Source organism: Micromonospora sp. DT46, assembly GCF_049841735.1.
GTDB classification, from domain to species: Bacteria; Actinomycetota; Actinomycetes; order Mycobacteriales; family Micromonosporaceae; genus Micromonospora; species Micromonospora reichwaldensis.
The window spans coordinates 341,098-381,574 of the sequence record NZ_JBNCKW010000003.1 but is presented as its reverse complement, the minus strand read 5'-3'; the positions used below and the strand labels follow the sequence as shown (position 1 = coordinate 381,574).

The 40,477-nt window shown below is 72.3% G+C and carries 38 protein-coding genes and 1 pseudogene (1 of these 39 cut by a window edge); 19 read left to right on the top strand and 20 right to left on the bottom strand.

The features are described 5' to 3' along the window. On the top strand, positions 1 to 722 hold a 722-nt coding region (locus tag ACLQ20_RS09645; protein ID WP_425855067.1), incomplete at its 5' end, for an FG-GAP-like repeat-containing protein. Between the two features lie 859 nt (positions 723 to 1,581). On the opposite strand, the gene ACLQ20_RS09640 is transcribed toward ACLQ20_RS09645, so the two are convergent. Continuing rightward, positions 1,582 to 5,886 (bottom strand): LamG domain-containing protein, encoded by a 4,305-nt coding sequence (locus tag ACLQ20_RS09640; RefSeq protein ID WP_425855065.1) that lies wholly within the window; start codon positions 5,884 to 5,886, stop codon positions 1,582 to 1,584. Positions 5,887 to 7,015: 1,129 nt separating this feature from the next. On the opposite strand from ACLQ20_RS09640, the gene ACLQ20_RS09635 reads away from it, so the two are divergent. Then, complete coding sequence (locus ACLQ20_RS09635; RefSeq protein ID WP_425855064.1) at positions 7,016 to 7,360, top strand: hypothetical protein; 345 nt, start codon at positions 7,016 to 7,018, stop codon at positions 7,358 to 7,360. A gap of 78 nt (positions 7,361 to 7,438) precedes the next feature. Here the strand turns inward: ACLQ20_RS09635 and ACLQ20_RS09630 are convergent, their stop codons facing one another. After that, positions 7,439 to 8,494, bottom strand: coding sequence for an IS110 family transposase (locus ACLQ20_RS09630; RefSeq protein WP_425855062.1), 1,056 nt, complete (start codon positions 8,492 to 8,494; stop codon positions 7,439 to 7,441). 865 nt (positions 8,495 to 9,359) lie between these two features. Here ACLQ20_RS09630 and ACLQ20_RS09625 point away from each other — a divergent pair. From ACLQ20_RS09625 to ACLQ20_RS09610, 4 genes and pseudogenes are all read left to right on the top strand, one after another. Continuing rightward, positions 9,360 to 9,953: a hypothetical protein gene (locus ACLQ20_RS09625; RefSeq protein WP_425855061.1), complete on the top strand. Its 594-nt coding sequence runs from the start codon at positions 9,360 to 9,362 to the stop codon at positions 9,951 to 9,953. 84 nt (positions 9,954 to 10,037) lie between these two features. Further along, on the top strand, positions 10,038 to 10,400 hold the full coding sequence (locus tag ACLQ20_RS09620) for a transposase (RefSeq protein WP_425855059.1): 363 nt from the start codon (positions 10,038 to 10,040) through the stop codon (positions 10,398 to 10,400). Continuing rightward, positions 10,387 to 10,995 (top strand): annotated as a pseudogene (locus ACLQ20_RS09615) (IS3 family transposase); the annotation flags it as partial. The gene ACLQ20_RS09620 and the pseudogene ACLQ20_RS09615, both read left to right, overlap by 14 nt. Continuing rightward, positions 10,979 to 11,764 (top strand): IS3 family transposase, encoded by a 786-nt coding sequence (locus tag ACLQ20_RS09610; RefSeq protein WP_425855362.1) that lies wholly within the window; start codon positions 10,979 to 10,981, stop codon positions 11,762 to 11,764. The pseudogene ACLQ20_RS09615 and the gene ACLQ20_RS09610, both read left to right, overlap by 17 nt. Before the next feature lie 54 nt (positions 11,765 to 11,818). Here the strand turns inward: ACLQ20_RS09610 and metH are convergent, their stop codons facing one another. After that, positions 11,819 to 15,334 (bottom strand): methionine synthase, encoded by a 3,516-nt coding sequence (metH, locus tag ACLQ20_RS09605; protein WP_425855057.1) that lies wholly within the window; start codon positions 15,332 to 15,334, stop codon positions 11,819 to 11,821. Between the two features lie 261 nt (positions 15,335 to 15,595). Between metH and ACLQ20_RS09600 the strand changes: the two genes are divergently transcribed. Then, complete coding sequence (locus ACLQ20_RS09600) at positions 15,596 to 16,465, top strand: PAC2 family protein (protein ID WP_101409578.1); 870 nt, start codon at positions 15,596 to 15,598, stop codon at positions 16,463 to 16,465. A 127-nt stretch (positions 16,466 to 16,592) separates the two neighbouring features. Further along, positions 16,593 to 17,384, top strand: a complete 792-nt coding sequence (locus ACLQ20_RS09595) for a GntR family transcriptional regulator (RefSeq protein ID WP_425855056.1) — start codon at positions 16,593 to 16,595, stop codon at positions 17,382 to 17,384. A 172-nt stretch (positions 17,385 to 17,556) separates the two neighbouring features. Here ACLQ20_RS09595 and mshC read toward each other — a convergent pair whose 3' ends face one another. The 4 genes from mshC to ACLQ20_RS09575 all read right to left on the bottom strand — a co-directional run bounded on the left by mshC (position 17,557) and on the right by ACLQ20_RS09575 (position 21,276). After that, entirely contained in the window at positions 17,557 to 18,795 is a 1,239-nt protein-coding gene (mshC, locus tag ACLQ20_RS09590; protein WP_327028151.1) for a cysteine--1-D-myo-inosityl 2-amino-2-deoxy-alpha-D-glucopyranoside ligase, read from the bottom strand. Between the two features lie 87 nt (positions 18,796 to 18,882). Beyond that, entirely contained in the window at positions 18,883 to 19,701 is an 819-nt protein-coding gene (locus tag ACLQ20_RS09585; RefSeq protein WP_425855054.1) for an SCO1664 family protein, read from the bottom strand. After that, a complete protein-coding gene (locus ACLQ20_RS09580) occupies positions 19,698 to 20,285 on the bottom strand; it encodes a DUF3090 domain-containing protein (protein ID WP_151457714.1) in 588 nt (195 codons plus the stop codon). Before ACLQ20_RS09580 ends, ACLQ20_RS09585 begins: the two co-directional genes overlap by 4 nt. Positions 20,286 to 20,562: 277 nt before the next feature. Then, positions 20,563 to 21,276, bottom strand: a complete 714-nt coding sequence (locus ACLQ20_RS09575; protein WP_425855053.1) for a histidine phosphatase family protein — start codon at positions 21,274 to 21,276, stop codon at positions 20,563 to 20,565. Between the two features lie 882 nt (positions 21,277 to 22,158). On the opposite strand from ACLQ20_RS09575, the gene ACLQ20_RS09570 reads away from it, so the two are divergent. Further along, positions 22,159 to 22,755 carry a hypothetical protein gene (locus ACLQ20_RS09570; protein ID WP_425855052.1) on the top strand — a complete coding sequence of 199 codons (597 nt, stop codon included), beginning with the start codon at positions 22,159 to 22,161 and terminating at the stop codon, positions 22,753 to 22,755. 386 nt (positions 22,756 to 23,141) lie between these two features. Here ACLQ20_RS09570 and ACLQ20_RS09565 read toward each other — a convergent pair whose 3' ends face one another. Together ACLQ20_RS09565 and ACLQ20_RS09560 are read right to left on the bottom strand one after the other, a co-directional pair. Further along, positions 23,142 to 23,978: an undecaprenyl-diphosphate phosphatase gene (locus ACLQ20_RS09565; RefSeq protein WP_151454296.1), complete on the bottom strand. Its 837-nt coding sequence runs from the start codon at positions 23,976 to 23,978 to the stop codon at positions 23,142 to 23,144. Further along, positions 23,975 to 25,027, bottom strand: coding sequence for an LLM class F420-dependent oxidoreductase (locus ACLQ20_RS09560; protein WP_151454297.1), 1,053 nt, complete (start codon positions 25,025 to 25,027; stop codon positions 23,975 to 23,977). Before ACLQ20_RS09560 ends, ACLQ20_RS09565 begins: the two co-directional genes overlap by 4 nt. Positions 25,028 to 25,204: 177 nt before the next feature. Between ACLQ20_RS09560 and ACLQ20_RS09555 the strand changes: the two genes are divergently transcribed. Then, positions 25,205 to 26,176, top strand: a complete 972-nt coding sequence (locus ACLQ20_RS09555; protein WP_132237889.1) for an aldo/keto reductase — start codon at positions 25,205 to 25,207, stop codon at positions 26,174 to 26,176. Positions 26,177 to 26,201: 25 nt separating this feature from the next. Here the strand turns inward: ACLQ20_RS09555 and ACLQ20_RS09550 are convergent, their stop codons facing one another. Genes ACLQ20_RS09550 through ACLQ20_RS09540 form a run of 3 tightly spaced genes read right to left on the bottom strand, consistent with a single transcriptional unit; the run spans position 26,202 to position 28,508 of the window. After that, positions 26,202 to 27,098 (bottom strand): hypothetical protein, encoded by an 897-nt coding sequence (locus ACLQ20_RS09550; protein ID WP_151454299.1) that lies wholly within the window; start codon positions 27,096 to 27,098, stop codon positions 26,202 to 26,204. A 22-nt stretch (positions 27,099 to 27,120) separates the two neighbouring features. Continuing rightward, complete coding sequence (locus ACLQ20_RS09545; RefSeq protein WP_327028147.1) at positions 27,121 to 28,182, bottom strand: WXG100 family type VII secretion target; 1,062 nt, start codon at positions 28,180 to 28,182, stop codon at positions 27,121 to 27,123. Continuing rightward, positions 28,179 to 28,508 (bottom strand): hypothetical protein, encoded by a 330-nt coding sequence (locus ACLQ20_RS09540; protein ID WP_121397959.1) that lies wholly within the window; start codon positions 28,506 to 28,508, stop codon positions 28,179 to 28,181. Before ACLQ20_RS09540 ends, ACLQ20_RS09545 begins: the two co-directional genes overlap by 4 nt. A 92-nt stretch (positions 28,509 to 28,600) precedes the next feature. Here ACLQ20_RS09540 and ACLQ20_RS09535 point away from each other — a divergent pair, with 92 nt between their 5' ends. After that, on the top strand, positions 28,601 to 29,020 hold the full coding sequence (locus ACLQ20_RS09535; RefSeq protein ID WP_151454301.1) for a YbaB/EbfC family nucleoid-associated protein: 420 nt from the start codon (positions 28,601 to 28,603) through the stop codon (positions 29,018 to 29,020). Beyond that, entirely contained in the window at positions 29,017 to 30,033 is a 1,017-nt protein-coding gene (locus ACLQ20_RS09530; protein WP_425855049.1) for an SseB family protein, read from the top strand. The genes ACLQ20_RS09535 and ACLQ20_RS09530 overlap by 4 nt, the downstream gene beginning before the upstream one ends. A 22-nt stretch (positions 30,034 to 30,055) precedes the next feature. Here the strand turns inward: ACLQ20_RS09530 and ACLQ20_RS09525 are convergent, their stop codons facing one another. The 3 genes from ACLQ20_RS09525 to ACLQ20_RS09515 all read right to left on the bottom strand — a co-directional run bounded on the left by ACLQ20_RS09525 (position 30,056) and on the right by ACLQ20_RS09515 (position 30,982). Further along, positions 30,056 to 30,211 (bottom strand): hypothetical protein, encoded by a 156-nt coding sequence (locus ACLQ20_RS09525; RefSeq protein WP_192581375.1) that lies wholly within the window; start codon positions 30,209 to 30,211, stop codon positions 30,056 to 30,058. Positions 30,212 to 30,296: 85 nt separating this feature from the next. Then, entirely contained in the window at positions 30,297 to 30,503 is a 207-nt protein-coding gene (locus ACLQ20_RS09520; protein WP_026874506.1) for a helix-turn-helix domain-containing protein, read from the bottom strand. Beyond that, a complete protein-coding gene (locus ACLQ20_RS09515) occupies positions 30,503 to 30,982 on the bottom strand; it encodes a DUF2975 domain-containing protein (RefSeq protein WP_425855047.1) in 480 nt (159 codons plus the stop codon). Before ACLQ20_RS09515 ends, ACLQ20_RS09520 begins: the two co-directional genes overlap by 1 nt. 139 nt (positions 30,983 to 31,121) lie before the next feature. On the opposite strand from ACLQ20_RS09515, the gene ACLQ20_RS09510 reads away from it, so the two are divergent. Then, positions 31,122 to 31,313 carry a DUF5703 family protein gene (locus ACLQ20_RS09510; RefSeq protein ID WP_121399254.1) on the top strand — a complete coding sequence of 64 codons (192 nt, stop codon included), beginning with the start codon at positions 31,122 to 31,124 and terminating at the stop codon, positions 31,311 to 31,313. A 77-nt stretch (positions 31,314 to 31,390) separates the two neighbouring features. Here the strand turns inward: ACLQ20_RS09510 and ACLQ20_RS09505 are convergent, their stop codons facing one another. Next, positions 31,391 to 32,044 carry a hypothetical protein gene (locus tag ACLQ20_RS09505; RefSeq protein ID WP_151454304.1) on the bottom strand — a complete coding sequence of 218 codons (654 nt, stop codon included), beginning with the start codon at positions 32,042 to 32,044 and terminating at the stop codon, positions 31,391 to 31,393. A 60-nt stretch (positions 32,045 to 32,104) separates the two neighbouring features. Continuing rightward, positions 32,105 to 33,433 carry a M20/M25/M40 family metallo-hydrolase gene (locus ACLQ20_RS09500; protein ID WP_425855046.1) on the bottom strand — a complete coding sequence of 443 codons (1,329 nt, stop codon included), beginning with the start codon at positions 33,431 to 33,433 and terminating at the stop codon, positions 32,105 to 32,107. 172 nt (positions 33,434 to 33,605) lie between these two features. On the opposite strand from ACLQ20_RS09500, the gene ACLQ20_RS09495 reads away from it, so the two are divergent. From ACLQ20_RS09495 to ACLQ20_RS09485, 3 genes are all read left to right on the top strand, one after another. Then, the gene (locus ACLQ20_RS09495) at positions 33,606 to 34,214 is read left to right on the top strand and encodes a hemerythrin domain-containing protein (protein ID WP_327028145.1); all 609 of its coding nucleotides are present in this window, start codon (positions 33,606 to 33,608) and stop codon (positions 34,212 to 34,214) included. Between the two features lie 110 nt (positions 34,215 to 34,324). Then, positions 34,325 to 35,320, top strand: a complete 996-nt coding sequence (locus tag ACLQ20_RS09490; protein ID WP_425855045.1) for a LysR family transcriptional regulator — start codon at positions 34,325 to 34,327, stop codon at positions 35,318 to 35,320. A 19-nt stretch (positions 35,321 to 35,339) separates the two neighbouring features. Then, complete coding sequence (locus ACLQ20_RS09485) at positions 35,340 to 35,582, top strand: hypothetical protein (RefSeq protein WP_132237913.1); 243 nt, start codon at positions 35,340 to 35,342, stop codon at positions 35,580 to 35,582. A gap of 49 nt (positions 35,583 to 35,631) precedes the next feature. On the opposite strand, the gene ACLQ20_RS09480 is transcribed toward ACLQ20_RS09485, so the two are convergent. The 3 genes from ACLQ20_RS09480 to ACLQ20_RS09470 are packed head-to-tail and all read right to left on the bottom strand — an operon-like array spanning position 35,632 to position 38,718. Further along, entirely contained in the window at positions 35,632 to 35,982 is a 351-nt protein-coding gene (locus tag ACLQ20_RS09480; RefSeq protein WP_425855044.1) for a DUF3140 domain-containing protein, read from the bottom strand. Beyond that, positions 35,982 to 36,149 carry a hypothetical protein gene (locus ACLQ20_RS09475; protein ID WP_165947855.1) on the bottom strand — a complete coding sequence of 56 codons (168 nt, stop codon included), beginning with the start codon at positions 36,147 to 36,149 and terminating at the stop codon, positions 35,982 to 35,984. Before ACLQ20_RS09475 ends, ACLQ20_RS09480 begins: the two co-directional genes overlap by 1 nt. 13 nt (positions 36,150 to 36,162) lie before the next feature. Further along, on the bottom strand, positions 36,163 to 38,718 hold the full coding sequence (locus ACLQ20_RS09470; protein ID WP_151454308.1) for an ATP-dependent Clp protease ATP-binding subunit: 2,556 nt from the start codon (positions 38,716 to 38,718) through the stop codon (positions 36,163 to 36,165). Between the two features lie 192 nt (positions 38,719 to 38,910). On the opposite strand from ACLQ20_RS09470, the gene ACLQ20_RS09465 reads away from it, so the two are divergent. From ACLQ20_RS09465 to ACLQ20_RS09455, 3 genes are all read left to right on the top strand, one after another. Beyond that, entirely contained in the window at positions 38,911 to 39,309 is a 399-nt protein-coding gene (locus tag ACLQ20_RS09465; protein WP_425855042.1) for a hypothetical protein, read from the top strand. A 133-nt stretch (positions 39,310 to 39,442) separates the two neighbouring features. Then, positions 39,443 to 39,703: a hypothetical protein gene (locus ACLQ20_RS09460; protein WP_089000636.1), complete on the top strand. Its 261-nt coding sequence runs from the start codon at positions 39,443 to 39,445 to the stop codon at positions 39,701 to 39,703. A 9-nt stretch (positions 39,704 to 39,712) separates the two neighbouring features. After that, positions 39,713 to 40,477, top strand: the 5' portion of a protein-coding gene (locus ACLQ20_RS09455) for a hypothetical protein (protein WP_425855041.1). It continues 657 nt past the right edge of the window; 765 of the gene's 1,422 nt are visible here — the first part of the coding sequence; the start codon lies at positions 39,713 to 39,715; its stop codon lies off the right edge, out of view.

The window sequence follows — 40,477 nt, the reverse complement described above, 5'->3', positions numbered from 1 at the left end:
CCTGGCACAACGACCTCGGCTTCGCCGCCTCGCCGTACGGGAACTCCGTCGTCATCGCGACCGGATTCACCGACCCGACCCGGGTACGCTTCGCCGACCTGGACAACGACGGGAGGTCCGAGCTGATCCAGATCCAGGCCGACGGCCAGATCAGGGCCTGGCACAACGACCTCGGCTTCGCCGCCTCGCCGTACGGGAACTCCGTCGTCATCGCGACCGGATTCACCGACCCGGCCCGGACCGTGTTCACCGACCTGGACGATGACGGCCGGTCCGAGATCGCCCTGATCCAGACCGACGGCCAGATCAAGGCCTGGCACAACGACCTCGGCTTCGCCGCCTCGCCGTACGGCTACACCGTCGTCATCGCGACCGGATTCACCGACCCGGCCCGGACCGTGTTCACCGACCTGGACGATGACGGCCGGTCCGAGATCGCCCTGATCCAGACCGACGGCCAGATCAAGGCCTGGCACAACGACCTCGGCTTCGCCGCCTCGCCGTACGGCTACACCGTCGTCATCGCGGCCGGGTTCACCGACCCCGCGAGGGTGCGGTTCATGGATCTCAACGAGGACGGCCGCTCCGAGATCGCGCTGATACAGACCGACGGGCAGATCAAGGCCTGGCACAACTACAGGGGCTTCGACACCATGCCGTACGGCGCCGCCCAGGTCATCGCGACCGACTTCCTCGACCCGGCCCGCACGATCTTCATCTGATCCGGGCTCGGACACCAGCACCACGAGCAGGGCGCTGCTCGGCGCGGCTACGTCGGTCCGGTGAGCTCGGGGCCGGTCCTTTCGCGCCGCCGGGTCCGCAGCCGCGCGGCCACCCTCAGCGGTGAGCCGGCGTGGTCGTCGACTCGCACGGAGGCCGCCGCCGCCCAGTCGATCTTCGTACGGCGCGGTGCGGCCGGCGTCGACGGTACGACGCCGGCCGCAGCCGACCGCACGGAGCCGACCCGGGCCGCGACGTTCCTGCTCGGCCCGGAGCCCAGCCCCGGCGCCGTGGACGTCGTCGCCGGTCATCCCCTGTGCGGCGACACCGCAGGCCAGCGCCGCAGTGATATCGCCAGGCCGGTTCCCTGGCCGCGGTCGCCCCGTCGTGGACGCCGGCCGCTCCGCGGCTCGGGGCCGGCCGGGCGCACCAGGTCGTCTCGGCTGGGTGGAGCCGGCGGTCGGCCGTCCGCGGTCCAGGGGCCCAGGAACGGCCTGGCCTGGGCGTTCTCGATGCGCCCGACAGTGCCGGTGTGCTGCCGCCGCATCGCCTGCGGATCGCGGTGCCTCCGCGACGCGTGCGCCCGCCGGGGTCGCCGGGCCCGCGGTCGTCCAGGGACCAACACGTCGTGCGTTCCACCCGTCGACAGCAGCCTCCGCACGGACGCCGTCGCGGTGCGGCCCGGCTCCACGCGCACGCACGAGACGGCCGGTGACACGCCACCTTGTTGCGCATGACGTGCCACCGGCCAGGGTCTACGCCGCGGCCACCGCACGATCTCCGGTGGTCCTCACGGACTGTCGACGATCGTGCGGTGGCCGCCCTCATGCCCTCGCCACGCCTCACACGTGGCGTCCGGGGTCAGCCCGTCGTGCCGGCCGAGTGGTGTCGCGCGACCTCGTCGGCGGTGAGGGCATGGTCGTAGACGGCAACCTCGTCGAGCAGCCCGGAGAGCCTGGCACCGGCATCGTCACCACGGGCCCCCAGCTTGAGGCTTCCGGCCCCGTCGGTCGGGCTCACCTTCGTGGCGGCCGAGCCGTCGGGTCGTCCGTCGAGGTAGACCGTCAGGGTCGACCCGTCGTAGACCACGGCCACGTGATGCCACTTGTCCGGCGTGACCACCGTCTGCCCTTCGACCGACGCCAGTTGCCCGGCTGCGCCCAACGTGAGGGCGCTGATCCTGCCTCCGGGCAGGACGCGCAGCGCGTAGCCGTTGTAGGCGGGCGCGTCGTACTTCTCGACCACGCCGTACTGACCGCAGACGTCGTTGAGATTCACCCACGCCTCGAGGGTGAACGAGCCGCTGACGCTCACCGAGGCCGAGTCCGGTACGGCGACGTAGCCGCCGGTCAGCTCGGCGGCGGTATCCGGATCGCCCGTCAGCGCGCCCGGGCGGCCCAGTGCCACCGCGTCCGCGTACGCGCCACGGTTGCCGGTGCCGGAGGAGTCCTCGGCGCTCGTGCCGGATCGCTCACCCAGCCGCCAGTAGCCGACCGGCTTGTCGGCCAGCACCTGCGCCGCGTAGGAGGACTGGGCGATGGCCGCCAGCTGCCTGCTCGTCGACGGCTGCCCGGCTGCCGAAACCGCCGGAGCCGGCGCTGAGCTGCCCTGCACCGCACTCCCACCCGAGCGCTGCGCACTGGGCGAGGGGCCGGGGTTGCCGAGCACACCCTTGACGTAGTGCGAGTCGATCTGCCCCGGACTCAGGGCCTTGTGGTAGATCGCGACCTCGTCGAGGTCGCCGAAGAAGCGGTCCGCCGCGTCGTCTCCACGGGCGCCAAGCTTGAGGCTGCTCCTGCCGTCGGTAGGCGCCTTGGCCACCGGGGTGGACGTCTGCAGCTGCCCGTCGAGGTAGGTCCGCAGCGTCGTCCCGTCATACGCTGCCACCACGTGGTGCCATCGCACCTGCTGCACGCTGCGCGGGCTGGACGCGCCGGACTGCGCCTCGTCGGCGATCGTGAGCGCCTGCAGCTTGTTGCCGTTGACCAGGCGCAGGGCGTAGCCGTTGCGCGACGGCAGGCAGTCGCCGCCGTCGTACTTCTCGACGATGCCCTGCGGTCCACCCGCCGCGTCCTTGACCCACGCCTCCAGCGTGTAGGCCCCGGTGACACTGAGCGAGGCGCTGTCCGGAATCTCGGCGTAGCCGTCGTCCAGCCGGACCGCGGTGTCGGCGGAGTCGGCGATCGCCCCTGGCTGGGACCGACCGACGCTGCCACGGTAGGCACCAGCGTTTCCGTTGCCGGAGGCATCGACCACCGGCTGGCCCTGGGCGTCGCCGAGCCGCCAGTAGCCCACCGGCGCGTCCCGCTTCACCAGCGCGGCGTAGTCAGCCGGATCCGGTCGGGCGACCCGGACCGACAACGAGGTGGTCCGCGCCGTCCCACCGGACGGACGGGTGACCACGTCGATCCGGTAGCTCCCGGGCGCCGCATCGGTGGGGATCCGGACCGAGGTCGCGAGCTCGGACCAGGCCAGTCTCTGGTTGCTGCTCACGCGGAACGGCAGCTTCGGGTCGCGCACCGTCCACCCGGTCGGAACACCGACACCGACGGTGCCGCCGACCGTGCCCTGCCCGAGCGCCTCGACCTCCAGGTCCAGCGCAAACGTCTCACCCGGCTCCAGCAACATACGCGGGGTCGTCACCTTCGTGGCCTCCGCGCTCGGCGCGGTGGCCACCTTCACCGCCCGGTAGGTCGCCCGGACCGTGACCGCCGTCGTCGGCCGGCCGAGGTCGACCAGCTCGCGCTCGGCGTCAAACGTCACCGAACGGCCGTCGACGGTGACCCCGGTCAGCCGGTGACCGCGCGGCGCACGCAGGTGCAGCACCACGTCCGTCAGCGGCGCCCGTCCGGTGGCCGCGCGCGGTGGGTCGACCCGCACGGTCAGCCGGCCGTCCGTCAGCTCCGACGAGGAGGCGAACCCCACGGGGCCGAAGGACGTCGGCAGGTCGGCGACCTCGATCCGCTCCCCGTCCGCGAGCCAGGGCCGCGGCGTGGCCGGCGCCAGGTGCAGCCGGGTCGGCACGCCGTCGGCGTTCAGGTCCTCGCTGACCAGCAGGCCGCGCACCGCCTCCAGATAGGTGGCGTTGTTCGGCGACAGCGGCGGCCAGTACTGCGACCGGTAGTACTCACCGAACTGCGGGCACGGCGAGATCGTGGCGCCCTCGCCGCCGACGTAGGTGTGCGGCGTGAAGTTGTGCGCGAGCATCCCGTAGAAGCTCAGGTCGAGGCGATCGGACTCGGCATTGTCGGCCAGGAACCGCATCAGCGAGTAGCCGTACTGCTGGTCGATGCCGCTGGACTTGTATCCAGGCACCGCCGGCCACTGGTTGTGCCGGATGTTCTGGCAGACGCCGGGATCGGCGGTCGAAAGGTTGAACCTGGTCAGGCCAAGGAACAGCGACCCGTGCTTGTAGAGGTAGTCCCGTAGTCCGGTCGCCGTCGCGCTGCCCGGCTCGAACAGCCCGGTCGCGAGTGCGTACGGCATGATCAGGTTCCAGTAGCTGCCGAGGAAGTCGGTGGTGACCTTGTCGTACGGCTTCGACGACGCCGGATCCAGCAGCGCGATCGGCACGAACACCGAACCGTCCGGCAGCACCGTCTTCGACTTCTCCACCGCGCCCAGCAGTGACGCGCGCAGGCCGGCCGCCTCGTCGAGGAACGGCTTCGCCTCGTCGGCACGGCCCATCAGCCGCAACGCGACACCGACGTCGCGCAGTCCGCGCCAGACCTCCGACTGGTGGTGCAGGCCGTAGACCGGCTCCGGAATGTCGGAGGCGTAGCGGGTCTTGGCCAGCAGACCGTTCGGGTCCGCGACGCGTTGCCGCTTGAAGTCGGCGAGCCAGTCACGGAACGTCGGCAGGTTCTCCAGCAGCAACGACCCGTCGTTGCTCTGCAGGTAGTACGTCGCCACCGTCTGCAGCTTGATCCCGCGCTCCCAGGACACGAAGAAGCTGCCCTGGCCGCGTCGCAGCATCTCGGTGAGGTTCGCGCGCGCCTTGTCCTGGTAGCCGAAGTCCCCGAGCGAGGTGACCGTCGCCGCGATCTCCGGCACCCAGGCGAAGGACTTGTCCAGCGACTCGTAGCCGTTTCCGACGGTGAGGTTGAAGCCCATCACCAGGTTGTTCAGCAGCGTGCTGCGCATGGCGTCCGCGGCGTACCGCTCCGGAAGCCGGACCTTGGCGCCGGCGTTGAGCTGCGCCGTCCAGTAGGCGCCGGTGCGGGACTTCGCGGCGTCGTAGAGCTTGGCCGACGGACGGTCGGCGGGCAGTTCGGCCGGCTCGTTCGGCACGACCAGATAGAACTCGGCCTTCCCGCGGCTCAGGTCGGGCGTGAAGCTCAGGTCGGGCGCGGACCAGGTCGCCGCACCGCTGTACGCGACCACGGTCTTCCCATCGAGGGTCAGCCGTCCGGGCGTGGCGACGACGTCCGCCACCTTGTCACGGCTCACGTTCAGCCGCAGCCTCGGGCGCGCCTTCGCCGGCCCGCTGACGACGAACCGGAGCATGCTGACTGCCGGGCCACCCGGGGTGAGCTCGGTGACGAACGACTCGCGCTCGTAGCGGACCCCGGCGGCGTCACGATACGAGTTGGCGAGGATCGGCAGGTATCCGCCGGTCAGGCGGGGGGCACCCGACCTCGCCTCGGCCTGGCCGTAGCGCTCGGCCCCGTCCGCGCCGACGAAGAAGCGGACGCGCTGGGTCGCCCGCGAGTCCGACCATTGCGACATCAGCTCGCTGCCGTCGGCGACGTGCAGCGAGAAGTCCCGCTCCTCGGCCCACCGGGTGGGGTCCGGCGCCGGGTAGGTGAAGGGCAGGTAGTACCAGGGCGAGGCGGCGTCCGTCGTGCCACCGTGGTTGGCCGGCACCAGCAGCGGCTTGACGTTGGTCAGGGTCGGACCGTCGGGCAGGCCGAGCAACTTCTCGCCCCAGTGGTCGGATCCCTGCTCCAGCGCGTGGTTCACTCGATCGGCGTAGCCGTCGGGCAGGGTCAGGTCATCGCGGGGGCCGGACTGGCCGTGAGCCTTCTGCTCGCCGGCCGCCCGCTCGCCGGCCGCCTGGACGCCGGCCGCCTGGACGTCCTCGGATTCCTGCGCCAGCAGGCCGGCCGCCAACGTCACCACCGTCAGCAGCGACAGCGCGGCCCTCGATCTCGATCTTGTGGCCATTCGATCCACCTTCGTGTGGAGTACTGCGAATACTGGACTAGTCCAGTAACTCTGGAGCACCCTCCTCGCCGGTGTCAACACTCCGACTGCCCACCCCTTTCACGAGGGCGCGTCACGACGATCGACCCGAGCGCGGGCTGTCTGCTGTGTACCGTCCCGGCTCCTGGAGAGACTTCCCGGATTCGGAGGAACCGCCAGACAGCAGAAACGGAATCGAATCCTCAGTGCTGCGGGAGCGAGCGGTGCGGATGGTCGAGGAGGTGTGCAGATGTTCGCCGAACAGGGCGTCGAGGGAACTGCGCGTGCGCTCCGCCCTGCGGCCCGCACGCGCGTTCAACCCCGATGAGCAGGATCGCCGGTCAGGAAGATGTCCCCACTCACGGCAGTACCGGGGTGACGGGCTAGGTCAGCACGCCGCCACTCTGCCGGCGCCCGCGCGGCAGCATGATTTCTCACCCCACGCCACGGCTCTGGTTCAACCGGCGGGTTCCGGCGCACCTGCTGCCGAGCAGCGACGACCGCACCGCCGCAATCGATGCGGCCTTTCGGCCACAGCCTGGGCGCCTTCGACGCCCGGCAGGACCCGAGGGGATGTTCGCGCAGCTCGGACAGGGTGACGGCGTCACTTGGCGTTGTATTGATCGAGAGTGAGGGCGCAGTAGATCAACACGGACAAGATGCCGTCTGAGCTGCCCGTTCGTTGGTGGTCGATGGTCAACGTTCGTTGCTTCTGGTCCACCTCTGACGGCCTGGAAACGGCATGATCTTGGGGCTCGCTCGGGCTCCCGACCCCTCGCTTGTAAGAACTGCGCGCCTCGTCTACCTGCGTCCGTTCACGTCGTCGACGTCGGCTGATCTTCCACGGCATGCGCGCCCCGGTCGTCTCCGTCCGAGCCCGTTGCTGTCACCGTTGCTGTCGACAGCCGCCCCGCCCGGTGGGGTGGGCGCAGCGATCCTCGGACCAGCCCTGACCGAGCCCTGACCGCACCAGCCGACGGCCTTGCTTTACAAACCGTCGGCTTACCAGTCACCATCACCCCGCACCTTCTGACTCAGGGCCCTCGACGACCATGACCCTTTACCAACGCCGTCGGTTCGGTCATGGACTGACGGCTTCTGGAGGTAGAGCATGCTCTTCAAAGCCATCGTCACAGTGCTGATGGTTATTGTGGGCCTGGCTGCAATAATTTGGGTTGCCAACTGGCCCTTCAACACCCCGGGGGAGAAGGACCTCACTGCCGAGCAACGCCGGATTAATGCCGCGCACAATCGGCGTCATCACCGCGCTGTGATACGCGGGATATTGCCCATTCTTGCCATCGTGTTCGGAATTGCATCGGTGAGCCTTTTGTCAGGCCCGAAAAGTGATCCGTTCGCGGCGGTAGTCATGGGCGTCTGTTCGGTTGTGTGCGCCGGCGTGTTCGGTGCCCTGATCAAGAGGGGGCGCAGGCGGCGGCCTTCGACACGGCGATGAACTCGTTGGCTCAGAGCAGAACCTCACGCTTGTCCATCCTGGAGCGACCAGCTTGCCATCCCGATGCTCCTATGGAGGTCAAGGGGTGAGGGCGGCGAAGTCTGCGCGTAGGGCGGTGTAGACGTCGCGGACGATGTAGCGCTTGAGGCAGCGGAGGATCTCTTGCTTGCTGAGGCCTTCGGTGATGCGTCGTTGCTGGTAGGCGCGGGTGCGTTGGTCGTAGCGCCGGCGGCAGAGGGCGATGGTGTGTAGGGCGTGGTTGGCGCCGCGGTCGCCTCCTCGGTGGAGGCGGTGGCGGCGCACTCGTCCGGAGCTGGCGGGGATGGGTGCTGCGCCGCAGAGGTGGGCCAGGGCGGCTTCGGAGTGCAGCCGGTCGGGGTTGTCGCCGGCGGTGGTGAGCAGTTGCGCGGCGACGTCGGTGCCGACGCCGAACAGGGCGCTGGTGTGTGGTGCGGCTTGGCGGACCAGGGGTGCCAGCTGCCGGTCGAGAGTGGTGATCTCCTCGGTGAGTGCGACGACCCGTCGGGCGAGTCCGGCCAACGCGGCTGCGGTGGCGTGTTCCGGGTCGTTGAGGCGGGTCGGGTCGATGGTGAGGGCGGTGCAGCGTGTGACCAGGACGGCTCCGCTGAGCTTGGTCAGCTTCGCCCGCAGAACTTCCGGTGCGGCGGCGACCAGGCCGCGCATCTGGTTGATCGCCGCTGTGCGGGCCTTGACTGCCCCTTGGCGGGCTACTCGCAGGGCGCGGATGGCTTCGACCGGGCCGGTGCGGGTCTTGGGCGTGCCCATGGTGGTGCCCGCGAGGGTGGCCCGGGCGGCGGCGATGGCGTCGATCGGGTCGGACTTGCCTTTGGTCCGGCGGGTCCTGCGATCCGGGCGGTCGACCTCGACAACGGTGATCTTTTGGCTGGTCAGGTGGCGGGCCAGGCCGGCGCCGTAGCTGCCGGTGCCCTCGACCCCGACGGCTTTCAGCCGGCCGAACGAGCGCATCCAGGCCAGTAGGTCGGCATATCCGGCGGCGGTCGCCGGGAACTCAGCGTCGCCCAGGAGCCCGCCCGTGCTGTCGATGACCGCCGCGTGGTGGGTGTCGCGGTGCGTGTCAACACCGCCGATGACCGATCGCTTCTTCGCTGCCATGCTGGTGAGGTCCGCCCTTCTCGGTCGCGTCGAGAACACGTGGACACGTCACCGGTCAGGCGATGCGGACAACACAGTGGTGGGCGCCTCTCGCACAGGCTCCTATCAAGTCACGACGCCTGGCCGGTGACATGCAGATGTCGGGGTCACCGAGTCGGCCGACGAATCGGGATAAGGACAGCAAGCGTCGGTCTGCCGGTGAGTCAGACCAACCCGGCGACCCACCCCACCATCCTCACTGTCTGCCATCGACCCGCCCGTCTGAGGAGCGGGCCGCCGCCCGGCCCGCCACGTCAAGACGGCCTTGACGGCTCGTACGGACGCTGGCGGGTCGGGCGGTGGTCTGCTCGGCTTGCCCGGGTCGATGGCAGGCGGGATGGCTCCCACCGCAACCACCCACGGACCGTGACCCGCCGGCGGAGCCCCGGCCATCCTGGAGCCGGAGCGGCCCCGCCGGAGGCGCAGTAACCGCAACCCCGCCACCGCCGCCAGCTCGCCGACGCGGCCGGCGTGCGCTCCCTTACACCGCGCGGGCTCGTGGCCGCGCGGCCCGGCCGGCTGCCGGCCCAGCACACCACCGGTCAACGGCGTGTCGTTCTGCGGCGGGCCACCGGGCTTCCCCGCTGTCCGCGCCAGCCGCCGGGCGTCAGGCGTGACGGCCGCAGAGCGACAGCGGCATCGGCCTGCGCGCGCCCAGGCGGCGGCGCGTGCGGCCCGTCTCGGGCCGCCTTGAAGACGTACAGAAAGTTTGAACCACATCGCCGGCAGCCGGCTGTCCGACTCCGCTTGACGCGTTACGCGGTGGCTTCACTTTATGGGTGACGGCGTTGGCTGGCTCGGGAGGAAAGGACGCTACGGTTTCTGGGTGTCTATTGACCTTGAGGCGTCGGTGCCAAGTCCGGTCCTGCTCGCTGACGTGTTGATTGCCGCACGGAGCACCCTGGCGGAGCTTCTCGGCGTGGACGCGACACCGGAACTGAGCATGATCGTTGACCGACGTTACGAGCAGGGGCGTCGTGTCAGTGCCGGCCGGCGGCTTGGTGAGGCCCAACTGCTGTCCACCACCATCGGCGACCCCATCGAGCCGGAGTCCAACGGTTCGCCTGGCTCGATCCACTACGAGATCGATATTTCGGGCTGCAATGACGGCATATGGCTCATGGTCATCGACCATGCTCCAGTGGCCGGCGGCGAGGTCGAGGCGGTCTTTAGTCCGTACCGCACCTGTGTGAGTGTTGTCGTAGCGACGGCCATGGCGCTTGCCGTCGCTGCGCTCGGGGGCGGAGAGTTCATCGACGAACAGATCCAGATGCTGCGGCCTGGTCACACGGACCCGCGCCACGTCGTCACGGTGACTCGACTACCGCATGAACCGGGCGACTTCGCCCAGAGATGCGAGCGCTACCTACGGCAGTTCCCGCACCTCGAAGACTGGCCGCGCAGCGTATCGATGCCCTAGACGGGACGTGCAAGATCGTCTAGCCGGACGTGTTACAGATCAAGTGACACTGATCCGTGACGCATCAACTGAAGCTCGACTGAAGTGACCCCTGAGACCGGACACCTCCTGACTTGGCATCCTGCCGAGGAGGAGGAAACCGCTGTGGCTCGACAGAGCAAGTACCCCGAGGAGTTCCGCCGCCAGGCTGCGGCGTTGGTGCTCGACTCGGGTCGCACGATCCGTGACGTGGGCCGGGAGTTGGGTGTCAACCACGAGACCCTGCGCAACTGGGTTGCGCAGCTGCGGCAGGAACGCGACGGCGGCCGGCTCGGTGATCTGGCCGCTGACGAGCGGGCTGAGCTGCTGCGGCTGCGGCGTCAGGTCGCGCAGCTGGAGCTGGAGAAGGAGATCCTGAAAAAGCCGCGGTCTTCTTCGCACGCGAGACGGAACGGTGAACCGGACTGAGGTGTACCGGTTCATCGACGCGGAGAAGACCACCTACCCGGTCCGTCTGCTCTGCCGACTCCTCGGCGTCGGCCACAGCGCCTTCTACCAGTGGCTGCGCGACGGCCGGCAACGCGCCGCCGACCGGGAACGCCACGACCAAGCCCGGGTCGAGGTCACCCGGCGGGCGTGGTCGGAACACCGCGGCGTCTATGGGGCCCGTCGGCTCACTGCCGAGCTGCACGAGCGCGGGCACCGGTGGAACCGCAAGGCGGTAGCGAGGCTGATGCGCCTGGCCGGGATCGAGGGCGCCCACCGGCGCCGGCGCGGCAAGCCCCGCCGCAAGTCCGCAGGGACCGCCACCGCGCCGGACCTGGTGCAGCGACAGTTCACCGCGACTGCGCCGAATCGCCTATGGGTAGCCGACATCTCCTACCTGCGCACCTGGGAAGGCTTCCTCTACCTCGCGGTCGTAGTCGACGCCTACTCCCGCCGAGTCGTGGGCTGGGCAATGGCCGACCACCTACGCACTGAACTGATCCTCGACGCGGTCGGCATGGCCATCCAGCACCGCCGACCCGCCCGCCACCAAGTGATCCATCACTCCGACCGCAGGACCCAGGCAGTACACGTCGTTCGAGTTTGGCCGCACCCTGCGCTCCTGCGGCATCCTGGCCTCGATGGGTTCGGTCGCCGACTGCTACGACAACGCCCTCGTCGAAACGTTCTTCGCCACCCTGAAAACCGAACTGGTCTACACCCGGGCCTGGCCATCGCGGCACGAGCTGGAGATGGAGATGTTCTCCTACATCGAGGGCTTCTACAACCCTCGCCGCCGGCACAGCCGTCTGGGTAACGTCAGCCCTGACACCTACGAGAAGATTCACCGAGAGTCCCTGACACACATTGAGGTGTCCGGCCCATTGGGGTCACTTCAACCCGTCTCAGTAGCTCGCCGCCTGGGCGACCACGCCAAGCAGTACGCGCCCGTAGAGGTCACCTTGCCGTGGGGAAAGATGGCGGGCGCCCCCATGACAGTCACCCTCTACTTGACGACCGCTGACGGCCTGCCACTCAGCCGCTCGAAGTTCAACCCCGGCATCTGGAAGCCCGCGATCCGAGCCACGGGCATCCCTGACGACCGCCGCAACGGGATGCACGTCCTTCGGCACACCTACGCCTCAGTCCTCCTGGACGCCGGGGAGAGCATCACGGCCCTGTCGACCTACCTCGGCCACGCCGACCCGGGATTCACCCTGCGGACCTATACGCATCTCCTGCCGACCAGCGAGGACCGCACGCGCCGAGCCATTGATGCGGCGTTCGGTGAGGACCAGGCCGCCGAGAACGGCCCGGAAGCCGCTGACGGCCTGGAGGCGGCATGATCATGGTTCAGCAGTCCTGCGGACGATTTGAACCGCTCAGGGCACTTACGCCCGTCACTTGGCGTTGAAGTAGCTCGCCTCCGGGTGGTGCACCACGATCGCGTCGGTCGCCTGCTCCGGCATCAGCTGGAACTCCTCCGACAACTGCACGCCGATGCGCTCCGCGCCCAGCAGCTCCACGATCTTCGCCCGGTCCTCCAGGTCCGGGCAGGCTGGGTAGCCGAACGCGTACCGGCAGCCCCGGTAGTCGGTGCGCAGCAGACCCGCCAGATCCGCCGGGTCGTCGTCGGCCACCGTACGGCCGCCCGGCAGGGTCAGCTCGGCGCGGATCCGCCGGTGCCAGTACTCCGCGAGGGCCTCGGTGAGCTGTACGGACAGCCCGTGCACCTCCAGGTAGTCGCGGTACTCGTTGCGGGCGAACATCTTCGCCGTGTACTCGCTGATCGGCTGCCCCACGGTGACCAACTGCAACGCCACCACGTCCAGCTCGTCGCCGCGCGGGCGGAAGAAGTCGGCCAGGCAGAGCCGCCGCTCCTGCCGCTGCCGGGGGAAGGAGAACCGCGCCCGCTCGGAGTGCCCGTTCTCGTCCAGCACCACCAGGTCGTTGCCCTCGGCGTACGCCGGGAAGTAGCCGTACACCACGGCCGCCTCCAGCACCTGGTCGGCGATCAGCCGGTCCAGCCAGTAGCGCAGCCGGGGCCGGCCCTCGGTCTCCACCAGTTCCTCGTAGGACGGTCCCTGCCCGCTGCGGGCGCCCCGCAGGCCCCACTGCCCGAGGAAGGTGGCCCGCTCGTCGAGCAGCGCCGCGTAGTCGGCAAGCGGCACGCCCTTGACCACCCGGGTGCCCAGGAACGGCGCGGCGGGCACCTCCACGTCGGTGGCCACGTCGGAGCGCACCGAGGCGTCGTCCAGCTCCGGCAACGACTCGCTGACGATGGCGCGCTGCCGCTCGCGGCGCGCCCGCCGGGCCGCCAGGGCCGCCTCCCGCTCCGCGTCGATCACGGGCGCCCCGCCGCGCTTGGCCGTCATCACCCGGTCCATCAGCGACAGTCCCTCGAACGCGTCCCGGGCGTAGTGCACCTGGCCGGGGAACATCGCCCGCAGGTCGTCCTCGACGTACGCCCGGGTCAGCGCCGCGCCGCCCAGCAGCACCGGCCAGCGCTCCGCGACCCCGCGCGACGCCATCTCGGCGAGGTTCTCCTTCATGATCACGGTGCTCTTGACCAGCAGGCCCGACATGCCGATCGCGTCGGCCCGGTGCTGCTCGGCGGCCTCCAGGATCGCGTTGATCGGCTGCTTGATGCCGATGTTGACGACCTCGTAGCCGTTGTTGGACAGGATGATGTCCACCAGGTTCTTGCCGATGTCGTGCACGTCACCACGCACCGTGGCCAGCACGATGCGGCCCTTGCCGCCGTCCTCGGCGGTCTCCATGTGCGGCTCCAGGTACGCCACGGCGGTCTTCATCACCTCGGCAGACTGGAGCACGAACGGCAGCTGCATCTGACCGGAGCCGAACAGCTCGCCGACGACCTTCATGCCGTCGAGCAGGATGTCGTTGATGATGGACAGCGGGCTGCGCCCCTGCGCCATCGCCGCGTCCAGGTCGGCCTCCAGGCGGTTGCGCTCGCCGTCGATGATCCGCCGCTTGAGCCGCTCCTCCAGCGGCAACGCGGCCAACTCCTCCGCCCGCCCGGCCCGCGCCGACGCGGCGTCCACGCCCTCGAAGATCTCGATGAACCTCTGCACCGGGTCGTAGCCCTCGCGGCGGCGGTCGTAGACGAGGTCCAGCGCCGCCTCCCGCTGCTCGTCGGGGATCTTGTTGAACGGCAGGATCTTGCTGGCGTGCACGATGGCGCTGGTCAGGCCGGCCTCGCGGCACTCGTGCAGGAAGACCGAGTTGAGCACCTGCCGGGCCGCCGGGTTGAGCCCGAACGAGACGTTGGAGATGCCGAGGGTGAAGTTGACGCCCGGCCAGCGGCGGGCGATCTCGCGAATCGCCTCGATGGTCTCGATGCCGTCGCGCCGGGTCTCCTCCTGGCCGGTCGCGATCGGGAAGGTCAGCGCGTCGATCAGGATGTCCGCGCGGTCCATCCCCCACCGCCCGGTGAGGTCGTCGATGAGCCGCCCCGCGACCCGCACCTTCCAGTCGGCGGTACGCGCCTGCCCCTCCTCGTCGATGAGCAGCGCCACCACGGCGGCGCCGTGCTCCTTGACGATGGGCATCACCCGGGCGTAGCGGGACTCCGGCCCGTCGCCGTCCTCGAAGTTGACCGAGTTGACCACGCACCGGCCGCCGAGCATCTCCAGGCCCGCCTCGACCACCTGCGGCTCGGTCGAGTCGAGCATGATCGGCAGGGTGGAGGCGGTGGCGAAGCGGCCGGCGAGTTCCCGCATGTCCTGGGTGCCGTCGCGGCCGACGTAGTCGACGCACAGGTCCAGCAGGTGCGAGCCGTCGCGGGCCTGGCTGCGGGCGATCTCCACGCAGGCCCGCCAGTCGCCGGCGAGCATGGCCTCGCGGAACGCCTTGGAGCCGTTGGCGTTGGTGCGCTCCCCCACCATCAGCAGGGAGGCGTCCTGGGCGAACGGCACCGGGTGGTAGACCGACGAGACACCGGCCTCGTGCCGCGGCTCGCGGGGTGCCGGGCGCGTGCCGTGCAGGCGCTCCGAGAGGACCCGGATGTGCTCGGGGGTGGTGCCGCAGCAGCCGCCCACCAGCGAGACGCCGTACTCGGTGACGAACCGCTCCAGCGCGTCGGCCAGCTCCACGGGGGTCAGCGGGAAGTACGCCCCGTCGGCGGTCAGCACCGGCAGGCCCGCGTTCGGCATCACCGACAGCGGAATCCGGGAGTGCCGGGACAGGTAGCGCAGGTGCTCGCCCATCTCGGCCGGCCCGGTCGAGCAGTTCAGCCCGATCAGGTCGACCCCCAGCGGCTCGATGGCCGCCAGCGCCGCCCCGATCTCGCTGCCCACCAGCATGGTGCCGGTGGTCTCCACGGCGACGTGGCAGATGATCGGCACCGTCCGGCCGAGCCGGGCCATGGCCCGCTTCGAGCCGACGACGGCGGCCTTGACCTGGAGCAGGTCCTGGCAGGTCTCCACGATCAGCGCGTCCGACCCGCCCTCGATCAGGCCCTCGGCGTTCTCCTGGTACGCGTCGCGCAGGGTCGCGTAGTCGGCGTGCCCCAGGGTGGGCAGCTTGGTGCCCGGGCCGATCGAGCCCAGCACGAAGCGGGGCCGCTCGGGGGTCGCGTACGCGTCGGCGGCCTCCCGGGCGAGGCGGGCCCCGGCCTCGGAGAGCTCGCGGATGCGGTGCTGGATGTCGTACTCACCCAGGTTGGCCAGGTTGGCCCCGAAGGTGTTGGTCTCGACGCAGTCCGCGCCGGCGGCCAGGTACGCCTCGTGCACCCCGCGCACGACGTCCGGTCGGGTGGCGTTGAGGACCTCGTTGCAGCCCTCGTAGCCCTCGAAGTCGTCCAGGGTGAGGTCGGCCGCCTGCAGCATCGTGCCCATCGCGCCGTCGGCGATGAGAATCCGGTCTGCCAGTACGTCGAGCAATGAGGTCCGCACAGGATCAGGTTAGTGCCGTCGCCGGCCGATGGATTCCCCCGCACGTGCCTTCCCACATTGTGTCAGCGGGATCACGCTGTCCGGTTCATCGTGGTATGGCCGACCGTCGCTGGGCTCGACCGGCGCGGCCGGCGGGCCGCATCCCGCCCCGACACGTAGGCTGACGGACGTGAAGGACTACAGCGACAGCACCACGCCCGGCGGGCGGACGACCGGGTCCGGTCCCGGCGCCGGCCCCGACGAGCAGGGTGAGGTGACGGCGTGACCGAGTTCGACGGACTGCCGGTGCTGCGGTCCCCCGTGGCGATCGCCGCGTTCGAGGGCTGGAACGACGCCGCCGATGCCTCCACCGCCGCCGTCGAGCACCTGGAGCAGGTGTGGCAGGCCCGGCAGGTCACGGAGCTGGACCCGGAGGACTTCTACGACTTCCAGGTCAGCCGCCCCACGATCACCATGGCCGAGGGCGAGACCCGCCGGGTGGAGTGGCCGACGACGCGCTTCATGGTGGCCAGCCCCGAGGGCACCGAACGGGACGTCGTGCTGATCCGCGGCATCGAGCCGAGCATGCGGTGGCGCACCTTCTGCGAGCAGGTGCTGGAGATCTGCCACAGCCTGGAGGTCGAGCGGGTCGTCGTGCTCGGCGCGCTGCTGGCCGACGTGCCGTACACCCGGCCGCTGCCGATCAGCGGCAGCGCCTCCGACGCGGAGGCCGCCCAGCGCTACCAGCTCACCCCCACCCGCTACGACGGGCCGACCGGGATCGTCGGCGTGCTGCACGACGCCTGCAACAAGGCCGAGGTCGACGCCGTCTCGTTCTGGGTCCACGTGCCGCACTACGCCAACAACCCGCCCTGCCCGAAGGCCACCCTCGCCCTGCTGCATCGCGTCGAGGAGGTGCTCGACCTGCCGGTGCCCATGGCCGACCTCGCCGAGGAGGCCGCCGAGTGGGAGCAGCGGGTGCGCAGCGCCGCCGAGCAGGACGCCGAGCTCGGCGAATACGTGCGCGAGCTGGAGGAACGCGTCGGCGACGCGGGCATCACCCCGCTGACGGGTGACGAGATCGCCCAGGAGTTCGAGAAGTACCTGCGCCGTCGCGGCGGCTCCGCCGGCCCCACGGCCGGCTCCTGGTAGCACCCATCCCCTGCCGCACCGGCCCCGGACGCGTGTCGTCCGGGGCCGGTCTTTTGGCGTGTCCGGGGTGGCGCGGTCACTACCCCTAGGGCATCCTAGGAACCTAGCTGTCATCGAGGAGGCGGGCATGCAGATCAATCCGGGGGCGGCCGAGTTCCCGCACCGGCAGATCGCCGCGCAGCTCAAGGCCCAGATCCGCCGCGGCGACTGGGCACCGGGCGAGCGGCTGCCGTCCATCCCGGCCATCGCCGAGATGTTCGGCGTGGCGAAGCAAACTGTGCAGCGCGCCGTCGACCAGCTGCGGGTCGAGGGCATCCTGATCACCAAGCCCGGCTCCGGGACGTACGTCCGAGGCACCCGGCGGCGGCTCAACCGGCTCTCCCGGGGCCGCTACGGCGGCTTCCGCGGCTACCACACCGACCTGGCCGCGCGGTACCGGCAGCAGCTCGTCTCCGTCGGCAGGGCCCCCGCCCCGCCGGAGGTGGCCGACGCGTTCGGGGTCGCCGACGGCACCGACCTGCTCTGCCGCCGCCACCTCGTGCGCACCGAGGACTCCCCCGTCGAGGTGGGCGCCTCGTGGTTCCTGCCCGCCGACACCGCCGGCACCTCGCTGGAGCGCGCCGAGGCATTCGGCCGACCGCTCTACCAGGAGGCCGAGGAGGCAACCGGCCGGCGGTACGTCTCCGCCACCGACACCATCAGCGCCCGCCAGCCCAGCCGGGAGGAGGCCGAGATCCTCCAGATCCGCCCCGACACCCCCGTGCTGCACCTGCTGCACGTGGCCTACGACGGCCACCGCAAGCCGATCGAGGTCGCCCAGGCCACCTGGCCCGGCCCGGTCACCACGCTGACCGAGGAGTACAAGATCCCCGCCCCGGCCCCCGCCCCCACCCCGGACCCGGGCCTCGTCCTCGGCTAACCAACCCTCCACCCCACCCCGTCGATCATGCACTTGGGGTGGGCGGCTACCGCCGTTATGCGCCTTTTGCGGGGCACCACAACTGCATGATCGACGTCGCGAGGGGCGGGGCCCACGGTCAGTCAGAGGCTGAGTCAGACCGACCGGGTGACCCGCTCCCACATCATCACTGTCAGAGGTGGATGCCGAGGAGGGCGTCCAGGGTGGCGGCGAAGAGGGCGGGGGCGGCCGGGTCGTCGGCGGTGCCCGCGAGGGTCGCCTCGGCCCATCCGTCGGCCAGCGCCAGGGCGCCCGGCGAGTCCAGGTCGTCGGCGAGGCGGGCGCGTACGCCGGCCAGGAACTCCTCGCCCGACGGACCGGCGGGCGCGGCGGCGGCCCGCCGCCAGCGGGCCAGCCGCTCCAGCGACGTCGCGAGCAGCTCGTCGGTCCAGGCGCGGTCGGTGCGGTAGTGCCCCGAGAGCAGGGCCAGCCGGACCGCCATCGGGTCGACCTGGTCGGCGCGCAGCCGGGAGACGAAGACCAGGTTGCCCCGGGACTTCGACATCTTCTCGCCGTCGAGGCCGATCATGCCGGCGTGCACGTAGTGCTGCGCGAAGGGCGCGGCGCCCGTGAGCCGCTCGGCGTGCGCGGCGGAGCACTCGTGGTGGGGGAAGATCAGATCGTTGCCGCCGCCCTGCACGTCGATCCGGTCGCCGAGCAGGTTGAGCGCGATGACCGTGCACTCGATGTGCCAGCCGGGACGGCCGGCGCCCAGCTCGCCACCCGGCCAGGACGGCTCACCCTCGCGGGCGCCCCGCCACAACAGCGGGTCGAGCGGGTCGCGCTTGCCGGCCCGGTCCGGGTCGCCCCCGCGCTCGGGGAAGATCTCCAGCATCTGCTCCCGGGTCAGGTTCGACTCGTAGCCGAAGCGGGGGGTGGCGGCGATGTCGAAGTAGACGTCGCCGGTGCCGTCCTCCAGGCGGTACGCGGCCCCGTCCTTGAGCAGCAGGAGGACCTTGTCGGCGATGTCGGGGATCGACTCCACCGCGCCGACGTAGTGCGCCGGCGGGATGATCCGCAGCGCCTCCATGTCCTCGCGGAACAGCGCGGTCTCCCGCATCGCCAGGACCTTCCAGTCCTCGCCGTCCCGCTCGGCCCGCTCCAGCAGCGGGTCGTCGATGTCGGTGACGTTCTGCACGTAGTGCACGTCCCGGCCGGCGTCCCGCCACACCCGCTGCACCAGGTCGAACGCGATCATGGTGGCGGCGTGGCCCAGGTGCGTGGCGTCGTACGGGGTGATGCCGCAGACGTACATGGTTGCGGTGCCGGCCGGATCGCTCGGGTGGGCGCCCTGCCGCGCCGAGTCGAACAACGACAGCGGCTGGCCCCTGCCCGGCAGCCGCGGCACTTCATGTCCCGCCCAAGAGTCCATGACCGTCAGCCTAACCAGCCGGCGCGGCGCGGCAGGCCCGGCCCACAGTGATCAACATGACAGCGCCGAGGGACGGACCGGGCGCGCTCACATGGGGGGCCAGGGCACCGCAGGCCAGTCCCGCGACGGCTGCGGGAACAGGCCGGTGTGCCGCAGCCGGTCGACCCGGGCCGCCAGCTCGGCGACCTCCCGGAGGGTCAGGTGGTCGGCCAGCTCGTCGCCGAGTGCCCCGGAAAGCTGACCGGCGAGTGCGTCGAGCATCTCCACGGCGTCCGCCGGCAGTTGCCGGCCGGCCCAGCCCCAGAGCACCGTGCGCAGCTTCTCCTCGACGTGGAAGCTCACCCCGTGGTCGACGCCGTAGATCCGGTCGTCCGGACCGACCAGCACGTGCCCGCCCTTGCGGTCCGCGTTGTTGATCACCGCGTCGAGCACCGCGAGCCGGGCCAGCCGCGGATCGTCGGCGTGCGCCAGCGCGTACGGTGTGCCGTCGTCGTCGCGGGCCGCCGCGATCGGGAACCACCGGGGCGGCAGCGCGTCGGCCGGCACGAACCCGACCAGGGGCTCGGCCGCCTCCGGCTCGTCGATCCAGAGCTGACACGATCCCGGGCCGAACGGGCCGTCGCGCAGCACGGTCGGCGGCACCAGATCCCAGCCGGTGGCCCGGGAGACCACGTACGCCGAGACCTCCCGACCAGCCAGCGTGCCGTCCGGAAAGTCCCACAGCGGGCGCTCGCCCCGCACCGGCTTGTAGACGCAGCGGGCCGTCACCCCGTCGAGGGTCAGGATGCCGCGCAGGGTGGTGTTGGAGGCGTCGACGAGCCGCCCCTCCAGGTCGAGGTGACCGTCACGCAGCAAGCGGAGCGCGGCCTCGCCGTCCTGTCGGGGCTGGAGATCCGACGACGTCACCGGTGATAACCGTTGTGGCGCGGACAGAGATGACCGGCGGGGTCGAGGGGCTGGCCGCAGAGCGGGCAGGGCGGACGACCGGCGTTGACCACCCGCCGGGCCCGCTCGATGAACTGTCGGGTCGCCTCGGGGGTCAGCCGCACCCGGAGCCGGTCGAGGTCCTCGTCCGGCTCCTCGTCCTCGTCCTCGGCGTCCTCATCGTCGTCGTCGGGCTCGCCGAGCTCGACCTCGACCTCCGCCTCGCCCACGGCGATGGCCTCGATCACCACGGTCGCGGTGTCGACGTCGAACGCCAGCCCGAGCGTGCCGACCCGGAACTCCTCGTCGACGGGCGTGTCCAGCGGGTCGTTGTCGCCGACGACGGCCACCGGCTCGGGCAGGTCCACCCCGAAGCGGCGCTGCGCCTCGGAGAGCAGCTCCTCGAGCTTCTCGGCCAGCAACGACACCTGGACCTTCTCCAGCGCGACGCTGACCAGCCGGCCACCGCCGCGCGCCTGGAGGAAGAACGTGCGCTCCCCCGGCGGCCCGACCGTCCCGGCGACGAACCGCTCCGGCGGCTCGAAGGCGTGCACCTGGTGGGTCATACCCACGACCCTATCCGGCGCGCCACAGCGCCGCGCACCCCACCGACGCGAATCGCCGTACCCCCGCCGCGCCCGGCACACCGTGCGCCGCGCCCGGGCGTGGCGGCCGGCGAGGCCCCGGGCCCGCGCCGCAGCGTGGTCGCGGACGGGACTCTCGGCCCGCAGCGGCGCGCGGACTCCTCGTCGGCTGGGGCGAGCGTCGCGAGCGGGACGGCCGAGCGCCCCACCGGACGCGGCGCCCCGCCGCGAGGCCGTAGGTCAGGGCGCCGTCGGCCCGTCACCGGCCCGCCCCCGCGCCGCCGCCGACCGGCGCGTCGGAGTCGGCCGCGCCGGCCGCCCGCGTCGCCCGTCGGCGCCGCTTACGCGGCGGCGGCACCAGCCCGGCCAGGTCGCCGCCGGTGTCGTTGAGTCGCATCAGGAACGGCCGCAGCGGCGTGTAGCGGATCGCCGTCACGGAGGCCGGGTCGGCCACGATCCGCTGGAACAGATCCAGGTGTACGCCGAGCGCGTCGGCGACGATCGCCTTGATCACGTCGCCGTGGCTGCACGCCAGCCAGACCGCCTCGGGGCCGTGCTCCGCCGTGATCCGGGCGTCCCACGTACGCACCGCGGTGACCGCCCGCGCCGCCATCGCCGCCATCGCCTCCCCCTCCGGGAAGACCGCCGCGCTCGGGTGCTGCTGGACCACCGGCCAGAGCGGCTCCTTGGCGAGCTTCTTCAGCGGCTGCCCCTCCCAGGCGCCGTAGCCGCACTCGATCAGCCCCTCCTCCACCACCGGGGCGGCCCCGGGCAACGCCAGCTCCAGGGTCTGCCGGCACCGGATCAGCGGGCTGGTCACCACCGCCGCGAGCGGCACCGCCCGCAGCCGCTCGCCGACCGCGCTCGCCTGGGCCCGGCCCGTCTCGTCCAGTTCCACGGGCTGCCGGCCGGCCAGCCCGCCGTCGGCGTTCGCGGTCGTCCGGCCGTGTCGCAGAAGCAGAAGGGTCGCCACGGGACCACCCTATGACCTGTGTCCGGCCACGGGTGCCTCCCCGGTGCGCGGTATGACCCGCGCTCCCCCATCTGCGCTACGGCCCCGGGCCCGACTCACCTCGACGGCGCTGACCGCCCAATCGACGATGGCAGTCCCACACCAGGCGCAACACCCACGGCCCGCACTTATCCCGCACCGCCCCCGCGTCTGCCGGCCCCGCGCCACACCACGTCGGCGTCGGCGTCGGCGTCGGCGTCGGCGTCGGCGTCGGCGTCGGCGTCGGCGTCGGCGTCGGCAGATCTTGGAACGAGAGTGCCCCTCCAGGGGCCGATCCTTGCCAAGATCTCGCAACAGGGGCCGGCCCGACAGGCTCGACTAACCGTTGACCATGCCCGGGGGCACCAACGGACATCACTCGACGCCCGCATGTCCGGTTCATCCCCTCACACGCGGCTTCAGCAGCCCTCCACCCCGACCGATCGCCCTGTCCGACACCAATCCGGAACGCCCACCACGACCCGCACCACACCCGCCCGAAACGAGTCGACGACGAGACGCTTTGTCCGGTTTCAGGGTGTGACCGGGGGCATCGTGGGGGCGGAATCGTGGCCGGCCCCGGGTCGTTACACCATGCGTACGACCGAGTAAGGGCACGCCCCGCCTCCCGGGCAGGTGGTCAGCCCGGGCCCCGGAATGATGGCGGCCGGCCGGTCGTTACACATGGTCCCGGCCCACGTGCAGGGCATCCCCCTCCGCCCCACGCGGCCGACTCTGATCTTTCCTCCGGCAGGACGCCGGAGGTTCCCCGTTGTTCATCGAGCGCCGGACGGTGCTTGCACCCGCACACAGAGCCGATCCCCCTTCGGTGTGTGGTGCCAACCCCCGAATGGAGCGTCCCCCATGAACACGTTCATTCGTAACAGCGTTCTCGGTATTGCTGGTCTCGCGTTCGCCGGTGGTGTGGCCGCCGGCCCGATGACCGACAGCACCCCGACGACTGTCGACACCACGCCCGTGGCGGCTGTGGCCATGCAGGCTGACAAGCCGTCGGTCGACAAGGCCAAGCTGATCCCGCACGGTGTGCAGGGCACCCAGTCGCACGTCGACCTCTCGGACGAGCAGGTCGCCAACGTCAAGGCCATCATCGCCGCGACGAAGAAGGCCGGCATGGACGAGCGCGCCGCCGTCGTGTCGATCGCCACCGCCCTGCAGGAGTCGAAGCTGGAGAACCTCGGTCACCTCGGTGACCGCAACGACCACGACTCGCAGGGCCTGTTCCAGCAGCGCCCGTCCTCGGGTTGGGGCACGATCGAGCAGATCACCGACCCCGAGTACTCCACCACCGCGTTCCTGAAGGGTCTGAAGCAGGTCGACGGGTGGCAGGACATGCCCCTGACCAAGGCCGCCCAGACGGTGCAGGTGTCGGCGTACCCCGACCACTACGCCCAGTGGGAGCAGCAGGCCGCCGACCTCGTCACCGAGCACTGGAACAGCTGACACACAGACTTTCCACCACAAGGGGGACCGCCGGCCGGCACCGATCAATCGGTGCCGGCCAGCGGCACGTCCACACGACACGGCCGGCACCCCGACAGGGGCGCCGGCATCTCCACCTGAAAATCTTGGACAGTTACCGCTCGCACCCGACGACAACCGTCCAAGATCTCGACGTGAGGACGGCGAGCACGGCTTACGCGATCCGGCGAGAGAGAATACGCCCCTCGGCCTTCGGGTCGCCGGGGTTGTGGTCCGGGTGCGAATCGCGGCGCCAGATGCCAGAGCGCAAAGGCGCCAGGCAGGCGGTGACGGCCGGCGGTGGGTCGGACACGGGCCGGCCCCCGTCCGGTGGTGCGGGGACGGGGGCCGGCGCGGGCTCGGGCGGATCAGGTGGCGCTGATGGTGCCCGTCATCAGCAGGGCGAGCACCAGGGTGCCCACCGCGACCCGGTACAGCACGAACACGTACAGGGTGTGGTGGGCGACGTAGCGCAGCAGCCAGGCGATGGCCGCGTAGCCGACGCCGAAGGCGATGATCGTGGCGATGATCATCTGGGCCATGCTCGGCACCGACGTGCCGGGCGCCGCCGGCTCGAAGACGTCGCCGACGCTGAAGATCCCGGACATCACCACCGCCGGGATGGCCAGCAGGAACGAGTAGCGCGCCGCCGCCTCCCGGGTGAGGTTGAGGAACAGCCCGGCGGTGAGCGTGCCGCCCGAGCGCGACACCCCCGGGATGAGCGCCATCGCCTGGGCGAAGCCCATCACCACGCCGTCGCGCATCTTGAAGTTCACCAGGGTGCGGGTCTGCCGCCCCCAGTACTCGGCGAACGCCAGCACGAACGCGAACACGATCAGCGTGGTCGCCACCAGCCACAGGTTCCGGCCGGCGGTGCGGATCTGGTCCTTGAACAGGAACCCGAACAGCCCGATCGGGATCGAGCCGACGATGACGTACCAGCCCATCCGGTAGTCGAGGCTGGAACGCACCGACTTGTCCCTGATGCCGACCAGCCACGTACGGGTGATGCGCCAGATGTCCTTGGCGAAGTAGATCAACACCGCCGCCTCGGTGCCCAACTGGGTGACCGCGGTGAACGACGCCCCGGCGTCCCGGTCGAAGAAGATCGCCGAGGTGATCCGCAGGTGACCGGACGAGCTGACCGGAAGGAACTCGGTCAGTCCCTGGACGATGCCCAGGACGATGGCCTCGATCCAGGTCACTCCCCGACTCCCGAGAGGTCCAGCGCCTCGGCGACGGTACGCAGGGTGTGCACGCCGCTGTCCCGGTCGGCCGCGAACAGGGTCACCGACAGGGTGGTGACGCCGGCGGCGGCGTACTCCCGCATCCGCTCGGCGATGCGCTCCTTCGGGCCCAGCAGCGAGGTGCGGTCGATGAACTCCAGCGGCACCGCGGCGGCGGCGTCGCGCTGCCGCTTGGCCAGGTAGAGATCCTGCACCTCGCGGGCGGCGTCGCCGTAGCCCATCCGGGTGGCGAGCTGGTTGTAGAAGTTCTGCTGGCGGCTGCCCATGCCGCCGACGTAGAGGGCCGCGTACCAGCGGACCAGCTCGGCGCAGGTGGCGATATCGTCGCCGACCACCACGGGCACCGACGGGACCACGTCGAAGCCGGCGAGTTCCTTGCCGGCCTTCGCCCGCCCGGCGCGCACCGACGCGAGCTGTTCCTCGGCGAACTCGGGGGCGTAGAAGATCGCCAGCCAGCCGTCGGCGATCTCGCCGGCCAGCTCCAGGTTCTTCGGGCCCACGGCGGCGAGGTAGATCGGGATGTGCTCGCGCGGCGGGTGGAAGCCCAGCTTCAGCGCCTTGCCCGGCCCGTCGGGCAGCGGCAGCGTGTAGAACTCGCCGTCGTACGCGACGGACTTGCGGGCGACGGCCAGCTTGACGATGTCCACGAACTCGCGGGTCCGCGCCAGCGGCTTGGCGAACCGTACGCCGTGCCAGCCCTCGGAGACCTGCGGGCCGGACACGCCGAGGCCCAGCCGGAACCGGCCGCCGGACAGCGCGTCGATGGTCGCCGCGGTCATCGCGGTCATCGCCGGGGTACGGGCGGGGATCTGCATCACCGCGCTGCCCAGGTCGATCCGCTCCGTCTGCCCGGCCATCCAGGCGAGCATGCTCGGCGAGTCGGAGCCGTAGGCCTCCGCCGCCCACACCACCGAGTAGCCGAGCCGGTCCGCCTCCTGGGCGAAAGCCAGGTGATCGGCCGGCGTGCTCCACGCCGTCTGGTATCCGAGGCTGAGCCCGAGTCGCACTAGGTCCTCCCCCATCCGCACCACAGGTCGCATCAGGTTACGCAATGCCGCAAGTCGACCCGTTCACCGGTCGCCACCACCGGGGGCGGTGCCCGGACGGTCGGAAACGCGACGCGCCCGGCACACTTGACGGGAGCGAGGATATCGGCGGGCCCTCGTTCGAAATAAGGTTCACCCATGCAACAGCGACCGCTCGGCCGAAGCGGGCTGGCGGTTTCGCGGCTCGCGCTCGGCACCATGACGTGGGGCCGGGACACCGACGCCGACGATGCGGCCGCCCAGCTGAAGAGTTTCCTCGACGCGGGCGGCAACCTGATCGACACCGCCGACGTCTACGGCGACGGCGACGCCGAGTCGGTGATCGGGTCGCTGCTGGGCTCCCTGGTGCCGCGCGAGGAGCTGCTGATCGCCACCAAGGCGGGCCTGCGGCCGGGCAGCGGCCGGCGTCGGGACGGTTCCCGGGGGCACCTGTTGCGCACGCTGGACGCCTCGCTGCGCCGGCTGGGCACGGACCACGTCGACCTCTTCCAACTGCACGGCTACGACCCCGACACGCCGCTGGAGGAGACGCTCGCTGCGCTCGACCACGCGGTGGCCAGCGGCCGGGTCCGCTACGTCGGGGTGTCGAACTTCGCCGGCTGGCAGACCGCGCGGGCCGCGGCCTGGCAGACCGCCTGGCCGGGGCGCGCCCCGGTGGTGGCGGCGCAGGTGGAGTACTCGCTGCTGGAGCGCGGCGTGGAGCGGGAGGTGCTGCCCGCGTGCGAGGCCCTCGGGCTGGGGGTGCTGCCGTGGTCGCCGCTGGGCCGCGGGGTGCTCACCGGCAAGTACCGGCACGGCCGGCCCGCCGACTCGCGGGCGGCCTCGCCGCACTTCGAGCGCTTCGTCGCCACCTACCTGGAGCCCCGCTGCTCCAGCATCGTGGAGGCGGTCGCCATCGCCGCGGGCGGGCTGGGCGTCTCCCCGACGGAGGTGGCGCTGGCCTGGATCCGCGACCGGCCCGGGGTGGTGGCCCCGATCCTCGGCGCGCGGACGGTCGGGCAACTGCTCGGCGCGCTCCAGGTCGAGCGGGTGACCCTGCCCGAGGAGATCGTCACCGCGCTGGACGACGTGTCGGCCGTGCCGGTGGGCTACCCCGAGCGCGACGGCTGACCCCGCCCGCGGCACGAGCGCGCGGTCAGGCCGTGGGGCGCTGGCCGGGCAGGTCACGTACGGCGGCGAGGAAGCGGGACTGGTCGTCGCGGGTGGCCGGGTTGACGATCCGGATCCAGGACCCGTCGTCGAACACGATGGTGGACGGGAACTGCATGAGGCGGGCCCCGTGCTCGGACTCGATGCGGGCGATGCGCCGCCGCGGCACGCTCCACAGCACCTGGGGGCGCCGCCGGTCCTCGCGGTCGGGGTCGGGGCGGCGGCCCATCCGCAGCAGGTGCAGGTGGGTGTCGGTGACCGCCAGCGGGGTGCCGGTGTAGCGCTCGAGGAAGAGCAGCAGGCTGCCGGCGAGGGTGGCCAGGTCGCCGCTGAAGACGTACCGCCGCCGGTAGGCGATCTCGGCGAGCTGGTCGGCCAGCGGGCGGTAGCGGCTGAGCCGGAACAGCGCCCGGAACGCCTCCTGCTCGTCGGTGAGCGGCAGCGGCTCCCGGGGCGCGCCGCCCGGCGCCGGTTCCGGCTCGGCCGTCTCCGGGGTGCCGGCGGCGAGCAGGGCGGCCTTGCCGGGCAGCAGCAGGACGCCCGCGGCGATGCGTACGGGCGTCAGCACCGCGTCCACCCAGGCGACCGGGTTGACGATGTTGAGCAGCCCGAACAGCGCGCGCGGATCGAGCGCCTCGGCCAGCTCGGCGTTCACCCGGTCGGCGAGCTGGCTGCCGGCCCGGTGGTTCTCCGGGGCCCGGACCGGCGCCAGGCCGACGTAGCGGATCTCCTCGTCGGGCAGCAGGGGCGCCACCAGGGCGCGCTCGGGCTCGTCGGTGGTGCGGAACTCGTCGCGCAGCTCACGGGCCTTGTCCCGGGCGGCCCGCGCACCGCCCAGCACCGCGTCGGTCAGCCGGCCCAGCCGACTGCGCCCCTCGGACACGCCCCACCCCCTCGATCGGCCGTCACCTGCCGGCCGGCTGCTGCGCCGGCGGCTGCCCGAAGACATTCTGGTCGATCCACTCGGCGCCGCCCTGCACCGCCGCGTCGACCTTGTCGCCGACCTGGTCCATGCCGGGCACCGACAGGCCGGAGACCATCGCGACGGTGCCCCAGGTGGCGCCGTGCACGACGGAGTTCGGGATGTTCCACGGCAGGTTGGTGGCCCAGTCCCGGCCGATCATCCGCGCCCCGTCGGCCATGCCGTGCGCCCGCAGCGCCCCGAGGCGCTCGAACGTGCTCATGTCGAACGGCGAACCGGACTTGCCGAGCTTCCAGGTGCCCTTCGCCGGGTCCATGAACTTGTGGTGCCACTTGTCGGCGGCGCCGGCGGCACGGCGCTTGTCGGCGTACTTCTGGCCGGCGCGCAGCGCCTTCTGCTTGTCGACCAGCTTGTCCAGGTGGTTGCGCAGCTTGCGCAGGTGGAGCAGGACCCGTTGCAGCAGCCGGATGACCTTCTGCAGGTGCGTCGCCAGCGGCCGGATGATCTTCAACATCCGGGTCAGCGCGATCATGCCCCGGGTGACTCCCAGCGCCACCCCGGCCGCCCAGGACGCCCCGGCGGTGAACGGGGCCATCAGCAGCGCGGTGACCAGCGTCACCAGCAGGAAGTTGACGAACTCGACGCAGATGTCGACCAGGACGTCGTGCACCGTCTGGAGCGCGTCGGCGACCCCGCGCAGGTACTCGGCCGTGGCGGCGAACTGCTCGGCGACGTCCAGCAGCTGCTGCTCGACCTCGGCCATCCGCCGCCCGTACGCCTGGCCGGACGGGGAGCGCCAGCCGGCCTGCTCGGCCTCGCGCACGCTGCGGTGGCCCATCGCCAACTCCCGCACCTGCCCGGCCAGCGCGTCCCACTCCGTGGCCTTGGCGCGCAGCGCGGCCGGCTCGCCGTCGACGAGGTCGACGAGCTGGATCAACGGCCAGGCGAGAGTGCGGCAGACGCTGTCGACCACCTTGTCCACGCCGGACAGGGCGTTGTCGATGCCGTTCCAGAGCTCGACGGCGGTGCCCGCGGGCCCACTCACCGGGGCATCCCGGCGCCGATGGCGCGGAAGGATGCGTCGATGTCCTGCTCGTTGCGCTCGTAGGCCTCGGCCGTCCCGCCCAGCGCGCCGCCGACCCGCTCGAACGCGTCGTGGCCGGACCGGAACAGCTCCATCCCCCCGGTGACCTGCTCGGCGTACTTCTCGCGGAGCATGTCGCTGACGAACGGCAGGTGCCCGAAGGCCCCGTCCGGTATGTCGCCCGCTGACGTGATCCGGCTCTCCAGCGCGGTCAGCGAGGTGGCCACCCGCTTCGCCGCCGCCTCCAGCCGACGCACCGCCTGCACGTCGACGTCGATGTCAGGCACGCCGTTCCTCCCCCACTCGCCCGGCGGGACGACGATACGATCATGCCGCCGCCGGGCGCCACCCCGGACGGCACCGCGCACGGGAGGTTCTCATGTCTGACCCGCTGTCCGCGTTCGACGCACTCGCCGGACGGCTCGCCGACATCGAACGCCGCTTCGCCGGGCTCACCGACGACCTGGAGGAGCTGAGCGCCACCGCCACCGACGACAGCGGGCTGGTCACCGCGACCGTCGACGCCACCGGCGAGCTGACCGACCTGAGCCTCGCCCCGACCGCGCTGCGGGTGGGCACCGAGGACCTCGCGGCCATGGTGCTGCAGGCGTACCGGCAGGCCCGCACGGCGGCGACCGCGCAGCTCGAAGAGCGCACCGGGGGTCTCGACGCGACGCTCGGCGCGGGCCTGAACGGGATCTTCGGCACCCCCGGCGACTTCGCCTCGCTGGGCCGCCTGGAGGAGGCGATGGGACGGCTCGGCCGGCTCGACGGCCGCCTGCCGGGGCCGCCGGCATGACGTCGCCGGGCTGGCCAGACATCGTCACCCGGCTCCACGACACGCTGTCGGGCTGCGACCGCGACACCGACCTGGAACTCGCCGCCGGCCCCCGCCGGCTGCACCTGATGGTGCGCCGGGACACCGTCCGCGGGGTCTGCCCGCCCTACGACGAGCGACGCCTGGCCGAGCTCGGCTGGCAGGCGCCGCGCGGGGTCGGCGGTTGGTGGTACGAGACGCCGCGCAACGCCGAGGGCCTGCGCTGGTGGAGCGGGTTCGCGGCGCAGACCGCCGCCACGGTGCTCACCACGGAGCCCGCAGCGCTGTCCTGCCAGATCCTCCCGCCCACCGGTCCCCGGGTGCGCCCGGAGCCGACCGTGCCCCGCGTCCGGGTCGCGGCGCCCGATGCCGAGGCCGGGCACCCCGCTGCCGGAGCCGGGCAGCCCGTCGCCGAAACCGAGCACGCCGCTGCCGGAGCCGAACGCCCCGCTGCCCAAGTCGAGCAGCCCGTGGCCGGGGTCGAGCAGCCCGTCGCCGGGGTCGAGCAGCCGGCGGCCGGGGCCGGGGACGCGCGTGTGCCCGACCCGCCGCCCGCGGAACTGCCCGCAGATTCGCCCGCGGGCCCCGCCGCGGACGAGGCGCGGAGCGGGGCGGACCCGGGCGGGCCGTCCGTGCTCGACCTGCTCGGCGAGGCCGGCGCGCGGCGGGACCTGCCCGGCTACCTCGGCATCCTCGCCGCCGCGGCGGTCTGCGTACCGCTGGCGGCGGAGCCGGGGCCGGACCGCGAGGTGCCGTGGACGATCGTCACCGACCCTACCGGCGCGCCGCTGCTGCCCGTCTTCACCTCCCCGGACGCGCTGACCGCGTTCGCCGGGGAGGGCGTGCCGTTCGTCGCCGTGCCCTGCGCGGACCTGCTCGCGGACTGGCCCGACCCGGCGTGGGGGCTGGTGGTGGACGCGGGCACCCCGCGCGCCCTGGCCCTGGGGGCGGCGTCGCTGGCGGCCCTGCTGGCGGCGAACCCGCCCGCCGGCTGACCGCCGGCCGGCAGCCCTACCGCTACCGGCCGCGCCGCGCGAGCCGCACGGCGAACACGACCGCGCCGACGACGAGCACGACGCCCAGGAACTGGAGGCCGGGCGAGTCGTCGGCCTCCCCGTGCACGACGCCGGCGACGCCGAGCGCGCCGGCGAGGAGTGCGAGCAGGTACTTCACGGCGTCTCCCTGGTGGCGGCCGGGGTCTCGGACCTGCGGGCGGGCGGTTCGTGGTCGTCGGTCCGGGGCGGCGCGCCGTGGGGGTTCACTCGTCGACCCACTCGAGCAGGTCACCGGGCTGGCAGTCGAGCACCCGGCACATGGCCTCCAGGGTGCTGAACCGGACGGCCTTGGCCCGGCCGTTCTTCAGCACCGCCACGTTCGCGGGCGTGAGTCCGACGCGCTCGGCGAACTCGCCGACGCTCATCTTGCGTTTCGCCAGTTCGACGTCGATGCGTACGACGATGGGCATCAGATCACCGCCTCCATGTCGGTGCGCAGCGTCGTGGCCTGCCGCAGCAGCGCGCGCATCACCACCATCAGCAGGCCCAGCACGGCGACGCCCACCAGCAGCAGGAACAGCAGGAGCGGCAGCCCGGGGTCCGTGGCGTTGAAGCCGACGTAGAGGAAGACGCCCAGCAGCACCACCCAGGCGGCGAAGATCGCCCAGACGATCGCGTCCACCCACGCCAGCGAGGCGTCGCTGAAGATGCGGTCGCGCTTGACCAGGGTGAGCAGCTTCCAGGTGGACACGACCACCACCTGGACGCACAGCACCCAGAACACCGCCACGGCGGTCATCGGCCACCTGAGGTAGGCCTGCTCTGGGGACTCCTCGGCCATGTGGGCGAACTGCCCGGGCAGCGAGAAGGTCTGGAGCATGACCAGGATCCCGAACAGCACGACGAGGAAGACTCTGAGCGGGGCTACCGCTCGATGCTCGTTGAACATGCATCGACTATCGCTCTTAACCTATCGAAAGTCAATCGGTTTGGCGATGGCCGGGAAGCCGGGCGGCCACGCCTCGCAGCGGCGCGGGTCACCGGCGAGGGGGTGGCGAAGGCCTCCCGGGCTGGGCAGCATGGAGGTCATGGACTACGAGTACGCGCCGCTGCGGCTGCCGCCGGACGTCGACCGGTTGACCGCCGCGGCGCAGTTGGCGATCCAGGCGGAGTTCTCCGGGTGGGAGTTGGCGCGGGTACGGCTGTACCGCGACGGCACGCGGCAGGTGGTGCTGCGCCGCCGCCGGGTCAACCAGCCGCAGCCGGGACTGTCGTACTGACCACGACAGCAAGGCCCGGGGCCGACCGTCCGGTCGGGCCCCGGGCCTGCGCCGCCTGACCGGCGGGCCGTCACCGCCTAGTGGGCGTGGTCGTGCTCCTCGTCGAGCTCCATGAAGGGGTGCTCGTCGAGCCGGCCGACCAGCCGGTCGTCGGCGGCCGGCTGGAACGGGCCCACCGGGTCGTCGTCGTCGAAGGACTCCAGGTCCACCGGGGTGCCGACCTCGCTGACCATCACCACGCCGTCGAGCGGCTCCAGCTCCGGCACGTCCAGCGCGCCCAGCGAGCCGTCACCGCTCTGGAGCAGCTCCAGCACCGCCTCGCCGACCCCCTCGACGGGCTCCGGCTCGTCCTCGGCCGGGGTGCCCTCCCGCCGGGCGGCCTCGGCGACCCGGATCAGCGCCGACACGCTCGGCACCCGGTAGTCGCGCCGCTGCCGTACCGAGATCACCCGCGGGTGCGGGTCGGTGGGCTCCACGCCCTCCGCGCCCCCGAAGCGCTGGTCGGCCTCCTCCGGGTCGATCGACTCGACGTCCCACGGGGTGACCTCGCCGAAGGCGTCCAGGAGTTGCTCGTCGTACGCGAAGGACGCGTTGTTGAGCGCGACGTACGCCTGCCAGACGTCGTCGTCGTCGACGCGGCCCTGTGCGGCGCGGACGGCGGCCAGGTGGTGGCGGGCCGCATCGATCACGCGCTCGAGGGCGGCGTCCAGCTCACCGTGCTGGTCGGTCATGTGGGTCAGTCCCTTCACGATCAGTGGTTCCCGCCGGGACACCGGGGTTCCTGGCGGGGGCTAGCAGGTGCGGAGGAACCGGTCGAGAACCCGCACGCCGAACTGTAGTCCGTCCACCGGAACCCGCTCGTCGATGCCGTGGAACAGCGCGGAGAAGTTCAGGTCGGCCGGCAGCCGCAGCGGCGCGAAGCCGAAGCAGCGGATGCCGAGCTGCGAGAACGCCTTCGCGTCGGTGCCGCCGGAGAGCATGTACGGCACCGGCCGCGCCCCCGGGTCCTCCGCGCGCAGCGCGGCGGACATCGCGTCGACCAGGTCGCCGTCGAACGTCGTCTCCAGCGCCGGCTGGCGCTGGAGGTACTCGATGACGATGTCCGGGCCGACCAGCTCGCGCAGCTGCCGCTCCAGCAGCTCCGACTGCCCCGGCAGGCTGCGGCAGTCGATGGTGGCGGTGGCCCGGCCGGGGATGACGTTGTCCTTGTACCCGGCGGCGAGCCGGGTCGGGTTGGCGGTGTTGCGGATCGTCGCGCCGATGATGTTGGCGATCGGCCCGAGCTTGGCGATGGCGGTCTCCGGGTCCTCCGGGTCCAACTCGATGCCGAGCAGGTCGGAGACCTCCTCCAGGAACGCCCGGACGGTGTCGGTGACCACCACGGGGAAGCGGTGCCGGCCGACCCGGGCCACCGCCTCGGCGAGCGCCGTGACCGCGTTGTCGTCGTGGATCATCGAGCCGTGCCCGGGGCGGCCCTTGGCGTGCAGGCGCAGCCAGTCGATGCCCTTCTCGGCGGTCTCGATCAGATAGAGCCGCTGGCTGTCGTTGACCGAGTACGAGAAGCCGCCGACCTCGCCGATGGCCTCGGTGCAGCCGTCGAGCAGCCCACGGTGCCGGTTGACCAGGAAGTGCGCGCCGTAGTCGCTGCCCGCCTCCTCGTCGGCGGTGTACGCGAGCACGATGTCCCGGGGCGGGCGGACCCCGGTGCGCTGCCAGTGCCGCACCACCGCCAGCACCATCGCGTCGAAGTCCTTCATGTCGATGGCGCCCCGGCCCCACAGGTAGCCGTCGCGCAGCTCACCGGAGAACGGGTGCACCGACCACTCGTCGGCGTCGGCGGGGACGACGTCGAGGTGGCCGTGCACCAGCAGCGCCCCGCGGCTCGGGTCGGTGCCGGGGATGCGGGCGACCAGGTTGGCCCGGCCGGGCGCCGACTCGTGGATGACGGACTCGACGCCCACCTCGGCCAGCTTCTCCGCCACGTACTCGGCGGCGAGGCGTTCCCCGGCGCTGGTGTCGTTGTCCCCGGTGTTGGTGGTGTCGATCCGCAGCAGGTCACGGCAGAGGTCGACGACCTCGTCGGTGGGGTCTGGTCGGGCGGAGGCGGCGTCGCTCGTCATCGGTTCTTCATACCAGCCCACGGGCCCGCAGCGGTCGCCCCGCCCCGCCGTATCGACGCCGATGGCGGGGCACGACCGGCGAGCGGGCCCGGTTTCGCCGCCGACGCCGCCGGGTACCGCCGCTCGCGACCGCTCCCCACCACCTACGCCGCCCGCCACAGAGGAGGGCACCATGACCGTTCCCCTGCCACCGCTGCCGCCGACCGGAGAGGACGAGGGCTTCCGGCCGGGCGGCCGCAGCATCGCCGACATCCTCGACGCCGAGCACCGGCAACTGCGGGAGCTGCTGCGGCGGCTCACCGACCCGGGCCCGGAGCCCGCCCCCGAGCGCGGCCTGGAGGTGCTCACGGCGGCGCTGTCGCGGCACCTGTCCGCCGAGGAGCAGTACCTGCTGCCCGCCGTCCGGGCCGCGCTGCCCGACGCGGCGGAGCGGATCGACCGGGCCATCGCGGACGACCGGGCCCTGCTGACCGCCCTGAAGGCGCTCGCCGACGAGGGGCTCGCCGACGTCGCCGCGCGGGTCCGCCGCCACCTCGAGGAGGCCGGCGCGCTCGTCGCGGCGCTGCGCGAGGTGGCCAGCGCCGAGGAGCTGATCCGCCTGGGCAACCGGCTGGAGATCGCCGAGGAGGCGGCCCCGACGCGCCCGCACCCCGGCACCCCGGCGACCCCGCCGTGGAACCGGGTCGTCGAGCCCGCGGTGGGCGTCGTCGACAAGGTCCGCGACGCCGTCACCGGCCGGCCCACCTACCTGGCCGACCTCACCGAGCGGCCGCCGGGCTGAGCCGGCGGCGGGCGCGGACGCGGCGCGCCGGAGCAGATCAGGCACACATTGGAGGGCGTTGATCCGTCCAGGGCCTTCCGTCGGCCGCTACGGGGTCATACCGTCACGGTATGAATCTGGAGCTGCGACACCTGAGGGTGGTCTGCGCGATCGCGGAGACGGGGAGCGTGACCAAGGCGGCATCGACGCTCGGCCTGGCCCAACCGGCACTCACCGCCCAGCTCCAGCGCATCGAGCGGACCCTGGGCGGGCCCCTGTTCGAGCGGGACCGCCGCGGCGCCCGCCCGACCGCCCTGGGCGAGCTGGTGCTCGCCCGGGCGCGGGTGCTGCTGCCGGCGATGAAGGGCCTGCAGGACGAGGCGGCGCGGCTGGCCGGGGCCGGGGACGTGCCCCGCCGCTACCGGTTCGGCGGGGTGAACAGCCCCATCCTCGGCCGGCTCGTGCACCGGCTCGCCGCGGAGCCCCCACCGGCCCAGATCACCACCCACGCCTCCTGGTCGGCCGACGAGCTGGCCCAGCTCGTCGCGGGCGGCCGGCTGGACTTCGCGCTGATCGGGGTGTGCGGCGACGCGGCCCCGCCCGCCGAGCTCGGGTTGAGCTGGCGGGAGGTGGCCGTCGACCCGGTGCTGGTGCTGCTGCCGGAGCAGCACCCGCTGGCCGAGCACGCCGAGGTGAGCCTGGTGGACCTGAGCCACGAGCAGTGGGTCGCCGCGCCCGGCGACGGCTGCTTCGGCGACTGCTTCGCCGCCGCCTGCGCCCGCGCCGGCTTCACCCCCCGCAAGGTGTACGAGACCGACGTGCGCTGCTGCATCGACATGGTGGACTCCGGCGAGGCGATCGCGCTCTGCCAGGCCACCTTCCGCCCGGTCGCCGGGTTGGTCACCCGGATGCTGACCGGGACGCCGCTGCGCTGGCGGCTGATGCTGGGCTGGCATCCCGACTCCCCCGCCGCCCGCGACGCCGAACTGGTGCTGGACTTCGCGCTGGCCGCGTACACCGACTCGCTGGCGGCGCACCCGGAATACCTGGCCTGGCTGCTGCGCAACCCGAGCTACGGGGCGCGGAGGCTGACGGCCGCCGGGGCCGACGGGGTGCGAACGGCGTAGCGCCGGGTATCAGGCGGACATGACCGATGCCTACCCCGCCGCCGACGACCGGGAGATCCTCCGGCAGGCCGCCGCCACGCACACCGCCGCCGCCCGCGACGTGGAGGCGTTCCTGCGTCGCCTGCCCGAGGTGCCCGACCCGGCGGACGTCACGGAGTACGCCAACCTGCTGACCCGCGAGGAGCGGGCGCGCGCCGACCGCGAGGCGGCTGCCGACGCCGCGGGCCTGACGATCGGCAGCCTGGAGAGCGACCACGGTTGACCACGGCGGGCGGCGCCCGGGTCCTCCCGGGCGCCGCCCTACCGCCGGCTCAGCGTTCGACGAGGACGTCGTGGCCCAGGTCGAGCAGGGCGTGCCGCCACTCGTCGTCGGCGTTGCCACGGGGCGGCTTGTCGTCGAGCAGGGACTGGATCTCGTCGATCGCGTCCCGCATCACCCGGATGTCCTCCGGCGTGAGGTCCACCTTGCGTTTGGCCAGCACCCGCAGGATCCGCCGGCCCATCCCGGGCAGGTCGAGGTCCGGGTCGGGCCCGAACGACTCCTCCCCGGAGCCGCGGGTGAGCAACCACTGCCGCAACTGCTCCGACGGGACGTTCACCTGGGCGTGGAAGTCGTCCCAGAGCACCTCCACCTCGGGTTCGAGCCGCTGCTCGCGTACCATCAGCCCTCCTCTCGACGGCGGCGGTCGGACTCCGCCGGTTCCGGGTCGTCGCCCTGCTGGCCCACGCCCTCCGGCGGCATCCGCACCCGGGCGGGGTTGGCGGTCGGCGGGGCCACGATCGGATCGGTGCGCTCGCTCTCGTCCCGGGTCTCCTCGGGTTCGCTCATGTCCGCCCTCCGGTCATCGGGGATGGGACGTCGTGGCCGGGGTGTAGCCGCGCTCGCCGGCCGTCACGTCGAAGGCGAGTCGCCCGTCGCGGGCGTCCACAGTGATCTTCTGGCCGGGTGAGACCGCCGACTCCAGCAGCATCCGGGACAGCTGGTTGTCCACCTCCCGCTGGATGACCCGGCGCAACGGCCGGGCGCCGAACTCCGGCTGGTAGCCGTGCTCGGCGATCCAGTCGACGGCGGCGGTGGTGAAGTGGACCTGGATGTCCTGCGCGTGCAGGCGGCGGCGGGTCTCCTCCAGCAGCAGGCCGGTGATCTGGCGCAGCTGCTCGGCCTCCAGCCGGCGGAAGATGATCACCTCGTCGATGCGGTTGAGGAACTCCGGCCGGAAGTTCTCCTGGAGCCGGCGCATCAGCCGCTCGCGCAGCTCGTCGCGCTCCTGCTCGCCGCCCTCCGCGCCGGTGCCGAACCCGACGGCGCGCTGGGCGCCGGTGATCAGTTCCGAGCCGAGGTTGCTCGTCATGATCAGTACGGTGTTCTTGAAGTTGACCGTCCGGCCCTGGCTGTCGGTGAGCCGCCCGTCGTCGAGCACCTGGAGCAGGATGTTGAACACGTCGGCGTGGGCCTTCTCGATCTCGTCGAGCAGCACCACCGCGTACGGGCGGCGGCGGACCGCCTCGGTGAGCTGGCCGGCCTCCTCGTAGCCGACGTACCCGGGCGGGGCACCGACGAGCCGGCTGACCGTGTGCCGCTCCTGGAACTCGCTCATGTCCACCCGGACCATCCGGTCGGCCTCGCCGAACAGCGCCTCCGCGAGGGCCCGGGCCAGCTCGGTCTTGCCGACGCCGGTGGGCCCGAGGAAGAGGAAGCTGCCCATCGGGCGGTCCGGGTCGGCCAGCCCGGCACGCGAGCGGCGGACCGCCTCAGCGACCGCGGTGACCGCGTCCTCCTGGCCGACCACCTTCTCGTGCAGGTGGCCCTCCAGGCGCAGCAGCCGGTCGCGTTCCTCCTCGGTGAGCTGGCTGATCGGGATGCCGGTGGCGCGGGAGACCACCTCGGCGATCTCCTGCGGCCCGACGGCCGGCACCTGCGACGGGCCGCCCTCGTCGCCCCGGGCCCGGCGGATCTGCTCCTCCACCTCGGCGAGCTGGTCGCGCAGCGTGGACGCCTTCTCGTACTGCTCGTCGGCGACGGCCTGCTCCTTGTCCCGGCGTACCTCCTCGAGCTGTGTCTCCAGCTCCCGCACGTCGGACGCCGGCGTGCGGGTGCGCAGCCGGACCCGCGCGCCGGCCTGGTCGATGAGGTCGATCGCCTTGTCCGGCAGGAACCGGTCGGTCACGTACCGGTCGGACAGCTCGGCCGCGGCGACCAGCGCCTCGTCGGTGAACCGCACCTGGTGATGGGCCTCGTAGCGGTCGCGCAGCCCGCGCAGGATCGCCACGGTGTCGTCGACGGTGGGCTCCGGCACGAACACCGGCTGGAAGCGGCGGGCCAGCGCCGCGTCCTTCTCGATGCTCTTGCGGTACTCGTCCAGCGTGGTCGCGCCGATCACCCGCAGTTCGCCCCGGGCCAGCGCCGGCTTGAGCATGTTCGAGGCGTCCATGCCGCCCTCGCTGCCCGCCCCGCCCGCGCCGACCAGGGTGTGGATCTCGTCCAGGAAGACGATCAGCTCGTCGCGGTGCGCCCGGATCTCGTCGATGACCTTCTTCAGCCGCTCCTCGAAGTCGCCCCGGTAGCGGGTTCCCGCCACCAGGCCGGCCAGGTCGAGCTGGATCACCCGCTTGCCGAGCAGCGTCTGCGGCACGTCGCCGTCGCAGATCCGCTCCGCCAGGCCCTCCACGATCGCGGTCTTGCCGACGCCGGCCTCGCCGATCAGCACCGGGTTGTTCTTCGTCCGCCGGGACAGGATCTCGACGGCCTGCTCGATCTCGTCGGCCCGGCCGATCACCGGGTCGATCTGGTCGTTGCGGGCCAGGTCGGTCAGGTCCTGGCCGTACTGGTCGAGGGTGGGGGTGCCGCGGTCGGGCTTCGGCCCGGTCATCGGCCCGCGCTCGGCGCTGGCCGCCTGCAACGACTCCGGCTGGATCCGGCCGGCGGCGAGCATCCGGCCGGCCGGGGACTCCGGGTTCAGCGGCAGCGCCATCAGGATGTGCTCGGGGCCGATGTAGTTGGCGCCCATCGCCCGGGACAGCTGGTGGGCGTCGAGCAGCGCCCGCTTGGCCGCGGGGGTGAGCGACAGGTTGGGCGGCACCTCGCCCTTGGGCGCGCCGTCGCCGCGCCCACCGAGCGCGTTGAGCAGCGTGTCCGGGTCGGCGCCGGCGCGCCGGACGAGGTCGCGCAGCGGTTCGCGTTGCAGCGCGGCCCAGAGCAGGTGATCCGTGTCGAGGTCGCTGCTCTTCCGTTGGGCGGCCCGGCGGGCCGCGTCGGCCAGCATCTCCCTGGCGTCGGCGGTCATCAGCCGGGTGATGTCGACCCGGTGCGCGGGTCGGCGCCCACCCTCGCCCCGGCCGAAGTACCGGGCCAGGAACTCGTCCCAGGGGTCGGAGCCGAAGTCACCGGGTCCCATCATGTCTGTCCTCCGCAGTCGGGCGCGACGGTCGCCAGGGGCTACCCGGCGGTCCGCCCGACAAACGCCACCACCCGCGCCGCGACCCGCCACGATGGCCCCGGGCGAGGTGCGAGGAAGGGCCCCTCGTCAACGCCTGCGGTAGCGGAAGGGTCCCTTCCTTGCACCTCAGCCGGCGGGTGGCAGGCTGGCGGGATGGAGCCGACGATGCCGCTGCTGATCGTGGACGCCGCCAACGTGGTGGGGTCCCGCCCGGATGGTTGGTGGCGGGACCGCGCGGGCGCGACCGCCCGGCTGCGCGACTCGCTGGCCCCGGTGGCCGCCGCCGGGCTGCCCCCGCAACTGCCGCCCCCGGTGGAGGTGGTGCTGGTGGTGGAGGGCCGGGCGCGGGACGTGCCGGGCACGGCCGGGGTCCGGGTGGTGGCCGCGCCCGGGTCCGGCGACGACGCCGTCGTCGACCTGGTCGCCGCCGCGCCGCAGCGCCGGCGGCTGGTCGTCACCGCCGACCGTGAGCTGCGGGAACGCGTCGTCGCGCAGGGCGCGGAGGTGTACGGGCCGCGCTGGCTGCGGGACCGGCCGGCCACGCCCGGGTAGTCCCGTCAACCGGACTAGCAGCGCTTCCGGTCGACAACCGGTCAGCGGGGCAGGAACACTGACAGGGCGGATGTTCTCTCACCGTGAGGGATAGGCTCTAATGGAGGCCTCCCCGCCCCCAGGAGGTTTCGCCGTGGCGAGCGTCGCCGAGCTCAAGGCAGCCATCGATGTCGCGCTGCAACAGATCGGCGACGGCCAGAGTGCCGTGCAGGCGGCCGGGGAGAAGCTGGCCGAGGCGCAGCAGACGCTGGCCGGCGCGCTGGAGGGCAGCGGGCACGAGACCGTCGAGGCGGCCCAGTCCTCGCTGACCCAGGCCAGCCAGGAGCTGGAGGAGTGCCTCGCCGCGACACTCGTCGCCGTCGAGCAGGCGCAACTCTACGTCGCGACGCTCTGAGGTTCGGCCGTGTCCATCGTCGAGGACGTCGGCGCCCAGGTCCGCGCCGCCGCCGATGACCTGCCGCTCGCGCAGCTGGCCCTGGCGCTCGAGAAGTTCGGGCTGGCCGCCGAGCGGCTGCGCTGGGTCCGCCAGGAGTCGGCCGACCCGATGGGGGTGCCGGAGCTCTCCGCCGCCACCGAACACGCCGAGACCGCCGGCTACGCGCTACGCGTCGCGCAGGAGCAGCTCTCGGCGTACCTGGCCGCGATCGGGCTGGCCGCCGACGGCTCCCCCGCCCCCAGGCCGCAGGAGCAGCGGCGCCGGCCCGCGCACGACGCGCCGCGCGAGGCGGCCCCCGGGGAGCCGGCGCCGGAGCCGGCCGCCGACGTGACGCCCCGCCGCTGGTGGGCGGTACGGGTGGCCGAGCTGACGGGCGGCCGGGAGGGTGCGCCCGAGCAGCCCGACGAGAGGGTCGACGACGCCCGGGAGCTGCTGCGCCGGGTCGTCGGCGGGGTCCGCGCCGGCGACCGCGACCGGCTGCACACCGAACTGCGTCGTGCGCACGCCGACGTCGGCCTCGGCCTGGCGGCGGTCGCCCCGCCGCTGCTGCGCGAGCTGGCCGGTGAGCTGCTCGGGCACCCGCCGCGCGCCGAGGACCTCGGACGGCTGCACCGCGAGCTGGACGGCCGGGTGCGGGACCTGCTGCCCGGCCTGCCCCCCGCGGTGCTGGACACGCTGCTGACCCGGATCTGCCGGATGCCCCCGCCCCGGCGCGGCGAGGCGGAGCAGCCG

Bases quoted from the DNA above. Each gene is read 5' to 3' on its own strand.
- ACLQ20_RS09530 (WP_425855049.1), top strand. From the start codon at position 29,017: ATGACGTCGCCGGGCTGGCCAGACATCGTCACCCGGCTCCACGACACG.
- ACLQ20_RS09555 (WP_132237889.1), top strand. From the start codon at position 25,205: ATGCAACAGCGACCGCTCGGCCGAAGCGGGCTGGCGGTTTCGCGGCTC.
- ACLQ20_RS09535 (WP_151454301.1), top strand. From the start codon at position 28,601: ATGTCTGACCCGCTGTCCGCGTTCGACGCACTCGCCGGACGGCTCGCC.
- ACLQ20_RS09635 (WP_425855064.1), top strand. From the start codon at position 7,016: ATGCTCTTCAAAGCCATCGTCACAGTGCTGATGGTTATTGTGGGCCTG.
- ACLQ20_RS09495 (WP_327028145.1), top strand. From the start codon at position 33,606: ATGACCGTTCCCCTGCCACCGCTGCCGCCGACCGGAGAGGACGAGGGC.
- mshC (WP_327028151.1), bottom strand. From the start codon at position 18,795: ATGGACTCTTGGGCGGGACATGAAGTGCCGCGGCTGCCGGGCAGGGGC.
- ACLQ20_RS09500 (WP_425855046.1), bottom strand. From the start codon at position 33,433: ATGACGAGCGACGCCGCCTCCGCCCGACCAGACCCCACCGACGAGGTC.
- ACLQ20_RS09520 (WP_026874506.1), bottom strand. From the start codon at position 30,503: ATGCCCATCGTCGTACGCATCGACGTCGAACTGGCGAAACGCAAGATG.
- ACLQ20_RS09490 (WP_425855045.1), top strand. From the start codon at position 34,325: ATGAATCTGGAGCTGCGACACCTGAGGGTGGTCTGCGCGATCGCGGAG.
- ACLQ20_RS09480 (WP_425855044.1), bottom strand. From the start codon at position 35,982: ATGGTACGCGAGCAGCGGCTCGAACCCGAGGTGGAGGTGCTCTGGGAC.
- ACLQ20_RS09640 (WP_425855065.1), bottom strand. From the start codon at position 5,886: ATGGCCACAAGATCGAGATCGAGGGCCGCGCTGTCGCTGCTGACGGTG.
- ACLQ20_RS09510 (WP_121399254.1), top strand. From the start codon at position 31,122: ATGGACTACGAGTACGCGCCGCTGCGGCTGCCGCCGGACGTCGACCGG.
- ACLQ20_RS09505 (WP_151454304.1), bottom strand. From the start codon at position 32,044: ATGACCGACCAGCACGGTGAGCTGGACGCCGCCCTCGAGCGCGTGATC.
- ACLQ20_RS09570 (WP_425855052.1), top strand. From the start codon at position 22,159: ATGAACACGTTCATTCGTAACAGCGTTCTCGGTATTGCTGGTCTCGCG.
- ACLQ20_RS09470 (WP_151454308.1), bottom strand. From the start codon at position 38,718: ATGATGGGACCCGGTGACTTCGGCTCCGACCCCTGGGACGAGTTCCTG.
- ACLQ20_RS09515 (WP_425855047.1), bottom strand. From the start codon at position 30,982: ATGTTCAACGAGCATCGAGCGGTAGCCCCGCTCAGAGTCTTCCTCGTC.
- ACLQ20_RS09630 (WP_425855062.1), bottom strand. From the start codon at position 8,494: ATGGCAGCGAAGAAGCGATCGGTCATCGGCGGTGTTGACACGCACCGC.
- ACLQ20_RS09475 (WP_165947855.1), bottom strand. From the start codon at position 36,149: ATGAGCGAACCCGAGGAGACCCGGGACGAGAGCGAGCGCACCGATCCG.
- ACLQ20_RS09485 (WP_132237913.1), top strand. From the start codon at position 35,340: ATGACCGATGCCTACCCCGCCGCCGACGACCGGGAGATCCTCCGGCAG.
- ACLQ20_RS09465 (WP_425855042.1), top strand. From the start codon at position 38,911: ATGGAGCCGACGATGCCGCTGCTGATCGTGGACGCCGCCAACGTGGTG.
- ACLQ20_RS09595 (WP_425855056.1), top strand. From the start codon at position 16,593: ATGCAGATCAATCCGGGGGCGGCCGAGTTCCCGCACCGGCAGATCGCC.
- ACLQ20_RS09580 (WP_151457714.1), bottom strand. From the start codon at position 20,285: ATGACCCACCAGGTGCACGCCTTCGAGCCGCCGGAGCGGTTCGTCGCC.